Consider the following 50,067-nt stretch of genomic DNA (forward strand, 5'->3'; position numbering starts at 1 on the left):
GTTGAGCAAAATTAACCGCGTAACAGATGAAGGCCACCAGCTGATCCTGAGCGAAGCCAGCTATCTGCCCGACAACGGCAGTGAACAGCAAATCGCAGCACTTATCACGGTACTGGGCAATCTGATTGAAAACGCACTGGAAGCGCTCGATCCGGAAATGGAAGGGGAAATCCATGTCATGCTGCATTATCAAAACGGCTGGCTGTCGTGCGAGGTCAGTGACGATGGCCCCGGTATTCCTGCCGATCAGCTCGCCGCCATTTTCGAACGCGGCGTCTCTACCAAAGGTGAAGATCGTGGCGTTGGACTGTTTTTACTCAAGCAACAAACGGAAAGTCTGGGCGGTAACGTCAGCGTGGAATCAGAACCGGGCGTTTATACTCAGTTTCTGGTTCAGCTTCCGTGGGAAAGAGGGAATATTAGCGAATGATCAATGTGTTAGTCGTAGACGATGATGCCATGGTGGCCGAACTGAACCGATGCTATATCGGGCAGATTGACGGTTTTACCTGCTGTGGTACCGCGTCCACCTTACAGCAAGCCAAAGAGCGCCTGTTGCAGACAGATCCGCCCGTTGATCTTATTTTGCTGGATATCTATATGCAGCAGGAAAACGGACTGGACCTGTTGCCAGAGCTGCGCAGTGCGGGGCGTCCGGTTGACGTCATTATCATCTCATCCGCTGCCGATGCGGCGACCATTAAAACGTCGCTGAACTACGGCGTTGTGGATTATCTGATAAAACCCTTTCAGTTTTCCCGCTTTGAAGAGGCGCTGACCGGATGGCGTCAGAAAAAACGGCTGATGGATAATCATCAGTTTTATCAGCAGGCCGATGTGGATCAACTGCTGCATGGTAATCAGGCCAATGCCAGCGAGACAAAACGCCTGCCAAAAGGGCTGACGCCGCAGACATTACGTACGCTGTGTTTGTGGATTGATGCGCACCCCGGTACCGAGTTTTCTACCGATGAGCTGGCCACTGAGGTGAATATTTCTCGCGTATCGTGCCGTAAATACCTGATTTGGCTGGCGCAGAGCAATATTTTGTTTACCAGTATTCACTACGGCGTCACGGGACGTCCGGTGTATCGCTATCGTCTGCAGCCGGAGTACCACACGCTTTTACGCCAGTACTGTCAATGACGGAGCTGAAAGCAATTATCCAGTAAGGTGAAGTGAAAGTGACGTTGTGACGAGCAAATGACCTGCTTGTCGCGCGTCACGAAGACAGCCTCAATATCAGGATGGCTTTTCAGATACGCAATGCCCTTCTCAGCGCCCATGCCATAAATCAGCGTGGTATAAATATCACCGTCGATCGACTGATCGGAAATAATGGTCACGCTATACAGCTCATTATCCAGCGGATAGCCGGTATGTCTGTCAAGAATATGGTGATAACAGACGCCATCCTGTTCGAAGTAACGTTCGTAGATCCCGGACGTCACCACGGATTTGTTCACAACATGAATGACACCAATCAGGGCATCCTGGGCCGCAAAAGGGGTTTTCAGACCGATTGCCCATCCCTGCTGCGGCGCATCACGAGGTGCGCCTAACGTTTGCACGTTGCCGCCAAGGTTAATCAACGCGCTATCGACGCCCTGCTGCTGCAAAAAAGCCTGCACCCGATCGGCAATGTAGCCTTTGGCGATGGCACCCAGATCAATTTCCATCCCCGTTTTGTTCAGAAACACCGAACGCGTGTCCGCATCAAGCTGGACATTTTCAGGACAGGTTAAGGGCAACGTTGCCAGTATTGTCTCCCGCGCAGGAACGCAGTCACCCTGAAAGCCAATTTTCCAGCATTTCACCAGCGGGCCAATCGTGAGATTAAAACTGCTGTCTGGTAACAGACTGACGTTAAGTGCGCGCTGAATTAAATCAAAGACGGGTTGACTGACGCTCACGGGATGCTGACCGGCAGCATGGTTAATCGCCATCACTTCGGAGTGCGTCCGGTTAACCGTCAGCAGATTTTCGTACTGTTTGATTAATCTGAAAGCCTGTGCCGCAAGCTTTTCGTCGTGCTCGAATAGCTTAAGCAGAATGGGCGATCCCATCAGGACGGCGGAATAAGCACAGACTTGCGACTCGGTTTGCATAGGCGACACCGCTCTGGGAGGGAATAAAACCGGCACCTGCATGCGGGCAGATGCCGGCGGTGACGACTAGCGTTTGGCTAACGCCGCAGCGTTGGCACCTGCCAGAATACCAAAGATGATGATGTCCGCAACCGCGTTACCACCGATACGGTTTGCACCGTGGATCCCGCCGACAACTTCACCGCACGCCCAGGCACCGTGGATTGGCTGTTTATGGCTGTCGAGCACGGCTGTGGTGGTATCAATGGTGACGCCACCCATTGTGTGGTGAACACCGGGCGCGATGCGGATCGCATGGAAAGGGCCCTCGTTCAACGGATGACGCAGCGCGGTCTGACGATCGAAGTCCGCGTCTTTCTGCTGTATCACAAAGCCGTTATAGCGATGCAGCGTTTCTTCCAGCGTCCGGTGTTCCATATTCAGTTTCACCGCCAGCTCGCCTACGGTTGGCGCGCTGATAACAAATCCTTTGGCAATATACTCATCGGCCGCTTTGTTATTCATACGAACCTGCTCATCGAAGACAATCCAGGCGCTTTTCTCCGGCAGTGCAATAATCTGCGCAGAAACTTTATCGCGGGTTTCCATCTCATTACAGAAGCGCTGTCCCGCCTGGCTGACCAGAATGGCCCCACCGCCACGAATAGACTCTGACACCAGATAGGATGTGGTTTGCTCAACCGTTGGGTGAATCTGAATCTCGCCCATATCCACGGTATCCGCACCAATTTTTTGCAGCATCGCAATGCCTGCGCCAGTGGCCCCTTTATGGTTGGTGGTGACAAAGCCATCCAGCTCAGGGCGGTATTTCACCACCATTTCCCGGTTGGCGCTGAAGCCACCTGTTGCGACGATGACGCTTTTCGCATTGAGAATACGGCTGTCGTTGTATTCATCCACCACTTTGACACCGCTGACCGCGCCGTTGTCGAACAAAATTTCCTCTACGGCGGTTTCAAGCAGGACGTCAATATTACGGTTATTGATATTTTTCACTAACCCACTGATCAGGAAGCCGCCAACGGCCGAGCGGTCGGCAGGACGGTGCGTACGATCAATGCTCATGCCGCCGGTGATGGTTATGTCATTCAGTTCGATACCGTGATCGGCCAGCCAGTCAATGGCTTCAGGCGCCAAATCAACGAACTCGCGCAGCAGGGTCGGGTTGTTTTTGTACTTACCGCCCTTGAGCGTTTCCTCATAAAACAGTTCTTTGCTGTCTTCGATACCTTTCAGTTTCTGAAAACGCGTCTCGGCGGCGTTCATCCCTACGGATGCTTTGATCGTGTTACCGCCGATAGTAGGCATTTTCTCAATGACAACCACTTTGGCACCTTCATCATGCGCCTGAATGGCCGCGGCAAGACCGGCACCGCCGCTTCCCACGACCACCACATCATACTGTTGCGGTGCATTGGGATTACCGCCCTCTTCAATCACATGGGCTTTATTTGAAGTGGTCATTGCACGCGATACTGCTTTTTTCAGGGCCTCACTCTGCGTGGTCGCGCCGGTGATAGCATCAACGTGTGGGCTGTTAGCCACCAGAATACGATTACGCAGGCTTTCGAAGGTGGTAGTGAAGTCAACGTCCAGCGTGTCGTCCGGTACCAGCGAGATATCTGTAATACGGTCGGTATCCAGCGTGACGTTGATCTTCAGCTTAAGCGCTTCAGCCTCAACTTTTTCCTGATAAACACCGGCTTTGTATTTGCGTCCCGACTCACTCATATCGCGAATCATGGCGTCAACCAGCGAGAAACGCCACAGCGGTTCAGGGATCAATAACGCTTCACGCTGGTTACTGTCGATGTAAAGTTCAAGATGCTCATTATTGATAATGCGATCTGTCCAGTCGGGATAAGCGATGCAGGCTTTACCAATCGCAACCAGGTCATAGCCTTTTTCCAGCGCTTTTTCCGCATCTTCTTTGTTTACCACACCGCCAACGCCAATGACCGGCACTTTCGCCAGCGTTGGGGACCGCATGTTAATAAACTTCTCAATCAGCGGGGTTGGATCGGTGGTATCAACGATAGAGGGGCGCATAAGCTGCCCAACAGAAAAGTGGACATAATCGAGCCCGCGTGCCGCCAGCTTTTCCAGTAGGTACAGGGTGTCATCGAAACGGATGCCCGGGACTTCAAGTTCTTCAGGGGAAAAACGATAGCCGATGATGAACCCGTTATGTGCAAATCGCGCGGCCATTTTATGGGTAATTTCGAGGACTTCCAGCGGAAAGCGGGCACGGTTATCGCGACTGCCGCCCCATTTGTCATCGCGTTGATTGGAATTGGGTGAGTAAAATTGCTGTATCAGATAGGTGTTTGCGCCATGAATTTCAACGCCATCAAATCCGGCTTTAATGGCGCGGTTAACGGCGTCACCAAATTTAGTGATCATGGTATCCACTTCTTCTGCCGTTAGCGCGCGCGGCGTCGTGGCACCCTCACGAGGTGCGGCAATGGCGCTTGGGGCGACAGGGGTTTTTCCCCCTATCAGCTCAGGCTCAACCATGCGGCCGCCGTGATAGATCTGCAAAATCGCTGTCGAACCTTCCTGCTTGATGGCGTCAGCAATTCGCTTTAGGCCCGGAATTTTGTTGTCGCTGTCGATGGCTATAGCCCCTGGAAACGCGGGACCTTTTGGATCGATAAAACAGCATTCAACAATGACCGTTCCGATGCTGCCAGCACGGGCACGATAATATTCAACCAGTTCACTGGTGACCGTTCCGTCATAAAAACCGGTGCAGGTTGTCATGGGTGCCATGATCAGGCGATTTTTTAAAACCGCGCCACGCGGCAACGTAATGGGATTGAGAATGGGGGTGAGTGTATTCATTGCGATTAACTCCAAAAATTCAAAACTCGGGAATTCTGTGCGGACGCTTTTTTATTAATAAATAAGTGGTCCGATGTCATAACGCTAATATACCAATTATTTTAGTTTCATAAGTTTTAATTTTAGTTTTTTAACTTTTAAATATTTCAGGTTTACTATTTGATTAAAGCAGGATCGTGATGTATATTTATTGTTAATCAATAGTTAAAGAAAATCAATGAGAATTATAAAATTAAAAATAATATAATAAAAACAAAAACTTAAACACGTAGTTTTGTTGCTTACCCTTGCCATATCAAGGCTTAAAACCCTTATTATTGCAGTTTAAATATTTAACTTTTGGTTATTAATAATTTAGTTGTTAAAAATTTAATCGTATATTTTAACTTACTTGATCTGGATCAATATTCTGTTTTTAATTAATCGCATCATATCCACATGATCTTTTATAAATGCCTCCATCGCACCAGAGGACAAGTTAAAAAATTATAAGGCATCACGGTTTATTCTCATGATTTAGAATAAAGAAGTCCCTATGGACGAATTGCCGGGACGCTGCTCGAATTATCCTTAACACGTAGAAAAATACTATGAAAACACTCTCAAACGTCAAAGAGCCTCCAAAAGCAGCCCCTGCAGCTGCGGGCAAAAATAAAGCACTTATGCTCCTTTTGCCGGTTTTGGTCGCCGTCCTGTTGTTACTCGTCCCCGTGCCAGCGGGTCTTGAACCTTATGCATGGCACTTCTTTGCCATCTTCGTCGGCGTCATCGTCGGGCTGATTTTTGAACCCTTGCCCGGCGCAGTGATTGGTCTGACCGGCGTCGTCGTCATCGCCCTGTTCAGCCAGTTCCTGCTCTTTAGCCCGGCAGAACTGGCCAACCCCAAATTTAAAGTGGCGAGTGAGTCATTTAAATGGGCGGTCAGCGGCTTCGGTAACTCAACCGTCTGGCTGATTTTTGGCGCATTCATGTTCGCTGCGGGCTATGACAAGACCCAGTTCGGCCGCCGTCTGGCATTGATTCTGGTGAAATACCTGGGCCGCCGGAGTTTAACCCTCGGCTATGCCATCACCTTCGCGGATTTGCTGCTGGCCCCTTTCACCCCGTCGAACACGGCCCGCAGTGGCGGTACCATTTATCCCATCATTGCCAATCTGCCGCCGCTTTATGGTTCAAAACCCAATGACCCCAGCGCGCGTAAAATTGGATCTTATCTGATGTGGGTTGCTATCACCGCCGCCTGTATCACCAGCTCCATGTTCCTGTCCGCCCTGGCCCCCAACCTGCTCGCCCTTGCGCTGGTCAAAAGCGTCATTGGTTTTGATATCTCCTGGGGAATGTGGTTCCTTGCCTTTTTGCCACTGGGCCTGCTGTTGATTCTGACCATGCCGCTGCTGGCGTACTGGTTCTATCCGCCTGAAGTGAAGGTGAATGATGAAGTGCCTCGCTGGGCGATTGCTGAGCTGGAAAAACTGGGTAAGTTGACCCGTAATGAAATCCTGTTACTGGTGTTTGTTGTCTGTGCGCTACTGATGTGGATTTTTGCCACTGCCTGGATCGAACCGGCCATGGCCGCTCTGCTGGTGATTATCCTGATGCTGTGGACCGGGGTACTTAACTGGAACGACATCACCAGCAATAAAGCCGCCTGGAACACCTTTGCCTGGTTTGCCACACTGGTTGCGCTGGCCGATGGTTTAGCACGCGTAGGCTTTATCGCCTGGCTGGGCAAAGAAGGGGGAATGTTACTGCAGGGATACGATCCTCAAGTGTCGGCTGTGGTGCTGTTGATTGCCTTCTTCCTGCTGCACTACCTGTTTGCCAGTACCACCGCGCATACGACCGCCTTGCTGCCTGCGATGTTAACCATTGCCGCTTCCATTCCAGGTATTAACATGCCCGTGTTTTGCCTGATGCTGTGTACTTCACTGGGTGTGATGGGGATTATCACCCCTTACGGTACCGGCCCAAGCCCTATTTATTACGGCAGCGGCTATTTACCTACGAAAGATTACTGGCGTCTGGGCACCATCTTTGGTGCTATCTTCCTGATTGCTATGATGCTCATCGCCTACCCCTGGATGGTGTGGATGTTCTGATTGTGTCAAATGCATTTCGACGCGTCATACGATAACATGCCAACACTTGCCAGCCTGTGCTTATGGCTGGCAAGCATAATAAACAACTCATTCGCCTTTGATGTTGCTCCTGTCAGCCTGCGTTAACGGAGCCAGCACGTCATTAAGTGAGATACTATGTCGAACAAACCTTTTTTTTATCAGAACCCCTTTCCTCTTGCCCACGAGGACACCGAATACTATTTGCTTAGCCCCGACCACGTTTCCGTGGCTGAGTTTGACGGCCAGTCCATATTAAAAGTGGACCCACAGGCATTGACGCTGCTGGCCCAGCAGGCCTTTCATGATGCGTCTTTTATGTTGCGCCCGGCCCACCAGCAGCAGGTTGCGTCAATTCTGGCTGACCCTGAAGCCAGCGATAACGATAAATACGTCGCACTGCAGTTCTTACGAAACTCCGAGATCGCCGCTAAAGGTGTCTTGCCAACCTGCCAGGACACCGGCACCGCCATCATCATGGGCAAAAAAGGCCAGCGAGTGTGGACCGGTGGCGGTGACGAAGCCGCGCTGTCGCAAGGTATCTACAATACCTATATTGAAGATAACCTGCGTTACTCCCAAAATGCCGCGCTGGATATGTATAAAGAAGTGAACACCGGCACCAATCTTCCGGCGCAGATTGACCTCTACAGCGTGGACGGTGATGAATACAAATTCCTTTGCATCGCCAAAGGCGGCGGTTCCGCCAATAAAACCTATTTGTATCAGGAAACCAAAGCACTGCTCAGCCCCGGCAAGCTGAAAAATTATCTGGTCGATAAAATGCGTACGCTGGGTACTGCGGCTTGTCCACCCTACCATATCGCCTTTGTCATTGGCGGCACCTCTGCCGAAAGTACGCTGAAAACCGTCAAGCTGGCATCGACTCACTACTATGATGGTTTACCTACAGAAGGTAACGAGCATGGTCAGGCGTTCCGTGATGTTCAGCTTGAGCAGGAGTTACTGGAAGCGGCGCAGCAGCTTGGGCTGGGAGCACAGTTCGGCGGCAAATATTTTGCACATGATATCCGCGTAGTGCGTTTGCCTCGCCACGGCGCATCCTGCCCGGTTGGCATGGGGGTTTCGTGCTCCGCTGACCGCAATATCAAAGCTAAAATCAACCGCGAGGGTATCTGGATTGAAAAACTGGAAGCCAATCCTGGGCGTTATATCCCTGAAGCACTGCGCAAGCAAGGTGAAGGCGAAGTGGTTCACATCGACCTGAATCGCCCGATGAATGACATCCTTGCCCAGCTTTCGGAATACCCGGTTTCGACACGTTTGTCCCTGACCGGGACCATCATCGTTGCGCGTGACATTGCCCATGCCAAACTAAAAGAACGCATTGATAACGGCGAAGGCTTGCCGCAGTACATTAAAGATCACCCTGTCTATTATGCGGGTCCGGCCAAAACACCGGAGGGTTACGCATCTGGCTCACTGGGCCCGACGACGGCAGGCCGCATGGATTCGTATGTCGATCTTCTGCAGGCAAATGGCGGCAGCAAAGTCATGCTGGCAAAAGGTAACCGTAGCCAGCAGGTCACCGATGCCTGCCACAAGCACGGCGGTTTTTACTTAGGCAGCATTGGTGGTCCGGCTGCTGTTCTGGCGCAGCAGAGTATCAAGAGTCTGGAGTGCGTGGAGTATGCCGAACTGGGGATGGAAGCTATCTGGAAAATAGAGGTCGAAAATTTCCCGGCCTTTATCCTGGTGGATGACAAAGGAAATGACTTCTTCCAGCATATCGAACGTGAGCACTGCTCGCGCTGTGTGAAATAAACACGCGGCGGTAAACATGATGAAACGGCCCCGTTACAGGGGCCGTTTTTTTATCATCGTTGCAGACGGAACATGGCGTCGCTTATGCTTTCGTCGCCTTCGGTCAGCTCAATAATTTTGCGCGAAATTTGCGGTGTTTCGACCAGAGCCACCAGCGTGGCGGCCACATCCTCACGCGGGACCGACCCGTAAGGAATGGCAAAATCTGCACGTACGGTGCCGCGGCCCGCCACATTGGTTAGCGTACCGGGACGAAGAATTACCCAGTCGAGTTGGCTTTCGACCAGGCGAACATCAGCCAGTCGCTTCACGCGCATGTAATTTTCGAAACCTTCAGATGTCTTTTCGCCACGTGCGGCATCCGGGAAGACTGAGACCAGCAAAAACCGCTTCACACCGGCCTTTTCGGCTGCGGCAACCGCCAGGGACAACCCCTCGCCGTCAATGGCGTTGGTCAGCTCAATACCCGCGCCTCCCGCCCCAGCGCTAAAAATCACCACATCGTGGCCGGCCATTTTCTGCGCCAGTTGATCCACGGTCAGCTTCTGGAGATCCCCCGCCACGGGAACCGCTCCGGCGGATTTAAGTGCTTCAGCCTGCTCAGATTTACGATGCAGTGCAGAAACCGCATGTTGCTTAGCGCTGAGCTGTTTCGTCAGATGAGAGCCAACGTTGCCCGCCGCGCCAATAATAAAACATGTCGTCATCGTCCTGCTCCTTTGAAAAAGTCAGATATCAGTATAGACAATAAGCGCAGCGGTAATGAGCGCAGCGGTAATGAGCGCCCGTCGGGGCGCTCCAGGACATGATTAAGGAATGATTTTCTCATGCTTCAGCTTATTGAAAAGCTGAGTGAAGGAATCCAAAGTGCTCCGGTAGCCAGTAAAGCCCGCCTTGCGACTTTTACTCATGTCGGTGAAGGCTTCCATGGGTCGCCCCAGATCCGCGTCGGTGTGCCACCATGAGGCCAGACGCGTGATATCCTGTTCACGCAGGTTTTCACGCTGAGCAAGCGCCTGCCATACGCTGGCCGCCTCCTGCATGCGCCCATCAAGCGGCATCATTTTCGCCGGATAAGCGGCAGCCTCGAGACCAAAATATGCCGCCAGTTTTGGCCACATCCAGTTCCAGCGGAAAACGTCACCGTTTACCGCGTTGAAGTCCTGATTTGCCGCGGCCGGGCTGGTCGCCGCCCACTCAAGTTGCTCAGCCAGAAGACCGGCGTCGGTCATATCCACCACGCCATTCCATTGCTCGGGTGAACCCGGGAAGATAAACGGCCAGCCTTTTTCTTTACATAAGGTGGCGTAAACGGCCAGAGTCTGCCCCATGTTCATGGCATTTCCGAGCGCATAGCCAATGATGGTATGCGGACGGTGGACGCTCCAGCGATAGCCATATTTTTCGGCGCCAGCGAAGACTTCATCCTCCTGGGCATAATAGAAGTTGTCTACCGGCTGACGACCCTGCTCTTCGCGGAAAGGCGTGACCGGCACAGCGCCTTTGCCGTAAGCTTCAAATGGCCCCAGATAGTGCTTAAGGCCCGTCACCAGCGCCACATGTGCGCCCTGGAGGCGTTCGCCAAGCGCTTCAATAACGTTGCGGATCATGCCGCCATTGACGCGGATATTCTCTTTTTCACTGTCCTGGCGCGCCCAGACGCTGAAGAACACTGCATCAGGTTTGACCGCTTTCAATGCCGTTTTTACCGCTTCAGGATCGGTTAAATCTGCGGTGAGGTTGCTGCAGCCCTCAGGTACCGCGCTGCGGCCCCGTGACAACCCGCTGACCTGCCAGCCTTCGTTATTTAGCCTTTCTGCTAACGCTCGACCAATCACACCACTGATTCCAACAATCAAAGCCTGCTTTTGCATGTTAATTCTCCTCTTTTTGCGTAATGCTAAGCGTAATAGAGAATTTCATTCCTATTTTGGGTAATAATTCACATCATTATCAACCTGAGTTCATCAATCATGCACGATCAGCGTCTTAAAGACATTGTTCCTTTTGTGGCCAGTGTAGAAAGCGGGAGTTTTACCGCTGCGGCTGCCCGTTTACATGTCACGGGTTCTGCCATCAGTAAAAGCGTTAGCCGACTGGAGATGCGACTGGGCTCGCGCCTACTCGAACGCACAACGCGAAAACTGCAACTGACGGATGCGGGCAGCGCGTATTACCAAACCTGCTTACGCATCATGGAAGAGCTGGCCGAAGCAGAAGCCGTCCTGGCTGCGCAACGGATTATTCCTTCCGGCCGTCTGAGACTGGCCGTGCCGCATACTTATGGCCGGCTGAACGTGATGCCGTTGCTGATTCCGTTTTGTCAGCAGCATCCCGAGCTTGAATTGAGAATGAGTTTTTCAGATCGCTTCATCGATCTGTTTGATGAAGGCATCGACGTTGCGGTCAGAATTGGCGGCTCAGATGATTTACCCGCATCAATGGGCTGCCGTCATATTGGTCGTGAACGCATGGTGTTTTGTGCCTCGCCAGCATGGCTGGAACGCGAAGGACGGCCGCAAAATGAACAGGCACTCATGCAGCATCGGGCCATTCTGTATGAACGGGCCGATAACACGCCAAAACCCTGGTTATTTAGTGGTAAAGACGGTCATTCGTACTGGCGGGACGTTCCCTTTCGCATGGCGCTGGCTGATGTGGATGCACAACTACAGGCAGTAATTGCCGGATTAGGCGTTGCACAAATGCCCTCGTGGCTGGTACAGAACGCCGTTGACAGTGGTGAACTGGAAATCTTACTGCCGCAGCAGCAACCCGAGGGGCTGCCACTCAGTGTGATTTGGCCCCGGCGTAAGCAGCTTCTGCCTAAAGTGGATGTTTTATTAACCACGCTAACGCAGTTAACCATTCGTTGATTGCGAGGGAATTTAATCGCTTTTTCACAGGGTGAGTAATGAGATATGGCGGATAATATAACGTCATTATAACGTTTATGCCTGTGCTGCCAGAATCAGATGGGCAGGTTAGGTCATAATATTTCAGTACTTTCTGGTCAACCCAATGGTGTTTATAACGGAGTGGCGCTAACGTAGAGGCATTCCAATCCGCTCAGGCGTAGGGACAAAGGCGATATGGCAGCAAGGGCGGTGAGCGTTAAAAAAATCAAAGGTTGTGAAACGTTGCCGGTACCTGACAGTGAACGGCTGCGTTTATGCTAAGTCTGCTCTTTCGCCTGATGGTACTGACTATAATGGCACTTACGCTGGCGGGATGCGCACGCTCAGATGCATTATGGGCGGTGACAGACAACGTTTGCATGGTGAACTATCACTACACTGGCCACCCGTCACCCTGTCAGCAAATCTATATTCCAGAGGGCAAACGGCAGGGTTTTAGCATTATTCAAAACCCTCGTTATCCCTATCATTTCATTCTGGTTCCCACGATTCCGGTATCCGGTATTGAAAGCCCGTGGCTATTCATGCCTGGCCGTCCAGATTATTTCGGCTACGCCTGGCTGATGCGTTATCAGTTGATGTCTCAATACGGCAGGCCTGTGCCGGAGGACATGCTGGGCATGGCAATCAACTCGGCCTGGGGCCGCAGTCAGAATCAGCTACATATCCACCTCACCTGCCTGCGAGAAGATGTTTACAGGCAGTTAAGGGCTGAACGTCCCTATATTCAAGATGCGTGGCATCCCCTGCCCGATAAGCTCTTAACGCATACTTATTACGCTCGCCGTGTCCTTCAACCTACAGCGATGGGCATTTACCCTATCGCATCCGTTGCTCACTACTTTCGCCTGACGCCGCCTATGCTGGCTGAATATGGCGTCGCGTTAGTGCCGACAACGTTCTCGGGTGAAAAAGGGTTCATCCTGCTGGCAACCCGTCGCGGCTGGGATAAAGGCAATCGCGCCTCCGTTGAGTCTTTACTGGATAAGCGATGTGACATTCTGGGTTCGGGATCCGCAAAACCCTTACGTTTTAGATAATTAACTCACTTATGTAAAATGCGCTGAACCCACGCCCTCAACACCTGATGTTCCCGAGGGTGATGAAAATAGTGTTCGGCTCCTTGCACCGTGGTCAGTACCGCTTTGTGGCGGTGTGCAAAGGTGACAACCGCACTGAAATCGGCAATCTGGTCCTGGCTTGCAACCATAATATTCAGGGACAAGTTTTCTCCCGAAACCCGGTGCTATTGGAGATACGCAAGATAATCGGCTCGAAAAACCGTGCCGTCAGAAGCAATGATGACCTTCTCGCGATTGAGCCGGATTTCATCAACATCAGCCTTGACCATCATTTTTCTGATGAGACTGTCGAAATCGATAACAGGCGAGAGAAATAATGCCTGACTTATTTTCTGAGCTGCAATCATGCTAAAACTGGCACCAATGCTGCAGGCAAATAGTGCCGTTGCACTGAATCGTTTCTGAGCATAAGCAAGCATGATTTTAATGTCATCAACGGCTTATGTTACATGGCATTCAGACTCTACATGACGCCTTTCACCCTGAGCAGGAAGATCGAAAATCAGTATGCTATATCCCGCTTTTACAGCCTCAGATGCCAGAATCTCAATGCACTGATCTTCTTTATGGGAAAAATAGCCATGTACGGCAAGGATAAGCTTACCGCCTGCCCGATTACCCCAGTGAACGCAAGGAATGCCCTGCACATGGCTTCGTGTGTTTAACATAGCGCTTCGCCTTCTTCAGCCTCTCACGTCCTCTGAGTCTAACCGGGCTCACAGCAGAAAATTTTGATTCTGGAACGCCTTAAACGGGACAGTTGTCGACGCCGCCAGAGAATGTGGACAACAGTGTACCCCTGCATGGATACCTCTCACCGCAGAACGGCCTTCAGACCTCACCGCCGCTAGACCAGATTACATAAAAAGTGAATTTTTTCATTTTGTAACTTTAACGTTATGTTACTTGGTATTTTTGCTGCCATGATTCATTGCGTTACTTATTGAAATGTGTTTGTCACCCAAACCTTACTATTGCTACAGGGAAAATCACATGTCACAACGGTCACTTCAGGCACTGTGTCTGATGAGTTTTTTTCTGGCCGACGTCAGAGACGGTCTGGGACCATTTTTAGGTATTTTTCTGACAGAACGCCACTGGAGCCCGGATGAAATAGGCCTGGTCATGACCTCAGGCGGCATTGCAGGGCTCCTCTCAACGTTGCCCGCAGGCGTGGTAGCGGATGCAACGCGCTATAAACGTCTTGTCATCCTGACAGGATGCATCGTGATTACCGTTGCGACCTTATTACTCTGGTACAGCAACCAGTCCTGGACGGCGATCATTTCACAGATCGTTGCCGGTATTGCTGCCGCCTTTATTGGCCCGACCGTAGCAGGGATAACGCTGGGCCTGACGGGGCAAAAAGGGTTCAACCACCAGATGGGGCGGAACGAGGCTTACAACCATGCCGGAAACACTCTGGCGGCTGTACTGGCAGGATTCGCTGCCTGGAAATGGGGGCTCGGCGCCGTTTTCATTTTAATGATGATAATGGCCGTCTTTGCCGCCATCGCGACGTTGGCAATACGTGGAGAGGATATCAATCATGAGGTTGCGCGCGGATTAGAAGACAATCAGTCTCAAAAGCCGACGCTGAGCCTGTGGATCCTGGCGCGCAAACCCGCACTGCTGGTAACCGGTCTGACTTTACTGCTGTTTCATCTGGCCAACGCCGCACTGTTGCCCATGCTGAGTATGCGCGTTGCCTCATCAACCGGGCCAGATGCGGTCGATCCCGGTTTGTATGCTGCGGCAACGGTTGTTATTTCTCAGCTGGTGATGATCCCTGTCGCGATTTACGTTTCACGCCGTGTGGATAAAATTGGCTATCGCTATTTGATCATGACGGCCCTGTTAATGATGCCGCTTCGGGCGCTTATTGCGGCAGAATTTCCAGAGACGCTATTCGTTATTCCAGTCCAGGTGCTTGATGGCATTGCGGCAGGAATACTGGGCGTTGCCGTGCCGGGCTACATTGTCTCCCTGCTGCGCGGCAGCGGGCACGTTAATGCGGGTCAGAGTGTGGTGATGCTAATGCAAGGCGTAGGCGCCTCCATGAGCCCGGCGATGACGGGGCTGATTGTGGCTCGCTATTCCTACAGTATTGCCTTTAGCGCATTGGGTTGTATCGCCCTGGTGGCCTTACTGCTGTGGTGGAGCACCGGACGAACGCCGGCGGCTGAACCGGCATAATTAAGGGTAATCTGCCAGCAATCTCACGCTGGCGGATTCTGGTTTGCCCCTGAATACCGCATGCAATAGGCGAATCCGCCATCCTGAATGCCGTTTAAAAGGGACTCAGGCACCATCAGATGTGCCAAAATGTAAACAAAGGTAAAAAATGATTTATACCTATCTCACTTATTAATCACTCTTTTTTCCTGATTACTTGCAAAAAATTACATTCATGTACTATGTTCTCTCGCTGCGGTTAAGAACGCTCTATCATTAATGTCACTGGCCTCTTATAGCTTTCTCTTCCTTTATTTCCGTTAACCTCGCTGACTGGCTGCGAAAGCTATAGGTCGTCTTCATTTAAGTAGTTTGAGGAAAATATGGATACAAACCGTTCATCGTCACCCAGGCCTAAAAAACATTTCTGGAATAAAAAGCAAAAAAAACTCACGGTTGATGACATAACCGTTATCGATAATGACATGTTAAAACGCGCTGTCGGTGCCGCCGCATTGGGTAATGCCATGGAGTGGTTTGACTTTGGCGTCTACAGCTACCTGGCTGTTATCATTGGTAAGGTCTTTTTCCCCGATGCCAATACGGCAATTCAGTTGATCGCGACCTTTGGTACCTTTGCAGCGGCGTTTTTAGTCCGCCCACTGGGCGGTCTGGTATTCGGTCCGCTGGGTGACCGAATCGGACGTCAGAAAGTGCTGGCTATCACCATGATCATGATGTCGATAGGCACATTTTGCATCGGCATCATTCCATCCTATGGCTCAATCGGCATCATGGCACCCATCCTGCTGCTAGTGGCCCGACTTGTTCAGGGATTCTCTACCGGTGGCGAATACGGCGGTGCAGCAACCTTCATCGCAGAGTATTCGACAGATAAACGTCGTGGTTTTATGGGAAGCTTTCTGGAGTTCGGTACATTAGGCGGCTACCTGCTGGGTGCCTGTCTGGTGACCGTAATGACGAGCTTTATCTCATCAGAAGCCATGATGTCCTGGGGCTGGCGCGTGCCCTTCTTTATTGCCGCGCCCCTTGGCTTGTTCGGCCTGTATGTGCGTTTGAAACTCGAGGAAACACCGGCTTTTAAACAACATATGCAGAAGCAGGAGGAGCTGGAGCAGAGTAAACCGCGCCTGACGCTCTTCAAGATGTTAAGTAAGCACCGCGTGCCCATGATGAAGTGTATCGGGCTGGTCTTATTGTTTAACGTTTCCAACTACATGCTGACCTCGTATATGCCCAGCTATCTTACCGGCGTACTGGGTTTACCTGAGCTCAGCGGGCTGCTGCTGGTAATGATCGTGATGTTTGTCATGATGCCGTTAACGCTGATGTGGGGCCGCTGGACCGATCGAATTGGTCGTCGCCCGGTGATTGGTTTCGGTGCAGTGGGCCTGATCCTGCTCGCTATCCCCAGCTTTATGTTGATCGGTTCACATAATATGTGGGCAGTCTTTGCCGGCCTGCTCATACTGGGTATTCTGCACACCTGCTTCAGTGGCACCATGCCCTCAACGCTACCCGCGCTTTTTGCCACTGATATTCGTTACAGTGCACTGGCGATCGGCTTCAATCTTTCGGTTTCACTGTTTGGCGGCACCACGCCTTTACTTACCGCATGGCTGGTTGATACCACGCAAAATACCATGATGCCGGCGTACTACATGATGGTTGCAGGGGTGGTGGGATTACTGACGATTCTGACGGTACGTGAAACGGCCCGTAAGCCCTTAACCGGCTCTTCTCCTGCTGTCGCAAGCGAAGCCGAAGCCCAAAGCCTGATTAATAAAATGGACAGAAAGGCTGAATCCGATCGACCCGCGCCAGCTGACGCGAAATAACCCGCCGTTTTCATCCAAAACACCCTGTCCGCAGGGTGTTTTTTTTATGTGTACATTCAGTCTAGTCATTACCAAACCGGGCCACCGTGCTGGCCGCACCCAGGGCATGTCCTTTGAGTTTCTTCAACAGCTCGTCATGAGTCAAACCCGGTTCAAGCGCAGAGGGTGCAAGATCCGTGGCAATCAGCACGAAGTTATAGTGGTGAATGCCTGAACCGACAGGCGGACAGGGGCCGTAGTAATGGGCGGTGCCCGGTGAGTTTTTCCCACCCGTGTAACCTTTCCCCGTTGTCAGTTCACCCTGAGCAAAAGCACTGCGTTCAGAAGCAATGTTGTAAGCCACCATATGACTCACCCCGAGACCTTTAGCCCCCACGGGATCGGTCATCAGTAAGGCAAAGCTTTTGGTACCGGCCGGACTCTCTGACCAGTTAAGTTCGGGTGATACGTTTTCGCCGGTACAGGCCGCATTACTTTTATTCGCACCGGCAAATTTTTTATCTAACAAGCCATTATCGCTGAAGTCTTTCGACTGCAGGGTTAAAGCCAATGCAGCAGGACATAAAAAGATTAACAACAGATAAGGAAATTTTTTCACCTGATACTCCTGTGTTATCGAGAGGTTATCCTGGGACGAGAGCGAAATTCATCCAATCCACAGTGAAACAGTATATGTCTCAAAACCCGACAGAGAAGTGAGACAGGAGCCCACAGAAGAGAGGAGAAGAGAAATAAAAACGGCAGTTCGCCAGGGGCGACAGGCCTTAAGGATCGGCCTGTGAAGGGGAATAAGGCTTATTTTACTGTCATCTTTCAGGGTGAAATCGCCAGTATTTAGCGCCAGATTGCCGGTAGCAAACCGGTCTGACGCCTTTTTTTTATTTACACAAAAGGCCTGATACTTGATCTGAATCACAAAAATCCGCATGATCTGCATCAAACATTTAAACAGGTATTGAGGCAAAAATGACACTTTATCAACACATGCTGGTCTTCTATGGCATTGTTGCCTCGGTAGCGGCACTCATCACCTTCTTTATCGCCAAAGACAAGCTCAGCATCAAACTGTTGAGTGCTTTTCTGGTTGGTGCAACCTGGCCTATGAGTTTTCCGGTAGCATTAATGTTCGCGCTATTTTGAAATTTCTCTCCTGTAGGTCAGATACATCGCTACCTGCTGGGCGGTCTTCACACTGCAATAAGACACCTTCACCAGACAATTTTGCATAACCTTCCCTTGGCGCAACCGCTGCCCTGTACTGTTCTGCAAAACCCGCTTTTTCTTGCAAGCGATGGCTGCAATCATCGCCACAGCGTGCCGTTCCGATAGACGCCTTTTGTCATACACCGCACTCACTGACTTGCTGACGTCGCAAGATACCTGTTTTGGCAGCGCGCGATCGCCCGCTACCGAAAGGGAAAATCGTAGGGTAACAGACTGAACCTCGTGAAGTTTTTACCCCACCTTTATTGTGAACCCTGGTGTGTTATTTCAGCATAACGGGCCGTCAGTTGCTTCAGGTGCATTTCCAGTTGAGACCGGGCAGCGGCAGGTAAAGGTTCGCCCGCAGGATGTTGTGACAATGCCCGCAGTTGCTCTTCAACCGGTATGGATTGGTTAAAGGACTGCATAGTGGAAAAAACCACTGATTTCAGCTCGCTGACCCGTTTCAAGAATGATTGCCGTCCGACCTCAGGCCAGATTCCCGGCGTTAATATCAGTGCAGTTTCGCCCTGCTCCACTCACTCAGGCCCGATCGTGCGTTGCATTGGCCTCCGCCTCACTTTGTTGCTGCTTTGCCAGAGTCCGGGCGAGAAGCGTTGAATACAACGGCGTTCCGCCGAAATATTGCGCGGACAGGGTAGCCCCAAGACAGGTAATAATCATTGGCAGAATAAGCTGATAATTATTCGTCATCTCCAGCACCAGAATAATGCCGGTCAAGGGTGCGCGTACCGAAGCCGCAAATAACGCTCCCATGCCCGCAACGGCAAAAGTTGCCGCTTCAAGATGATACGCCGGAAACATCGCAACACAGAGTTGACCGACGCTGATGCCGAGTAATGTGCCGAGCGTCAGCATCGGCGCGAAAATACCGCCTGGCGCCCCGGATGCGAAACACAGCAAGGTAGTCAGCGCGCGAAGAAAAAACAGGGAGAGTAAAGCGGCGGAGGTATATGTACCGGCTGAAAAGTCGGGAATTAACGTAATACCGCCAGTGACGGCCTGAGGCAGTACCAGCCCCAGCAGACCGCATAATCCGCCCAACACTGCACCGCCCAGCACCCAACGCGAGGTTTGGCCCTTGTGAAGAGTCTGAAACAGATCCTGCAGCGTGAATATCAGACGATTAAAGGCCACACCGCAGCCACCAAATAGAATCCCTAACAGCAAATATAACCACAGGGTTTGTATCGGCGCATCTTTCAGTTGCCCGATGTTAATGATGGGTTCGTTACCGTTCAGCGCGCGAAAAACAATGCTTGAGGTAATGACCCCAACAAACACGGCTTTGATAGAAATAAGGCTAAAGCGAAACTGCAGGCGCATTTCTTCAATGATGAACAGAATGCCTGCCAGCGGGGCATTAAAGGCGGCGGCCAGGCCAGAAGCAGCACCGGTAGCCAGAATAGTATGACGGGATTCAGAAGACCGCATGCGGAAGATATCCAGACACATGCGTCCAATGTTACCGCCAATCTGAACTGTCGGCCCTTCTCGCCCAAGCACCATGCCCGAGCCCAGCGCGCCCAGCCCCCCAACGAACTTCACCGGTAAAACTCGCCACCAGCGTACGGGCCTTAACTCCTCCAGCGCACCTTCTATTTCAGGAATGCCCGATCCACCCGCTTCAGGCGCAAATCGCCTGACAAGAAAATAGCCTGATGCTGCCAGCCCTGCGGAAAAAATAAAGGCAAACAAGCCCATTAACAAGGCATTGTTTTCAAACTGGCTCAGCCAGTGGAGGCGGGAATGTATGACCCAGCTTACCGCTCTGTCGAATGCCACCGCCGTCAGGCCTGTTAATACGCCCACCAGCGCGGCGAGCAGTAATAAGGCAACCGGCGTTTTATCTCGCCGAATAAGATATTGCAACAACCGTAGCCGACGGGGGCGAAAAAGACCGGGTCGGTTTGAGACAAAAGCGCGCATGCCTGACCTCAAAATTAGCGTGCTGAACAGCACCAACAATGCAAATTAAATCCAGAGGTTATCGCATCCCCGCCATAATTCCTCGCTTTTATTTATCTCCGAATTTTACTAAATCAGCAACCTGCTGCTGCATAAGGGATGATGTAGGGTAATCATCACGCCTGATAAAATTTCAGGCCTCCTCTGGCAATTTTATCTGCAAGCCATTGATTTGCAGCCTGAGGACGCTCATCATCCTGCGCCATCAACGATCTTTCTGGAGACGCGTGTGTGACCACTCTCAGTAATTCACTGCTTGAAGCCGTTCTTGAGCAGGTCCGTCCGTTAGTTCATCAGGGCAAAGTCGCTAATTACATTCCGGCGCTGGCTGACGTCGCGGCCGACCATCTGGGTATAGCGGTCTGTTTACGTGATGGCACAGTTTTTCAGGCAGGCGATGCTGAAACTCGTTTTTCGATCCAGTCCATTTCGAAAGTGCTCTCACTCACCGTCGCGCTGACGCGTTATGAGGATGCGGAGATATGGCGGCGAGTGGGTAAAGAACCCTCCGGTCAGCCTTTTAATTCGCTGGTTCAGCTTGAACTGGAGCAGGGAAAACCCCGTAATCCCTTTATTAACGCCGGGGCGCTGGTGATCTGCGATTTGCTTGAAACCCGGCTGACAGCACCGCGTCAGCGTATGCTGGAAATAATCCGTCAGCTCAGTCAGCAATCGGATATTCAGTACGATCGTCACGTCGCCCGTTCTGAATACGAACACTCTGCCCGCAACGCGGCTATCGCCTGGCTGATGAAGTCATTTGGTAATTTTGACAACGACGTCACCAGCGTTATGCAGACTTATTTTCACTACTGCTCATTGTCCATGAACTGTATTGAACTGGCTCGCAGTTTTATTTATCTGGCTAATCAGGGAAAAACCCTGGATGGCGCGTCCCTGATTTCGTCCCGCCAGGCGCGGCAGATCAATGCGCTAATGATTACCAGCGGTATGTACGACGGGGCTGGCGAATTTGCCTGGCGGGTGGGCATGCCCGCCAAATCCGGGGTTGGCGGCGGTATCATTGCCGTCATTCCTGGTGAAATGAGCATCGCGGTCTGGTCACCCGGATTGGATAGCGCGGGCAATTCGTTAGCCGGCACCGCCGCGCTGGAGTGCCTGACTGACAAACTCGGTCGTTCGATATTCTGATTCAGCTCACGACATTCACGGGCCGGTTTTGCTCAAATCCCGCCAGGTTCACCATGAGTCCCTGAAGCAGATTGTGCATGCCGCTGTTACTCGCCCAGGCAATGTGCGGTGTCAGGAGAAGATTGGGGATATCGGGCTGGAGAAGAGGATGATCCCGCGCAGGGGGTTCACTGCTGAGAACGTCCAGCGCTGCACCGGCAAGGGTGCCATTCCGCAGGGCATCTGCCAGTTGCGCCTCGTGAATTAAGCCGCCCCGCGCGGTGTTAATCAGTAACGCCTGGGGTTTCATCTTTTCCAGCGTCTCGCGATCGATCAGATGACGGGTTTGCTCGCTAAGAGGGCAGTGCAGTGAAATGATATCGCTGGAGGCCAGCATCGCATCAAAGCTGACATAGCCGTCACGGATCCTGCTGCTGTCTTTGCGTTCGGCATAAAGCACACGCATTCCCAAGGCCTGTGCCAGCCTGCCGACTGCGCTGCCGATGTCGCCCTTTCCAACAATACCCAGCGTTGCGCCAGCAATATCCTGAATCGGCGCCCGGTGCAGGCAAAAATGAGAGGATTCAGGCCAGGAGTGACGCGTGCTGTTGGCGTATTCCACGATCTGGCGCCGCAAGGCAAAAATAAAGGCTATCACGCCTTCCGAAACACTTTGCGTTGAGTAACCCGGAATGTTGCTCACCACAATGCCACGTTCTTTGCAGGCTGCAATATCAATGCAGTCATAGCCCGTTGCCGTGACACAGATGTATCGCAGGTCGGGGAGCTGTGCCAGCGTCGCCGCACGTAAGGGCACCTTGTTGGTGATGGCAATGGTCGCCCCCTTTAGCGCTGTAACGATCTCGTCTTCGGCCGTGTCCGTTCGAAATTGCCAGTCACTACACCAGGCGGGCTGAGTCGGTGGCACGGGCAATGTGTCGCCATCGAGTGTTACGATTTTCATTAGATCTCCTTTATTACGATATCACCAACAAATAATGTTATTTAAATGTACGGCATGAGTAACGATAAAGTTAACTTCAAAGCCAATTTGAGTGAATGTGTTCAAAAGGTGCGACTTTCGATGGCTTAAATGTCATTTTTTTTAACCCTTTTATCTCCGTCGCGTTACACTGCCGCCCTGAAATTGTGAATAACTATCCTGTTCTGATGATGAAATCCACCCGCTGTAAACAACAACGACTGAGCGCCTGTATTGCGATACTGGCTGTAATGCTGTTGTTTATTGCACCTGTGGTATCAAAAAATCTTGCTGAACGCCATGATGCGATGACGATGTCAGGCATGAGTGCGGATATGCCGATGATGGATCATCACAGCGATATGGCGATGACCGATCACAGTATGATGAACGACGGCCTCGCCTGCGGTTATTGCGATCTGCTGGTGCATGTTCCGTTAATGTTGTGGGTATTTATTCCTTTCATCTGGTTGATCTGCCTGACCTGTCGCGCTCCTCCGCCCCGGCACATTGCGCGCCTGGCGTTACCGCGCCTGAACGGTATTTATCGACCCCGCGCACCACCGTTGCCCCGGTTGTTTATTTCCTCGATGTGATCTTTTCTTCTTACGCCATGGCGCAGGAGGAAAAGCCCGGTATTCTGAAAATATGGAATCGCTATGACTTTTTCACGGGAAAACAATCTTCCTCAACGCGGGGCGATGTTGAATGTTCTTCGTCGTTTACATTTTTATATTGGCCTGTTTATTGCGCCCTTTATTTTTGTTGCGGCATTAACCGGCACGCTGTATGTCATCACGCCGCAGTTAGAGAACCTGATTTATAAAGATGCTCTCACCACCAACGCCCAGGGCACTGCAAAGCCGCTTTCCGATCAAATTAGTGCGGCCAGGCGTTATGCCGGTAATGCCCGGATTTATGCCGTAAGGCCCGCTCCGGGCGAACACGACACGACGCGTGTGCAGTTTTCAGAGCCGCAGTCAGGCCCTTCAGAATCGCGTTCTGTTTTTATCGACCCTTATACGCTCGCTGTAAAAGGGGACATGACGGTTTATGGCACCAGCGGCGTATTACCTCTTCGCATGTGGCTCGATCAGGTTCATCGCGGTCTGCTGCTGGGCGATGTTGGCCGTAATTACAGCGAACTGGCGGCGTCATGGTTATGGGTTGCGGCACTGGGTGGCATTCTGCTGTGGCTGGGGACGCGTCCGCGGCGCAAAGTCAGACAGCCGCGTTCTGGCTTTTTATTAACGCGTTCCTGGCATATTACGCTCGGCTTAGTCCTGTCCCTTGGTCTGGTCTTTTTCTCGGTAACGGGATTAACCTGGTCACAGTGGGCAGGTAGTAATATTGATAAAATGCGCAGCGATTTTGGCTGGTTGACGCCTCAGGTCAGAACAGCGCTAAATGGCGATGCACCGTTGGTGGCTGCCGAACATCATGCCACGATGGACGGTATGGCAATGGGCGGCACCCTGCCCAGCATGCCGGGTCATAAGACCGACAAACCCGTTATCCTTAATCAGCCTGATGCTGACTGGGATAGGGTTGAGGCGGCCGCACGTAGCGCAGGTATCAAGGCGGCAAAAATTGAATTACGCCAGCCGAAAGGTGCCGGTCAGGCATGGACAGTGAGTGAGATCGATCGCCGCTGGCCAAGTCAGGTCGATTCGGTTTCCGTTAATCCTGATGACTTCAGCATTGTCGATCACGTGGAGTTTGCCCATTTTCCGCTGGTCGCGAAGCTGACACGCTGGGGCGTGGATGCACATATGGGCGTGCTGTTTGGCCTACCGAACCAACTCATCCTGGCGCTGTTTGGTTCGGGGTTATGTGCGATGATCGTTCTGGGTTATCGCATGTGGTGGATTCGCCGCCCGGCATTACCGCAGGCCAATCCCGCGCAAACGCTGCTGGCAGCATGGCAGGTCTTACCGCGCTATCAGCAGGGGGCCAGCCTGATCCTGGCTCTCGCATTCGGTTATGCGCTGCCGTTGATGGGCGTGAGTTTACTGGCCTTCTTACTGCTTGATATCCAGCGCTGGCGGAAAGCACAGCGTGCTTCACGTCAGGAGGTTGTCACGCCGCTGGATAAGCAGTCTCCATTGGCGATTGTTCAATCCCGATTTGCCGTTAAGCGTAAAGAGATGCGTTATTTCCTGCGCAGCGTGGTCATTTTGGCAATTATTGTGGGAACCGTTATGGCACGCGCCATGGTGAGTGGCGTAATTGAGCAATACAATATTCCGTTCAGCGACTGGACGATAATGATGTATATCACTCAGGCCATGATGATTCTGCTTTATACCACCGTATTTACCGGCTTAATGTCGATTCCACTCTGGTATTTTTTCCTGGGTGAAAGTGACGAGCAGGGCAAGTAATAAAAAATGCCCGCATTATGCGGGCGTTTGATGAATCAGAATGCATGCTAAGCCGTGTCTTTAATCATGATGGATATCGTGAACGCGTTGCAACGCGTGTTTTAACTGGCTGACATCCTCTTTTAACCAGTGCCGTTGCGCCAGAGGCAGATGATCCAGTCCTTCGGGAAGCGGCACACCCTCTAACGCCCCCTCATTACAAAGCGCCCTGACCAGAGTTGCCTGCGAAACCCCTAGATAGGCTGCCATTTCAGATAATGTCATACGATCTGAGTGCATTTTTCACCTCCTGATCTTCACTTGCTGATGCATTTTTGTTCAGGCCTCCCCCGGCTATATTGATCTCAAACAGGTTTGGGCATAAAACAGTTGAAAGTGAATAAAGTTGCTAAGCTGGTAACTCAGATCCTAAAAACAGGGATAAGACTGTGCAACGTTATGGATTGATGGCGCTTTTGCTCGTTTCCTGCTGGGCCAGCGCACATGACATCGTCATCGGGCAGCCCCTTCCGTCGGTTTTTATTGCGGATAAAGGTGAAATGCGGCTGGATAGCGGCAAGGTTAACTATCAAAAATGGAACAGCCTGTCTCTTCCGGGTCGGACACGTTTAGTTATTCATGTTGCAGGACGATTGTCGGCCAAAGAGCAATCCGCCCCGCTTATTGCGGCCCTGCAGCGCGCCAACCTGCCACAAGACCGGTTCCAGACCACAACCATCGTGAATACAGATGATACTTTGCCTGGCAGCAGTCTGTTTGTGATTAACAGTATCCGCTCCAGTAAAAAAGCCTCACCATGGCAACAATTTATTATCGACAGTAGCGGCGTGGCACAACATCGCTGGCAGCTTAAGCCAGAAGGTGCCGCTGTCATCGTGCTGGACCCTGATGGTCAGGTAAAGTTTGCGAAAGACACGGCGCTCAGTGCGGATGATGTTTCTCAGGTCATTGCAACATTACGTGCGCTGACAGGCTGATCCTGGCAACCCGGTAAAGGTACCGCACGGTCTGCCAATCCGACGGAGGTTTATGAATTTTCCACCTTTTCCACAAGCTCAACTAGTATTAACGATGTGGATTTAGCAAAAAAAACCTGTAACCCTAAATGTAAAATAACGGGTAAGCCTGCCAACCATGTTATGGCAGATTAAGCGTCTTTTTGAAGGGCACCGCATCTTTCGCGTTGCCGTAAATGTATCCGTTTATAAGGACAGCCCGAATGACGGTCTGCGCAAAAAAACACGTTCATCTCACTCGCGATGCTGCGGAGCAGTTACTGGCTGATATTGATCGACGCCTTGATCAGTTATTGCCCGTGGAGGGAGAACGGGATGTTGTGGGTGCCGCGATGCGTGAAGGTGCGCTGGCACCGGGAAAACGTATTCGCCCCATGTTGCTGTTGCTGACCGCCCGCGATCTGGGTTGCGCTGTCAGCCATGACGGATTACTGGATTTGGCCTGTGCGGTGGAAATGGTCCACGCGGCTTCGCTGATCCTTGACGATATGCCCTGCATGGACGATGCGAAGCTGCGGCGCGGACGCCCTACCATTCATTCTCATTACGGAGAGCATGTGGCAATACTGGCGGCGGTTGCCTTGCTGAGTAAAGCCTTTGGCGTAATTGCCGATGCAGATGGCCTCACGCCGCTGGCAAAAAATCGGGCGGTTTCTGAACTGTCAAACGCCATCGGCATGCAAGGATTGGTTCAGGGTCAGTTCAAGGACCTGTCTGAAGGGGATAAGCCGCGCAGCGCTGAAGCTATTTTGATGACGAATCACTTTAAAACCAGCACGCTGTTTTGTGCCTCCATGCAGATGGCCTCGATTGTTGCGAATGCCTCCAGCGAAGCGCGTGATTGCCTGCATCGTTTTTCACTTGATCTTGGTCAGGCATTTCAACTGCTGGACGATTTGACCGATGGCATGACCGACACCGGTAAAGATAGCAATCAGGACGCCGGTAAATCGACGCTGGTCAATCTGTTAGGCCCGAGGGCGGTTGAAGAACGTCTGAGACAACATCTTCATCTTGCCAGTGAGCATCTCTCTGCGGCCTGCCAACACGGGCACGCCACTCAACATTTTATTCAGGCCTGGTTTGACAAAAAACTCGCTGCCGTCAGTTAAGGATGCTGCATGAGCCATTTCGCGGCGATCGCACCGCCTTTTTACAGCCATGTTCGCGCATTACAGAATCTCGCTCAGGAACTGGTCGCGCGCGGTCATCGGGTGACCTTTATTCAGCAATACGATATTAAACACTTGATCGATAGCGAAACCATTGGATTTCATGCCGTCGGGACAGACAGCCATCCCCCCGGCGCGTTAACGCGCGTGCTACACCTGGCGGCTCATCCTCTGGGGCCGTCAATGCTGAAGCTCATCAATGAAATGGCGCGCACCACCGATATGCTGTGCCGCGAACTCCCTCGGGCATTTAACGATCTGGCGATAGATGGCGTCATTGTTGATCAAATGGAACCGGCAGGCGCGCTCGTTGCTGAAGCACTGGGACTGCCGTTTATCTCTGTCGCCTGCGCGCTGCCTCTCAATCGTGAACCGGATATGCCCCTGGCGGTTATGCCTTTCGAATACGGGACCAGCGACGCGGCTCGCGAACGTTATGCTGCCAGTGAAAAAATTTATGACTGGCTAATGCGTCGTCATGACCGCGTCATTGCCGAACACAGCCACAGAATGGGCTTAGCCCCCCGGCAAAAGCTCCACCAGTGTTTTTCGCCACTGGCGCAAATCAGCCAGCTTGTTCCTGAACTGGATTTTCCCCGCAAAGCGTTACCGGCTTGTTTTCATGCCGTCGGGCCTCTGCGCGAAACGTACGCACCGTCAACGTCTTCATCCCGTTATTTTACATCCTCAGAAAAACCCAGGATTTTCGCCTCGCTGGGCACGCTTCAGGGGCATCGTTATGGGCTGTTTAAAACGATAGTGAAAGCCTGTGAAGAAATTGACGGTCAGCTCCTGTTAGCCCACTGTGGTCGTCTTACGGACTCTCAGAGTGAAGAACTGGCGCGAAGCCGTCATACACAGGTGGTGGATTTTGCCGATCAGTCAGCCGCGCTGTCACAGGCGCAGCTGGCGATCACCCACGGCGGAATGAATACGGTACTGGACGCGATTAATTACCGGACGCCCCTTTTAGCGCTTCCACTGGCCTTTGATCAGCCCGGCGTCGCGTCACGCATCGTTTATCACGGCATCGGCAAGCGTGCTTCCCGCTTTACCACCAGCCATGCTTTGGCTCGTCAGATGCGTTCATTGCTGACCAACCTCGACTTTCAGCAGCGCATGGCGAAAATCCAGACCGCCCTTCGTTTGGCAGGGGGCACCATGGCCGCTGCCGATATCATTGAGCAGGTTATGCGCACCGGTCAGCCTGTCTTAAGTGGGAGCGGCTATGCAACCGCATTATGATCTGATTCTCGTGGGGGCTGGACTCGCGAATGGCCTTATCGCCCTGCGTCTTCAGCAGCAGCAACCTGATATGCGTATTTTGCTTATCGACGCCGCACCCCAGGCGGGCGGGAATCATACGTGGTCATTTCACCACGATGATTTGACTGAGAGCCAACATCGCTGGATAGCTCCGCTGGTGGTTCATCACTGGCCCGACTATCAGGTGCGCTTTCCCACACGCCGTCGTAAGCTGAACAGCGGCTACTTCTGTATTACTTCTCAGCGTTTCGCTGAGGTTTTACAGCGACAGTTTGGCCCGCACTTGTGGATGGATACCGCGGTCGCAGAGGTTAATGCGGAATCTGTTCGGTTGAAAAAGGGTCAGGTTATCGGTGCACGCGCGGTGATTGACGGGCGGGGTTATGCGGCAAACTCAGCACTGAGCGTGGGCTTCCAGGCGTTTATTGGCCAGGAATGGCGATTGAGCCAACCGCATGGTTTATCGTCTCCCATTATCATGGATGCCACGGTCGATCAGCAAAATGGTTATCGCTTCGTGTACAGCCTGCCGCTCTCGCCGACCAGATTGTTAATTGAAGACACGCACTATATCGATAATGCGACATTAGATCCTGAACGCGCGCGGCAAAATATTTGCGACTATGCCGCGCAACAGGGTTGGCAGCTTCAGACATTGCTGCGTGAAGAACAGGGCGCCTTACCCATCACCCTGTCGGGCAATGCCGAGGCATTCTGGCAGCAGCGCCCCCTGGCCTGTAGTGGATTACGTGCCGGTCTGTTCCATCCTACCACCGGCTATTCACTGCCGCTGGCGGTTGCCGTGGCCGACCGCCTGAGCGCACTTGATGTCTTTACGTCGGCCTCAATTCACCAGGCCATTACGCATTTTGCCCGCGAGCGCTGGCAGCAGCAGCGCTTTTTTCGCATGTTGAATCGCATGCTGTTTTTAGCCGGACCCGCCGATTCACGCTGGCGGGTTATGCAGCGTTTTTATGGTTTACCTGAAGATTTAATTGCCCGTTTTTATGCGGGAAAACTCACGCTGACCGATCGGCTACGTATTCTGAGCGGCAAGCCGCCTGTTCCGGTATTAGCAGCATTGCAAGCCATTATGACGACTCATCGTTAAAGAGCGACTACATGAAACCAACTACGGTAATTGGTGCAGGCTTCGGTGGCCTGGCACTGGCAATTCGTCTACAGGCTGCGGGGATCCCCGTCTTACTGCTTGAACAACGTGATAAACCCGGCGGTCGGGCTTATGTCTACGAGGATCAGGGGTTTACCTTTGATGCAGGCCCGACGGTTATCACCGATCCCAGTGCCATTGAAGAACTGTTTGCACTGGCAGGAAAACAGTTAAAAGAGTATGTCGAACTGCTGCCGGTTACGCCGTTTTACCGCCTGTGTTGGGAGTCAGGGAAGGTCTTTAATTACGATAACGATCAAACCCGGCTCGAAGCGCAGATTCAGCAGTTTAATCCCCGCGATGTCGAAGGTTATCGTCAGTTTCTGGACTATTCACGCGCGGTGTTTAAAGAAGGCTATCTGAAGCTCGGTACTGTCCCTTTTTTATCGTTCAGAGACATGCTTCGCGCCGCACCTCAACTGGCGAAACTGCAGGCATGGAGAAGCGTTTACAGTAAGGTTGCCAGTTACATCGAAGATGAACATCTGCGCCAGGCGTTTTCTTTCCACTCGCTGTTGGTGGGCGGCAATCCCTTCGCCACCTCATCCATTTATACGTTGATACACGCGCTGGAACGTGAGTGGGGCGTCTGGTTTCCGCGTGGCGGCACCGGCGCATTAGTTCAGGGGATGATAAAGCTGTTTCAGGATCTGGGTGGCGAACTCGTGTTAAACGCCAGAGTCAGCCATATGGAAACGACAGGAAACAAGATTGAAGCCGTGCATTTAGAGGACGGTCGCAGGTTCCTGACGCAAGCCGTCGCGTCAAATGCAGATGTGGTTCATACCTATCGCGACCTGTTAAGCCAGCACCCTGCCGCGGTTAAGCAGTCCAACAAACTGCAGACTAAGCGTATGAGTAACTCTCTGTTTGTGCTCTATTTTGGTTTGAATCACCATCATGATCAGCTCGCGCATCACACGGTTTGTTTCGGCCCGCGTTACCGCGAACTGATTGACGAGATTTTTAATCATGATGGCCTCGCAGAAGACTTCTCACTTTATCTGCACGCGCCCTGTGTCACGGATTCGTCACTGGCGCCTGAAGGTTGCGGCAGTTACTATGTGTTGGCGCCGGTGCCGCATTTAGGCACCGCGAACCTCGACTGGACGGTTGAGGGGCCAAAACTACGCGACCGTATTTTTGAGTACCTTGAGCAGCATTACATGCCTGGCTTACGGAGTCAGCTGGTCACGCACCGGATGTTTACGCCGTTTGATTTTCGCGACCAGCTTAATGCCTATCAGGGCTCAGCCTTTTCTGTGGAGCCCGTTCTTACCCAGAGCGCCTGGTTTCGGCCGCATAACCGCGATAAAACCATTACTAATCTCTACCTGGTCGGCGCAGGCACGCATCCCGGCGCAGGCATTCCTGGCGTCATCGGCTCGGCAAAAGCGACAGCAGGTTTGATGCTGGAGGATCTGATTTGAATAATCCGTCGTTACTCAATCATGCGGTCGAAACGATGGCAGTTGGCTCGAAAAGTTTTGCGACAGCCTCAAAGTTATTTGATGCAAAAACCCGGCGCAGCGTACTGATGCTCTACGCCTGGTGCCGCCATTGTGACGATGTTATTGACGATCAGACGCTGGGCTTCCAGGCCCGGCAGCCAGCCTTACAAACGCCCGAACAACGTCTGATGCAACTTGAGATGAAAACGCGCCAGGCCTATGCAGGATCGCAGATGCACGAACCGGCGTTTGCGGCTTTTCAGGAAGTGGCTATGGCCCATGATATCGCCCCGGCTTACGCGTTTGATCATCTGGAAGGCTTCGCCATGGATGTACGCGAAGCGCAATACAGCCAACTGGACGATACGCTGCGCTATTGCTATCACGTTGCAGGCGTTGTCGGCTTGATGATGGCGCAAATCATGGGCGTACGGGATAACGCCACGCTGGACCGCGCCTGTGACCTTGGGCTGGCATTTCAGTTGACCAATATTGCTCGCGATATTGTGGACGATGCACATGCGGGCCGCTGTTATCTGCCGGCAAGCTGGCTGGAGCATGAAGGTCTGAACAAAGAGAATTATGCGGCACCTGAAAACCGTCAGGCGCTGAGCCGTATCGCCCGTCGTTTGGTGCAGGAAGCAGAACCTTACTATTTGTCTGCCACAGCGGGCCTGGCTGGGTTGCCCCTGCGTTCGGCCTGGGCAATCGCTACGGCGAAGCAGGTTTACCGGAAAATAGGTGTCAAAGTTGAACAGGCCGGTCAGCAAGCCTGGGATCAGCGGCAGTCAACGACCACGCCCGAAAAATTAACGCTGCTGCTGGCCGCCTCTGGTCAGGCCCTTACTTCCCGGATGCGGGCTCATCCTCCCCGCCCTGCGCATCTCTGGCAGCGCCCGCTCTAGCGCCATGTCTTTCCCGGAGCGTCGCCTGAAGTTTTGACAGGGGCGGCGCATAGAGGAAGCCAAAAGAAACACAACCTTCTTTGCCCCTGACGGCGTGATGCATACGGTGCGCCATATACAACCGTTTGAGGTAGCCCTTGCGTGGAATATAGCGGAATGGCCAACGTTGATGCACCAGCCCGTCGTGCACCATAAAATAGAGTAATCCATACGCCGTCATACCTGCGCCAATCCACTGGAGCGGCCACATTCCTGTACTGCCCAGATAAATCAGCAGGATCGATAATGCAGCAAAAACCACGGCATAAAGATCGTTAACTTCAAACGCACCTTTACGCGGTTCATGATGTGAAAGATGCCATCCCCAACCCCAGCCGTGCATGATGTATTTGTGTGCCAGTGCAGCAACCACTTCCATGCCAATCACGGTAACGAAAACGATCAGGGCATTCCAAATCCACAACATAATTTCTCCGGTAGAGACGTCTGGCAGCAGGCTTAAGGATTCAATTTTAACAGAGATTAGCCGATCTGGCGGCGGGAAGGGAAAAAGGCGCGCCAGAAAGGCGCGCCAGGGATCAGAAGTCGGCTTTCAGAACCACACGGTAGTTGGCTTTACCTGCACGAACATGGTCCAGTGCATCGTTGATTTTCGACATCGGGAAGTACTCCACTGTCGGCGCAATATCTGTACGGCCAGCCAGCTTCAGCAGTGAACGCAGCTGCGCAGGTGAACCGGTTGAAGAACCCGTCACGGCGCGGTCGCCTAAAATCAGGCTGAAAGCCGGCACGTCAAACGGCTTCAGTACGGCACCCACGGTATGGAACTTACCGCGAGGCGCCAGGGCCGCAAAGTAGGGTTGCCAGTCGAGATCGACGGCGACCGTGCTGATAATCAGGTCAAACTGGCCCGCCAGGCTTTTTAAAGCTTCCGGATCGCGGCTGTTCACCACATGATCGGCGCCCATGTCCAGAATAGCCTGCTTCTTATTGGCCGAAGAACTGAACGCCGTCACTTCTGCGCCCATCGCGTGCAGAATCTTTATGGCGATGTGGCCCAGACCACCAATACCGATCACGCCGACGCGGCTCATCGCGGTAATGTTATGCATAAGTAAGGGTTTAAAGACGGTAATCCCACCACACAGCAGAGGGCCGGCCGTGGCCGCATCCAGCTTTTCAGGTAATGGGATAACCCACTGCCAGTTGGCGCGCAGTTTGTCAGCAAAGCCCCCATTGTTGCCAATCGTGGTTGTGGTGCCATTGGCGCAGTTGACGTGATCGCCGCTGATGCAGGGATCGCAATGCTGGCAGCTCTTGGCTGTCCAGCCGATGCCCACGCGCTGTCCCACTTTCAGGCCTTTCGTTTTGGCACTTTCGCCAAGCGCAGCCACGCGTCCAATCACTTCATGACCGGCAACAACGGGATATGCGGAAATTCCCCATTCGTTATCGATCATCGACAGATCTGAGTGGCATACGCCGCAGTATTCAACTTCAACTTCTACATCTTCAGCGTCTAACGGGCCGGGATCATAGTCGTAACGCTCCAGTGCTTGTCCCGCCTGCATGGCTGCGTAACTCTTAATTGTCATTCTGTACCTCATTTAACGCGTTGTTTTGGCGGTCAGCGTATTTGCAACTGTCACGAACTGACCGCCGCCAAGATGATGTAAAGTGTGTAGCGCTGAATTGCTGTCATCGAAATGCCAGCGACCGTCGTAAAAAACCCGATTGTCTGCCGCAGCGGTGACCACTTCACCAAACAGCGTGTCGTACGCCTGCTGCGCTTCGGTTTCAGGTAACAGACGGCATTCCATCCACGCTACACAACTCTCCTCCAACAGAGGCACACCGAAGTGTTGACTCTCGCTGGCCTGAATATCAAAAGCCGCAAATTTATCCTGATCGCGCCCGGTCGTGCTGCCAACGGCATAAACCAGATCGACAAATTGCGCGGCAGGGACACAAATACCAAATGCACCACTGGCTTCAATCAGCTCACGTGACCAGGTCGATTTATCCACAATAATCGCTACCCGCGGCGGCGAAAATTCGACGGGAACGGACCAGGCTGCGGCCATGATGTTGCGACGCTGTGACTGACTATCCCGACTGGTTATTAATATAGTCGGTCCGTGGTTCAGCAAACGGCTTGCGTGTTCCAGCGCGACAGGACGAAAGTGCGACATTCGAAAATCCTTAATGACTGGGTCAGGCAATATAACGCCAGTACACCGGGTTTGCAGGTTGATGAACCCGGTACTCTAGCGGTTTTTATCTCAGATGAACTTGCCGCTTTGTGCCTTAGCTTGACAAAATAGTGTTTAATATCATGATTTAACAATCTTGAAATTTTAAACAGGTTGCACGACAAGCGGAACCGCTGAAGGGATAATTTTAGTTCGGTTTGGTATGAAAGATGAGAAATAAGACTAATCCTTATCAGTCTGCATTCACGACTGCTGGCAGGATCACCTGGCAGAATAAGCGTAAGTTTGTCACAGTCAGTGAAGCAGAATTTTAACCATCGTAACGGGAGTTGCTATGAACAATGACAAGCTACAGGCTGAACCTCTTGTCTGGGGACAAGGTCCACAGGTGTTTGAGGTTTTTATCGAACCCACCTGCCCTTTCTCTGTACGCGCGTTTAACAAATTCGATGCGCTGTTAGAGCAGGTTGGTGAAGATAAAATGACACTCAAAATTCATCTTCAGTCGCAGCCCTGGCACATGTACTCTGGCGTAATCGTGCGCTACATCCTCGCGGCATCGGTAGAAAGTAAAGCGGCGGCTAAAGCGGTTCTGCAGGCCGTTGCCGATCATCGGGAAGCCTTTGAGTTTACAGACCATTGTCGTGGTCCAAACCGAGACGTTACGCCTAATCAGCTTCTCGCCAGACTCAGAGAGTACAGCGGCGTCGATGCTTATGCGGCATTTGACCGGCCTGATTTGCAAAACCTGATCAAATGGCACTGTAAATATGCCCGCCAGAACGGTATTCATGTTTCACCTACCTTTATGATTAATGGCCTGGTACAGCCCGATATCGGCAGTGGTGATACGGTTGATGAGTGGGCAAAACGTATTCTGGCCTGACAGACTTGCTGCCCAAAACCAGCCATTCAGGCCCTGCTGTAAAAGGACTTAATATGACGATGACGCTTGAACAGATTAAAACGAAATACCCTGACGCGCTGGCCTGGTCGTTTGGCGATTCACCCGATCTGGCCAATGAACTGGCCACGTTGGTCCTTACCGGCAAAAAAATCGCCACCTGCAGTTCTCTGCAAGGCTGGTATGAAGATGACGTGAAACCGCAACCCGGCGGCTATAGCATCATCTTAAACGGCGCGGATAATCCGGTTTGCGTCATCAGGACGACGGGGCTGTTTGTGACACGCTTCGATCGCGTTACGCCGGAGATGGCCATGATGGAAGGCGAAGGTGACCTGAGCCTTGAGTACTGGCAGCGTGAACATCAACGCTTTTTTCAGCGTAACGGTGGATTTAGCACTGAAATGGAACTGATATTTGAGACCTTTCAACTTGTTGAAGTCATCTGAATCAGCCGTTAATCCGCACGCTATCCGGATTAACGGCCTAAATCGCGCAGTGCATACCATAATCAGCCCTGCTCACTCAGTACAGGATCCAGTAGCGAAGTGCCATAGGAGTTATCCACGGTGCAGCGCCACTGGTTATCGCTTTCCAGCCGAAATACATAGGTGGCACGGCGGGTGCTTTCTACGGACTGTCCCTGCCCATCGGGATAGCGCAGCACAGTTTCCATAACCACCAGCGCGGTGCCTGCGCCCTCAATGACCTCCATCCTGCCCTGCTCTACCACCAGCTGATGCTGAAAATAATTTGCAATTGCTTCAAAGGCGCGACGAATGGCTACGCGACCCGTAACGGTCATTCCGGGCTTCACAACCAGGCTGGCATCGGCAGCATAGTGTTTCATCAGGGCATCATAATTACCGGCTGATATCGCCCGGTCGCATAACCTGACAACCTCTAAAACGGGATGGTCATTCATCAGCACTTCCTCACACATAGCGGGTGTGCTAAGTATATCGCCATCAATGTTAAAAAGGAGTTATATATGTTTAGCCATATGGTTGTTGGTACGGATAATATTGAGCAAGCTAAAAAATTCTACGATGCTGTTTTTGCTGTGATCCGTTGCGAAGATCAGGGCATTGATGCCCTGGGTCGCCCTTTTTACGTTAAAAATCACCAGCGTTTTATTATCACTCAGCCCATTAATGGCAAGCCCGCGACCTTTGCCAACGGGGGTACCATTGGCTTTACCATGGCCTCCTCTGAAGACGTTTTCAGCTGGTATCAAAAAGGTCTCGAAAACGGCGGCACTTCGGCTGAAACACCGCCTCATGTCAGAGAGACGGATGGAAGATGCGTCGCCTATCTGCGGGATCCAACCGGCAATAAGCTGTGTGCTTTTTATAATCCGGCATAATTTTTTAACGAATTTGGTGTGCGCCTTGAAGCGCTCCCAAAAGCCGGTGGCGGATGGAGATTAACCTGACAGGGTTTCTGCCTGCGCTTCTACCGATTGCCCTTTCTCCCGGCGCGAGTTTCACGCTGGCGATGAACAGCGCGCTTACGGCTGGCCGCAGGGGGCTGGTGAAAACGCTGCTTGGTACCGCGCTGGGTATTTATACGCATGCTTTGCTGATCGGTCTGGGCCTGTCGACAGCGCTGGTTGCGTCCCCCGCGCTGTTTGCCCTGTTAAAAATAGCTGGCGTACTTTACCTGTTCTGGCTGGGCGGCCTTTTATTTATCACTGGCGTCAGGACCACGGCATTCGTGCTGAAGACAACAGGTAGCGCAATTACCGTTAAAGGTGCGTGGCTGGCTAATGTCGCTAACCCCAAAGCTATCCTGTTTTACCTGACGGTGGTTTCACAGTTTGTTGGCGACAGGGCCGGTATCAATGCCTTTCTGACGCTGGCAACAGTGCACATTGTCGTAATGAGCCTGTGGTTAGCGCTCTTCAGCCAGGCGCTGGTCTTCTCGTCGCAAAAAATCAATCCTGTCGCGCTGAAACGCTACGTCAATATCGGTGGTGGATTACTGCTTATCGGCATTGCCGTACGCACTCTTATCGCCTGACAGGTCTTTCGCCACCGACTCTCATACTTAAACAAGGAATACGGGAAAAATGATGGCACCTGTTCAGCACTGGCATAACGGCGAGTATGCCGTTACGACGGATAAGTCGCAGATGGATATCGGGGCAATACACCGTTACCTCACCCGTTCAAGTTGGGCAGCGGGAATTGATTATGCCACGGTCGCGCGGTCAATTGAAAACAGCCTGAATTTTGGGCTTTTTCATCAGCAGCAGCAGATTGGCCTTGCGCGATTCATTACTGATTACGCCACCTTTGCGTACCTGTGGGATGTCTATGTACTTGAAGAATGCCAGGGCAAAGGACTGGGCGGATGGCTGATCGAATGCTGTCAGTCACATCCCGTGGTTAACACATTGCGCCGGCTGTTGCTCTTCACCTCAACCGCGCCCTGGTTATATCAAAAATTTGGCTACCAGCCGGTAAACGAACCCGACTATGCCTGGACAATCACCCGGCCCGATATTTATCAGGCCAACCGCGATGCCCAGACGTAATCAGCCGCCTGTATTACCGATCTGCAATAATCGCCAGCCGCTGGCAGCCACGCGCCTCCAGGGCCAACGCGGCCTGAGCAGCACGCATGCCACTGGCACAGACCAGAACAATGCGTTTATCCGCGGGCGGCTGCCAGCCGGCAATGTGCTGTGGCAATATCCGCTGTGCATACTGGCTGACACTGACAGGTGCTTCCTCTGTCCTCCGTAGATCCACCACGCAGTCATCGGGGGTCAGCAAAGCAGGATCGATAAACGGGATGCCGGCCTTTTCGGGCTCAGGCGCATTATCGAACCGGAACTGACGCAGTTGCCATGAGACAAAATCACAGTTGATCATGCAGCCCAGTGGTGAGGGCGAAAAGTGCAGCAGAATGCTGAGCGCCATCTGCGCCTGTAAGGCGCCAAGGGTGGCAACCGCCGGGCCCAGCACGCCTGCGGTGTTGCAGTTACCTGAGGCTTTGGGTAATTGTGGGAACAGTGCGCGATAGCTGGGCGCGCCGCCGCAAAAACTGCCTGCATAACCCTGTCGCCCCAGCACCGAAGCGCAAACCAGCGGTAGGTTACGGGCAAAGCAGCTGTCGGAAAGCAGATAAGTCACCGCGAAGTTATCCGCAGCGTCGATAACTAAATCAATATCCACCAGTGCTTCTTCAATACGACTTGCCTGTAACGCTACGGGATGTGCTTCAACCACCGTATCAGGATTACGCTGTGCCAGCGCACGTTGGGCGCAAAACACCTTCGGCTCGCCAATATCGGCAGTCGTAAATAGCGTCTGACGATGCAGGTTATGCAGCGCCACGACGTCGTCGTCATAGAGCCGGATATAACCGATGCCAGCGCCCGCCAGGAGCGGTAATAACGTGGAAGCCAGTCCACCCGCGCCAACCACTAAGACGCGGGCAGCGGACAAAGCCTGCTGCCCCTGCTCGCCCACTTCTGGCAGCATTGTCTGTCGTTGATAACGTGCCATCTCTGCTCCTTAGCGAAATTGCGCCAGGCCGAAAACGGGCGTAGAGGCGGCAGCCATGTCGCGACGCTCCATCATGCCAGCCTGACGTGCCTGATATCCCGCTTCAATGGCGCGCGCAAATGCGCCAGCCATGCGAACCGGATCGCTGGATTTCGCCACGGCGGTATTCAACAGCACAGCATCAAACCCCAATTCCATCGCCTGAGCCGCCTGGCTCGGCGCACCGATCCCGGCATCAATAATCAGTGGAACGTCCTTAAACCAGGCACGCATCGTCCGTAAGCCCTCGATATTGCGTAATCCCTGGCCTGAGCCGATAGGCGCCCCCCACGGCATCAGCACTTCACAGCCCGCGTCCAGCAGTTTCTCGCCCACAATCAGATCTTCTGTGGTGTAAGGGAAAACGTGGAAACCCTCTGCACACAAAATACGTGCTGCTTCGACGAGGGCAAAGGGATCGGGCTGTAAGGTATCGGCATGACCGATCACCTCAAGCTTGATCCAGGACGTGGCAAACAATTCCCGCGCCATATGCGCAGTCGTCACGGCTTCTTTCACCGTGTGGCAGCCTGCGGTATTGGGTAAAACGCGTTTATTTAAGGTTTTCAGGAGATCGCGAAAGGCTCCGCCCTGGCTTCCTTCACGACGCAGACTCACCGTAATAATCTCGGCGCCGGATGCGCCAACGGCCTGTTGCAGAATATCCGGCGAGGGATAACCTGCAGTGCCCAGTAAAAAACGTGACTGTCCGCTAAAGTCATAAAACATCGTTAGCCTCCCTGCATCGGCGATAACACTTCAAGACGACAACCCGCCACAAGCGGCTCTGAGGAATAGCGCTCCCGAGGAACAAATTCGCCATTCACGGCACTGGCGACACAGCCAGCATCGATATGTTGTTCCACGAGTAATTCAGCCAGCGTGCGGGCTTCGGTTTCAATAGCAAGGCCGTTCAGTTCTATTTTCATCGCACTCCCTCGGACGTCAGTTGTTGCATAAGCTTCTCGGCCATCATCGGGGCCAGCAGGAAGCCGTGACGGTACATGCCGTTAATGGAAAAAATGCCATTTTCATAACGCACTTCGGGCAGATTGTGGCGGTAAGCCGGACGCAAACCTGTGCCGCTTTCAATAATGCGTGCTTCGGCGAGGGCGGGATGGATGCTGTAGGCTGCGCTTAACAGTTCCATCATAGCGCGCGCGCTGATTGGGCTGTCATCCTGGCTTTCGACCATGGTCGCGCCCAGCATAAAATGCCCCTGAGCCCTGGGCACCAGATAACAGGGAAAACGCGGGTGCAGCAGGCGAACAGGACGGGAAAACGTTATTTCGTCGGTGTGGAGAATAACCATTTCACCGCGCACGGCACGCAATTCCGGTTGGGATTGCCGGGCATGAATACCCCGGCAATCGATAATTTTCCCGCTGGGTTTACACGGGTGAAACCGGACCCCCGCATTCAGTAAACGCGTTTGTAATTGTTGCATTGCCAGCCGGGGATCAAGATGACCTTCTGCGGCAAAGAACAAGCCACGGGCAAAACGGTCTTCCAGCGCAGGTTCAATCTCTGCCGGCGTCACCCACTGATGTGATGAGGTCATGTTAGCGAAACGCGTTAACTCAGCACTGTCGCGCGGGGGCGCAATCACCAGGGTACCCTGCTGTTCCACGCCGCTGACCCTGGCCGACCACCATGCCGCAGCATACTGACCCCAGTCAACGACCTGCTGTGGCGCACTTTCCGCTTCGCACCAGGGCGCCAGCATACCGCCAGCCCAGTGCGATGCCGCGCGGCAGTCCGGTAAGGTAATGATTTCGACAGGTTCACCTTGCTCCGCCAGTAGCGTGGCGATACACAATCCGGACACGCCGCTGCCGAGCACTGACCAGCGGCTCATTGCCAGCCAACCTGACAGGATAACATCAGAAACAGGATTTTCACTTTGGCCTCTCTGTTAACAGTCAGAGACCCGTGATACAAGAAGGGAAAAAGCATGAGCCCGACAAAAGCAGACTCTGCGGCAAGTATCTGCCTGGGGCAAAGATACCCGTCTTCCTACGCCAGTATCAACTGGGTCAGGTTCTAAGGGTCGCTAAGCCGCGCATTGCGCTATTAGCCTCTCAGTCTCTTTGGCGAGACTCCCCTGACGGGTTCTAGTTTTATTTTAAGCCGCGCCTTACGTCAAGGCTGATGCAGCAATTTGTCGTTAGCGACTAAGGCACATTCAGGTAACGCAGCAGAGCGGTCATACAGGCTGCGCCCAAAATGATGGCGATCAGCGGCGCCCTGCGCCAGGCGAGAAAAATGGCAAACGACACGCCCAGCAGCCTTGCCATCCCGGCAAAATGCTGACCTTCGAACAACGTGGTGGTGGCTGCAACGGCCAGTAACAGTACCGTGGCCGCATCGGATAACACATTTTGCGTGCGCTCACTGACAGGCAACCGGTTACCCAGTTTGACGCCCGCATAACGAATGGCATAGGTTCCGGCAGCCAGCAAGGCAATGCCTGCAACTATCATCGGATGATTCATTTACGCGATCTCCACGTAAGCAGCCCTAACAACGAAAACAGAACAGGCATCCCTGCTGGAACAAATGGCGTGACCGCCAGCGACAGCACGGCGCCGGTAGCAGCAGGAATGCGGGTTCGGGGTTTGCGTAACGCCGGGAAGATGAGTGCGATAAGAATGGCGGGAAACACGGCATCCAGACCGATGACGGAAATATTCGGGATAAACTGGCCAATCGCGGCCCCGAGCATGACGGTGAACGGCCAGATCAATCCGATACCGATGCCGCACAGCCAAAACGCACTGCGGCGTTGAGCCATCTGCGGCTGAGAGATGCCGAACACCACACTTTCATCGTTCATAATGTGACAGCCGAGCGCCCCCCGCCAGCCTCTGCCCACTAAGTCTTTAACCGCAATGCCAAAGGGAAGATGGCGGGCGTTGACCAGCAAACCTGCCGCCGCCGCGGTTAACGGACTGCCACCGCCGGCAACGATGCCAATAAATAAGAATTCCGATGCGCCAGCCAGCACCAGCGTTGATAACGCCAGCGGTACCCAAAACGGAAAGCCATCAGCAGTGGCGAGCGACCCGTAAGACAGGCCGACAATGCCATCTGCGATACAGACCAGAAAAATTGCTTTTATAACGCCTTTATCCAGCGTGAATTTTTTTGCCAGCATCAACATCGAATCCCATAACGAACGATAAATCCATTATAATGAACATCGGATATGCATTACAAGACGAACGATACGTTCATTTTAACGAACAGGAAAAGTGATGAGCACGCCCATTGATATCATTGCCCGAGGTTTAGTAAGAGAACGCCAGCGTGCCGGCCTGACGCTGGCTGAAGTTGCTCGCCGGGCGGGGATTGCAAAATCGACCCTGTCTCAGCTTGAAGCCGGTAACGGCAATCCGGGTATTGAGACGTTGTGGTCGCTGTGTGTCGCGCTCAATATTCCATTTGCACGCCTGATGGAGCCGGAAACGAACCGGTTACAGGTTATTCGCCGCGGAGAAGGCCCCACGGTGGCTGCTGAGCAGGCTGATTACAAAGCCGTCTTACTGGCAACCTGTCCACCGGGCGCACGACGGGATATCTATCTGCTGCACATACAGCCCGGAAGCGAACGCTGCTCACAGCCGCATTCACCGAATACCATCGAACATTTAATTTTGACGCAAGGGCGCGCAGAGGTTGGGCCGGTTGATTCACCCGTTGAGCTTGAGGTAGGCGATTACATCAGCTACCCGGGCGACACTGAGCATATTTTTCGTGCGCTTGAGCCAGATACGCTGGCTGTGCTGGTCATGGAGCATGTGTGAAGGCAGGTTTCCCTGCCTTCGGTTAAATACAGACTTCCTGGGCTATTGCGGCGCTCTGGCTGAGGGAAGCCAGTGAGATAACACGATGCGCGCTTTTCTCCAGTAAGGCGAGATCGTGGCTGACCAGCAAAATGGCGCAGCGTTGCTGTGTTGCCAGTTCGCTAATCAACGCCAGCGTCTGCTGCTGAACGACAGGATCCAGGCGCGACGTCGGCTCATCCGCGAATAAAAACACAGGGTCCAGTAACATCACCCTGAGCAGTGAAAAGCGCTGAAGCTCGCCGCCTGACAAACCTGAAGCCGGACGGTTCAGCAACGCGTGCGCTAATCCCAGTTGTGCCATCAGTTCATCACGTCGTTTCACCGTGGCGTGGTTCAGCCGCAGAACATCATCGATAACTCTGGCCATCGCGATGTCAGGTGGAAATATGGCTGAGGGATCCTGATAAAGTTTTTGGTAACGTAACCTACTGGCAGCCCCTGGACGCACGACCTTGCCCGAATCGGGCGTTATCAAACCGCATAGCGTATCCCCCAGGCTACTTTTACCGCAGCCGCTTTCGCCATAAAGCCCCACGATTTCACCGGCCCGGAAGATTAGCGAGGCATTGTGAAACAGTTGCTTCCCTGACCGTTTCAGAGAAAGGCCCTCTGTCTGTAACACGATGGTTTCATCACAGGGTACTCGCGAGCCTGGCGCCCAGGCCTCAGGATCGGCCGCCAACAGCAGTTGGGTGTAAGGCGCTTGTGGACGGTATAACACCTGCCCGGCGCTGCCCTGCTCAACGACTTTGCCTTTATGCATCACCATGACCTCACCACCTAACTGCCGGGCCAGTGCAATGTCGTGCGTGATCGTCAGCAAGGTTTCACCCTGAGCCACCGCCGTATTTAACAGGTTACCCATTTCATCCCGCCGCGCGACGTCCAGCCCTTTAGTCGGCTCGTCTGCAATCAGCAGCGTCGCGCCCCCCGCGCGAGCAGCCGCGAAGCAAACCCGCTGGGCCATTCCCCCTGAAAGCTGCCAGGGAAAACGCGCAGAGGCATGCGCAAGCCCCAGTTGGTCGAGTGCCTGTGCCGCGGCCTGTTGTGCATCCCTCCTGGCTAAGCCCCGCACGTACCGGTAACCTTCCATGACCTGAGCGCTGACACGCATTGTTGGATCGAGCGCCAGCCCGGGTTCCTGGGGCAAAGACGCGATGCGATGCCCCCACTGAGCGCGAAGACGGGCCAGATCGGTTTGGAGATCATAACGTTGTCCGTCAATCTCAACCGTGCCTGTGGCACGGAGTCCTTCTGGTAACGCCCCCATGATGGCCTGGGCGAACAGACTTTTTCCCGATCCGGTTTCGCCCACCAGCGTCATGGGTTTGCCCGGCTGAATGACCATGCTCACGGGCTCGACGATGCAGTCTTCGGCGTAAACGGCGACCTGTTTAATTACTATGCCCGTCATATCCGATCCTTATTCACTAATAAATTCATGCCAGTCAGTAACAAAAAAAGCACCAGCACGGGCTGGAGTAGAAGCCAGGGCGCTTCCCAGGCATAGGGAAAAAGTTCTGTCATCATCAGCCCCAGTTCTGGTGTCGGTGGGCGAACCCCCACGCTGATGAATCCCAATGCGGACACCGCCATAACGGCACTGCTAAACGCATAGACCGTTAACGTCAGCAACAAGGGCGCCATGGCTGGCCATAAGTGTCTGCGAAACAGATAGCGTATCGAGAAACCGAGCAGTGAAGAGGACTGGACGGCGGGAGACGTAACAACGGGTCGCAGGGTGGCTCGCGTCACGCGGAAAAACTCGACCCACAGCACCAGTGAAATCCCCAGCCACAACATTTCTGGCGAGTCAGGTGAGATAGCCGCTAACAACAGCACCAGCAGCAGACCGGGAAGCGCAAGGCACATATCCGCTAATACGTTGCACACCTTGTCCACCCAACCGCCGCGCCAGGCACTCATGATCCCCGCCAGCGTGCCCATTATCAGTGCCGTGATAACGCATATCGCTGCCAGGCCCAGTGATAACCTGAGTGCCGCACTTAACCGGGCCAGCATTGAGCGGCCAAGATGGTCATAGCCCAACCAGGCCTGCCCAGAGGGAAGCTGTAACATCTGCAACAGGTCCTGCTGCACAGGATCCCCAGCCCCGAATAGCGGCACCAGCCAGGCAAACGCGAGCAACGCCAGAATAATTGCCAGACCTGTTTTTTGACGAAAGGTCATATGCGTTTCCCCCTTGGATCCAACACATAGCACAAACCATCGACCAGCATGTTCAGGGTGACAAACGTCAGCCCCAGTACCATTGCGCTGGCCTGTATCACGGGCACGTCCCGGGCAAAAATCGCATGGACCAGCGCATGGCCAATGCCTGGCCAGGCAAACAGCGTTTCCACCACCACCACGCCTTCCACCAGCCAGACGAACTGCATGCCGAGCCAGGTCACGACCGAAACGCTGAGATTACGCAGGGCGTGACGCCAGAAAAGACGCGGTTGAGAGAGACCCTTTTGTGCCCCCCAGCGATACCAGCTGGCCGTTACAGCCTGGAATGTCGCCTCACGTACGACCCGAGCGCCCACGGCACTTAGCGGCAGCGCCAGCGTCACTGACGGCAGGATGAAATGTCGCCAGTTCCCCTGCCCGGCACTGGGCAGCCAGTCCAGACGCAGCGCAAACAAAACGATAAGCAGCAGGCCAAGAGCAAAATGCGGAACCGATTTGAGAATGGCGGCAGCGCCGTTAACGGCCCGGTCCAGGAAACGGCCGGGATGACAGCCTGCCCAAATCCCGAGTGGAATAATCAGCAGCAGGGTCAGTAACAGAGAAAAGCCGGCAAGGGCGAACGTTTGTTTCAATTGCCAGACCAGTTCGCCACTGACAGGCTCACCCGATACCAGTGAACGGCCAAAGTTGAAGCGCAGCAGATCCCACATCCACTGCCCCAGCGCACTTCCCTGGGCGGTCATATCCGCCAGTTGCTGTTTTACCTGGGCTACCGCTGCCAGATCGACTCTATCATAACCATAACGTCCCGATGCGATACGCCAGGCCATATCACCCGGTAATGCCTGTACCAGAACAAACGTTAAGATCCCGACCGCGAGAATGACGAAGGCGGCCTGGCAAAGGCGCCAGCTGAGTTGTTTAAGCATCATTTCACCCATTGCATATCACGCAGGCCAAAATGGCGTTCAAACGGATCCAGCGTGACCGAGGTGAGGCTGGCATTAACTGCCGCTGACTGCTGATACCAGGCGATGGGAATAACCGGCAAATCGCGCTGGAAAGCCGTAGTAATGACCTCTCTGGCCTTTTGTCGCACCGCAGGATCATGACTCTGCGATAGCGTACCGAGCGCCTCGTTAAAGGCCTTGTCGTGCCAGTTCATTGCTCCCCAGTCACCGCCTTGAGGGCCATAATCCTGAAGCAGCGTACCGGTGGGATCGGGCGTTAAGGCAAAATTACGGGCGAACAGCGCCATCTGCAGGCTCCCGTCGTGATGACGAGCGGGGATTTCACTGGAGTTAGTTGAATTAATGACGACATCGATTCCAATCTGACGCAGCTGCTGTTGGATCACCATCGCGATGAGCGGCAGTTCAGGACGGTCCGGATAGGTCAGCAGCGTGAGCGTAAAACGCTGTCCATTACGGATCAGTATCCCATCCTGACCGGCTTTCCAGCCTGACTGCGTAAGCAATGCTGTTGCACGCTGTGGTGAGTAATCCAGCGTGGGCAATGCCGGATTGTGCCACTCGGCCATCGAAGGCGGGAACATCTGTGTCGCCGCCCCCGGATAGCGCAAAACCGCATTAGCAAGCGCACTCCGGTTAATCGCCAGGCTTAACGCCTCGCGCGTGGTGTGGTCGCTGAGAAAGGGATGTGCCAGATTCAGTTTGAGCATCACCGTTCGTGGAACGGAAACGGTGAGCAGCTGCAGAGATTTTTTATGTGACAGGCGCTGCCGACTGGCGGCATCAAGGTTAAAAACATAATCGGCGTCTCCGCTTTCAGCCAGCAGTGCGCGTGTTTCAGCGCGTCCTGCAGATAAAAATTCAGCGCCAGCGATGGCCGGTTTTTTCCCCCAGTAACCCTCAAATCTCTTTACGCTCAGAGCCTGAGGCGGCTGGAAACTTACCAGCTGAAACGGACCGCTGCCAATGATCCGCGTGACAGCGTTCGTGTTATCCCATGATGCCAGCGCCAGAATTTGTGAACGACTTTCTGCCAGCACCGCCAGTAGCGGTGTAAAAGGTTCACTGAGTGTAATGGTGACCTGTCGATCTTCACCAACAATCGACGTTATCGGTGCCTTATCCAGCAAGCCCGGCTTACCGCGGGCGATGTTAAGTGATTTCACCACGCTTTCAGCAGTAACAGGGGAACCGTCGTGAAAATGGGCGCCTGGACGCAGTGTAAAGCGCCATTGCAGACCATCCGGAGAAGCCTGCCAGCTCTCTGCAAGCGCTGGAACAGGGGCTCCTTTAGCATCCGTCTCCACCAGCGTTTCCACCACATCCATGCGGAGTAAAATATCACCCGAAAGAGCGGGATCGGCACCCTTAATTTCAAATGGGGCGGCAATACGGACCGGTTTTGTTTCGGCAGCACCGGCACTCAAGGAGGCAAATAACAGGCACGCAAGCGTGCTGTGAAGGAGGTGCTTAAGTTGTTTCATAATATGTCTTTTAACCACATAATGTTACCCAGAAATATTATGTTATAACATATCAAACCAAAGCAAAACCCATCTGAACATGTCGAGACGAAAACGGGATAGTCACTCAGCAGTTTCACGATCCTGTGTTTTGCTATTCCTGACAAACAGTGTTGAAAATCACCGCCATTTTGTTATGTTATAACATATTAAATGACACTGATTTTAAGGATCTCTCATGGCGCTTCATTCCTTACCGGACTCACCCGATCCCCGCTTGCCTGTTTCTGTACTGTCAGGATTTCTCGGCGCAGGTAAAACGACACTGCTAAATCACATTCTTAATAATCGCGAGGGTCGACGCATTGCAGTGATTGTTAACGATATGTCTGAAGTCAACATTGATGCGGCGTTGGTGCGTAATGGCGGAGCTGAACTCTCTCGTACCGATGAAAAGCTGGTGGAAATGAGCAATGGCTGCATATGCTGCACCCTTCGTGAAGACCTGTTACTGGAGGTCAAACGGCTGGCGCAGGAAGGCCGCTTTGATCATCTTGTCATAGAATCGACCGGCATCTCTGAGCCGCTTCCGGTTGCAGAAACCTTCACCTTCGCCGATGGGGACGGGGAGAGTTTATCCACTATTGCGCGGTTAGATACCATGGTCACCGTCGTAGATGGGTATAACTTCCTTCAGGATTACCGTTCGGTCGACTCGCTTCAGGCACGAGGAGAATCTCTTGGGGCAGAAGATGAGCGATCTGTCGTCGATCTTCTGGTCGATCAAATCGAATTCTGTGATGTGCTGGTGGTTAATAAGACTGACCTCATCACGGAGGATGAGCAACGGACGCTTAAAGCGATGTTACATTCGCTGAATCCACGAGCGCGTATCATCACCAGCCACTTTGGTAACGTTCCCCTTGATCAGGTACTGGATACCGGTCTGTTTGACTTTGATCAGGCTGCACAGGCACCGGGTTGGCTGAAAGAGCTGCGCGGCGAGCATCAGCCTGAAACAGAAGAGTATGGTATTCGCAGTTTTGTTTACCGTGCCAGGCGCCCTTTTCATCCAGAACGTTTCTGGCATGCTGTTAACCACCAGCTTGATGGCGTCATTCGCTCGAAAGGCTATTTCTGGCTGGCCAGCCGTCCGGAATATGCGGCGATGTGGTCACAGGCCGGTGCGGTCGCACAGCATGGTTATGCCGGGAGCTGGTGGGCCAGCATTCCGCGGGACAAATGGCCCAGAGACAGCGAGTCTCTGAATTTTATTGCTGAGAACTGGCTGGATGGGATTGGCGATGCCCGACAGGAACTGGTTTTTATCGGCATTGAAATGGATGAAGATCAGGTGCGCAGCGCGCTTGACGCTGCGCTGTTAACGCCGCTGGAAATGGCTCAGGGCCCCGAATACTGGGTAACGCTTCCGGATCCCATGCCGGGCTGGTTTGGTGATGCTGATTCCTGATCGTTATATCCTGAGTGCATCCTCTGACTCGCAATAGAAAACCCGTTTGTCTGTTCTGCATGAAGGCTGAAAGTGATAAGAAACAGGCGCATTGTCATGCGCCTGTTTTATTGTTGTTGTCGCCAGAAGCCAGAACGTGGATTACCGACGGTTTTTCCAAATCGTCTGCACATTACAGAACTCATGCACACCAAAATGTGACAGTTCGCGGCCATAGCCACTCTTTTTCACACCACCAATGGTGACGCGCGGATCTGAAGCGCCATTGCCATTAATAAACACAGCGCCCACTTCCAGCTCTTCGCTCATCCGGGCAGCCATATGCTCATCGCCTGTCCAGACGGTCGCGCTCAGCCCAAACTCGCTGTTATTAGCGATTTCCAGAGCGTGCTCCGCATCCCGGGCCACGGCAATCGCCGCTACCGGACCAAACAGCTCTTGCCGGAAGGCGGTCATTTCGCTGGTGACGTCTGAAAGGATGGTGGGGGCGTAATAGTTGCCCTGCCCTGCTATTTTCTCACCGCCTAACACCAACCGGGCACCCTCACGCAGGCTGGCTTGTACCTGCTGATCCAGCTCATCACGCAGATCGGCGCGGGCCATTGGTCCGATATAGGTGTCCTCATTCAAAGGATCGCCGATTTTAAGCGCTTTGACAGCCTCTACAAAACGGGCCTCAAATGCCTCTGCGATGGATGCCTCAATGATGAACCGTTTAGCCGCCATACAGACCTGTCCGGTATTCTGATAACGGCCTGTCACCGCAGATTTCACCGCTTCATCGAGGTCTGCATCAGCCAGCACGATGAAAGGATCTGATCCGCCCAGTTCCAGCACGGTCTTTTTCAACGCTGCGCCCGCCTGTGCTGCGATCGCTGCACCAGCCCGAACACTGCCTGTTACTGCGACTGCAGCAATACGATCATCTTTGATAGCGGTTGAGACACCTTCGTTATCAACGTTAATCAGATTAAAACCGCCCTTTGGCAGGTCGGTTGCATCAAATAACTCAGCCATCAGCGTTGCGCTTCCCATGACGTTGGGCGCGTGTTTAAGCAGATAGGTGTTACCCGCCAGCAGCATGCCTACGGCGCCGCGCAGAACCTGCCAGACGGGGAAATTCCACGGCATGACGGCCAGTATTACGCCTATTGGGCGAAAGGACTGCCACGCATCAGGTACCTGTGATGGCTGGTCTTCCAGCATCGCAGGTCCAAATTCTGCATACCAGTCACACAGATTGGCGCATTTCAGGATCTCCGCTCTCGCCTGCGCCACGGGTTTACCCATCTCTAAGGTAATCATGCGTGTCAGTTCAGGCTCGCGTTCACGAAGCTGATGACCGAGCTGGCGAAGCACCGTTACGCGTGATGCCATGCTGCTTTTTCGCCATTTTTTAAACGCAGCCGCGCTGGTGCTTAATGCCTGTTCCAGTTCAGATGCGTTCTGCATGGGATAGCTGGCGAGAATGTCGCCCGTGGTTGGATTACGTGACACGGCAAAGTCAGTCATGGTTTCGATCCTTTTCAATAAGTGATGTTGTCACCATACGCCGGGATAATGCTGATGAAAAATGAATAATGCTGAGCAAGTTGTTTATAAAAAATGAAGTGCTAGCTTTATCACGCCAGGTTTCGCTCAGGCGAATACGACGAGCAGCACGTAACTATTTTGGCAGAACGGATCCGGACAGACGGCTGAATAATGTGAATGCCATATGTGTTTCAGGCAAGTTATCCACTTATACAGTGAATAGTTCCTATATAACGATCATAAAGAGATCCCTTATAGATCCAAAGAGATCCCCGATCGTCGCAGGCCGCACCACACAAGGGCTGAGAGGGTGTTTGCATTCACTGTAATCAGTAAAGTATTCACTGTAATCAGTACTT

The 50,067-nt window shown here is 53.0% G+C and carries 51 protein-coding genes, 1 pseudogene and 1 riboswitch (1 of these 53 running past the window's edge); of the genes and pseudogenes, 25 read left to right on the forward strand and 27 right to left on the reverse strand.

The features are described from left to right. Both PAGR_RS22545 and dcuR read left to right on the forward strand, forming a co-directional pair. Positions 1-430, forward strand: partial view of a sensor histidine kinase gene (locus PAGR_RS22545; protein WP_425026402.1) — the end only. The gene continues 1,202 nt to the left of window position 1, outside the view; the window shows 430 of its 1,632 coding nt (coding positions 1,203-1,632); its start codon lies off the left edge, out of view; its stop codon occupies positions 428-430. Further along, positions 427-1,146 (forward strand): two-component system response regulator DcuR, encoded by a 720-nt coding sequence (gene dcuR, locus PAGR_RS22550; RefSeq protein WP_013027948.1) that lies wholly within the window; start codon positions 427-429, stop codon positions 1,144-1,146. The genes PAGR_RS22545 and dcuR overlap by 4 nt, the downstream gene beginning before the upstream one ends. On the opposite strand, the gene PAGR_RS22555 is transcribed toward dcuR, so the two are convergent. Then, a complete protein-coding gene (locus tag PAGR_RS22555) occupies positions 1,140-2,108 on the reverse strand; it encodes an FAD:protein FMN transferase (protein ID WP_014604676.1) in 969 nt (322 codons plus the stop codon). The two genes, dcuR and PAGR_RS22555, sit on opposite strands and share 7 nt — an antisense overlap. 66 nt (positions 2,109-2,174) lie before the next feature. Next, positions 2,175-4,952: a flavocytochrome c gene (locus PAGR_RS22560; protein WP_014333233.1), complete on the reverse strand. Its 2,778-nt coding sequence runs from the start codon at positions 4,950-4,952 to the stop codon at positions 2,175-2,177. 590 nt (positions 4,953-5,542) lie between these two features. On the opposite strand from PAGR_RS22560, the gene PAGR_RS22565 reads away from it, so the two are divergent. Together PAGR_RS22565 and fumA are read left to right on the forward strand one after the other, a co-directional pair. After that, positions 5,543-7,051 carry a DASS family sodium-coupled anion symporter gene (locus PAGR_RS22565; protein WP_013027951.1) on the forward strand — a complete coding sequence of 503 codons (1,509 nt, stop codon included), beginning with the start codon at positions 5,543-5,545 and terminating at the stop codon, positions 7,049-7,051. Positions 7,052-7,207: 156 nt separating this feature from the next. After that, positions 7,208-8,854, forward strand: coding sequence for a class I fumarate hydratase FumA (fumA, locus tag PAGR_RS22570; RefSeq protein WP_014598272.1), 1,647 nt, complete (start codon positions 7,208-7,210; stop codon positions 8,852-8,854). A gap of 53 nt (positions 8,855-8,907) precedes the next feature. Here fumA and PAGR_RS22575 read toward each other — a convergent pair whose 3' ends face one another. After that, positions 8,908-9,561: an SDR family oxidoreductase gene (locus PAGR_RS22575; RefSeq protein ID WP_014604677.1), complete on the reverse strand. Its 654-nt coding sequence runs from the start codon at positions 9,559-9,561 to the stop codon at positions 8,908-8,910. A gap of 102 nt (positions 9,562-9,663) precedes the next feature. Then, positions 9,664-10,728 (reverse strand): SDR family oxidoreductase, encoded by a 1,065-nt coding sequence (locus tag PAGR_RS22580; protein ID WP_014598270.1) that lies wholly within the window; start codon positions 10,726-10,728, stop codon positions 9,664-9,666. Positions 10,729-10,827: 99 nt separating this feature from the next. On the opposite strand from PAGR_RS22580, the gene PAGR_RS22585 reads away from it, so the two are divergent. Continuing rightward, the gene (locus PAGR_RS22585) at positions 10,828-11,730 is read left to right on the forward strand and encodes a LysR family transcriptional regulator (RefSeq protein WP_013027955.1); all 903 of its coding nucleotides are present in this window, start codon (positions 10,828-10,830) and stop codon (positions 11,728-11,730) included. 296 nt (positions 11,731-12,026) lie between these two features. Beyond that, positions 12,027-12,812: a CDP-diacylglycerol pyrophosphatase gene (locus PAGR_RS22590; protein WP_014604678.1), complete on the forward strand. Its 786-nt coding sequence runs from the start codon at positions 12,027-12,029 to the stop codon at positions 12,810-12,812. A gap of 5 nt (positions 12,813-12,817) precedes the next feature. On the opposite strand, the gene PAGR_RS22595 is transcribed toward PAGR_RS22590, so the two are convergent. From PAGR_RS22595 to PAGR_RS24230, 3 genes are read right to left on the reverse strand one after another with little or no spacing between them, the layout of a single operon-like run. Beyond that, the gene (locus PAGR_RS22595; protein WP_014604679.1) at positions 12,818-12,997 is read right to left on the reverse strand and encodes a hypothetical protein; all 180 of its coding nucleotides are present in this window, start codon (positions 12,995-12,997) and stop codon (positions 12,818-12,820) included. A 21-nt stretch (positions 12,998-13,018) separates the two neighbouring features. Beyond that, entirely contained in the window at positions 13,019-13,273 is a 255-nt protein-coding gene (locus tag PAGR_RS24225) for a hypothetical protein (RefSeq protein ID WP_237711093.1), read from the reverse strand. Between the two features lie 21 nt (positions 13,274-13,294). After that, complete coding sequence (locus tag PAGR_RS24230) at positions 13,295-13,522, reverse strand: alpha/beta fold hydrolase (protein ID WP_237711094.1); 228 nt, start codon at positions 13,520-13,522, stop codon at positions 13,295-13,297. Between the two features lie 325 nt (positions 13,523-13,847). On the opposite strand from PAGR_RS24230, the gene PAGR_RS22605 reads away from it, so the two are divergent. Both PAGR_RS22605 and proP read left to right on the forward strand, forming a co-directional pair. Next, on the forward strand, positions 13,848-15,050 hold the full coding sequence (locus tag PAGR_RS22605; RefSeq protein WP_014598266.1) for an MFS transporter: 1,203 nt from the start codon (positions 13,848-13,850) through the stop codon (positions 15,048-15,050). Between the two features lie 362 nt (positions 15,051-15,412). Next, positions 15,413-16,888 carry a glycine betaine/L-proline transporter ProP gene (gene proP / locus PAGR_RS22610; RefSeq protein WP_014333243.1) on the forward strand — a complete coding sequence of 492 codons (1,476 nt, stop codon included), beginning with the start codon at positions 15,413-15,415 and terminating at the stop codon, positions 16,886-16,888. 61 nt (positions 16,889-16,949) lie between these two features. Here proP and PAGR_RS22615 read toward each other — a convergent pair whose 3' ends face one another. After that, complete coding sequence (locus PAGR_RS22615; RefSeq protein ID WP_013027961.1) at positions 16,950-17,486, reverse strand: YbhB/YbcL family Raf kinase inhibitor-like protein; 537 nt, start codon at positions 17,484-17,486, stop codon at positions 16,950-16,952. A gap of 368 nt (positions 17,487-17,854) precedes the next feature. Between PAGR_RS22615 and PAGR_RS23445 the strand changes: the two genes are divergently transcribed. Beyond that, a complete protein-coding gene (locus PAGR_RS23445) occupies positions 17,855-18,028 on the forward strand; it encodes a GhoT/OrtT family toxin (protein WP_014333244.1) in 174 nt (57 codons plus the stop codon). Between the two features lie 326 nt (positions 18,029-18,354). Here the strand turns inward: PAGR_RS23445 and PAGR_RS22620 are convergent. Further along, positions 18,355-18,552, reverse strand: a pseudogene (locus PAGR_RS22620) (VasL domain-containing protein); the annotation flags it as partial. Between the two features lie 82 nt (positions 18,553-18,634). Next, complete coding sequence (clcA, locus tag PAGR_RS22625; protein WP_024471503.1) at positions 18,635-20,053, reverse strand: H(+)/Cl(-) exchange transporter ClcA; 1,419 nt, start codon at positions 20,051-20,053, stop codon at positions 18,635-18,637. A gap of 258 nt (positions 20,054-20,311) precedes the next feature. Between clcA and glsB the strand changes: the two genes are divergently transcribed. Then, complete coding sequence (gene glsB, locus PAGR_RS22630) at positions 20,312-21,232, forward strand: glutaminase B (protein ID WP_014598235.1); 921 nt, start codon at positions 20,312-20,314, stop codon at positions 21,230-21,232. A gap of 1 nt (position 21,233) precedes the next feature. On the opposite strand, the gene PAGR_RS22635 is transcribed toward glsB, so the two are convergent. After that, positions 21,234-22,175, reverse strand: a complete 942-nt coding sequence (locus PAGR_RS22635; RefSeq protein WP_013027987.1) for a D-2-hydroxyacid dehydrogenase — start codon at positions 22,173-22,175, stop codon at positions 21,234-21,236. A gap of 185 nt (positions 22,176-22,360) precedes the next feature. Here PAGR_RS22635 and PAGR_RS22640 point away from each other — a divergent pair, with 185 nt between their 5' ends. Further along, entirely contained in the window at positions 22,361-22,789 is a 429-nt protein-coding gene (locus PAGR_RS22640; RefSeq protein WP_029571294.1) for a DUF2946 domain-containing protein, read from the forward strand. A 63-nt stretch (positions 22,790-22,852) separates the two neighbouring features. Further along, positions 22,853-24,577, forward strand: coding sequence for a DUF2534 family protein (locus PAGR_RS22645; protein ID WP_014604681.1), 1,725 nt, complete (start codon positions 22,853-22,855; stop codon positions 24,575-24,577). 60 nt (positions 24,578-24,637) lie between these two features. Here PAGR_RS22645 and PAGR_RS22650 read toward each other — a convergent pair whose 3' ends face one another. Next, on the reverse strand, positions 24,638-24,856 hold the full coding sequence (locus tag PAGR_RS22650) for a helix-turn-helix domain-containing protein (RefSeq protein ID WP_014604682.1): 219 nt from the start codon (positions 24,854-24,856) through the stop codon (positions 24,638-24,640). 167 nt (positions 24,857-25,023) lie between these two features. On the opposite strand from PAGR_RS22650, the gene PAGR_RS22655 reads away from it, so the two are divergent. The 6 genes from PAGR_RS22655 (at position 25,024) to crtB (ending at position 31,558) form a co-directional block, all read left to right on the forward strand. Then, entirely contained in the window at positions 25,024-25,554 is a 531-nt protein-coding gene (locus tag PAGR_RS22655) for a YtfJ family protein (RefSeq protein WP_029569638.1), read from the forward strand. 242 nt (positions 25,555-25,796) lie between these two features. Further along, positions 25,797-26,705, forward strand: a complete 909-nt coding sequence (locus PAGR_RS22660; protein ID WP_014333254.1) for a polyprenyl synthetase family protein — start codon at positions 25,797-25,799, stop codon at positions 26,703-26,705. Between the two features lie 9 nt (positions 26,706-26,714). After that, on the forward strand, positions 26,715-28,010 hold the full coding sequence (locus tag PAGR_RS22665; RefSeq protein WP_014604684.1) for a glycosyltransferase: 1,296 nt from the start codon (positions 26,715-26,717) through the stop codon (positions 28,008-28,010). Then, entirely contained in the window at positions 27,994-29,142 is a 1,149-nt protein-coding gene (crtY, locus tag PAGR_RS22670; RefSeq protein WP_014333256.1) for a lycopene beta-cyclase CrtY, read from the forward strand. The genes PAGR_RS22665 and crtY overlap by 17 nt, the downstream gene beginning before the upstream one ends. 11 nt (positions 29,143-29,153) lie before the next feature. Next, positions 29,154-30,632 carry a phytoene desaturase gene (locus PAGR_RS22675; RefSeq protein ID WP_014333257.1) on the forward strand — a complete coding sequence of 493 codons (1,479 nt, stop codon included), beginning with the start codon at positions 29,154-29,156 and terminating at the stop codon, positions 30,630-30,632. Then, on the forward strand, positions 30,629-31,558 hold the full coding sequence (gene crtB, locus PAGR_RS22680) for a 15-cis-phytoene synthase CrtB (RefSeq protein ID WP_013027995.1): 930 nt from the start codon (positions 30,629-30,631) through the stop codon (positions 31,556-31,558). The genes PAGR_RS22675 and crtB overlap by 4 nt, the downstream gene beginning before the upstream one ends. Here the strand turns inward: crtB and PAGR_RS22685 are convergent. The 3 genes from PAGR_RS22685 to PAGR_RS22695 form a co-directional block, all read right to left on the reverse strand. Further along, positions 31,497-32,024: a sterol desaturase family protein gene (locus tag PAGR_RS22685; protein ID WP_013027996.1), complete on the reverse strand. Its 528-nt coding sequence runs from the start codon at positions 32,022-32,024 to the stop codon at positions 31,497-31,499. The genes crtB and PAGR_RS22685 overlap by 62 nt on opposite strands. A 112-nt stretch (positions 32,025-32,136) precedes the next feature. Further along, on the reverse strand, positions 32,137-33,153 hold the full coding sequence (ahr, locus tag PAGR_RS22690; RefSeq protein WP_014333258.1) for an NADPH-dependent aldehyde reductase Ahr: 1,017 nt from the start codon (positions 33,151-33,153) through the stop codon (positions 32,137-32,139). A gap of 12 nt (positions 33,154-33,165) precedes the next feature. Continuing rightward, positions 33,166-33,750 (reverse strand): flavin reductase family protein, encoded by a 585-nt coding sequence (locus PAGR_RS22695; protein WP_014604685.1) that lies wholly within the window; start codon positions 33,748-33,750, stop codon positions 33,166-33,168. Positions 33,751-34,105: 355 nt separating this feature from the next. On the opposite strand from PAGR_RS22695, the gene PAGR_RS22700 reads away from it, so the two are divergent. Then, on the forward strand, positions 34,106-34,657 hold the full coding sequence (locus tag PAGR_RS22700; protein WP_014598224.1) for a DsbA family protein: 552 nt from the start codon (positions 34,106-34,108) through the stop codon (positions 34,655-34,657). Between the two features lie 53 nt (positions 34,658-34,710). Next, complete coding sequence (locus tag PAGR_RS22705; RefSeq protein ID WP_014333261.1) at positions 34,711-35,124, forward strand: ASCH domain-containing protein; 414 nt, start codon at positions 34,711-34,713, stop codon at positions 35,122-35,124. Between the two features lie 62 nt (positions 35,125-35,186). Here the strand turns inward: PAGR_RS22705 and PAGR_RS22710 are convergent, their stop codons facing one another. Further along, positions 35,187-35,600, reverse strand: coding sequence for a YybH family protein (locus PAGR_RS22710; protein WP_014604686.1), 414 nt, complete (start codon positions 35,598-35,600; stop codon positions 35,187-35,189). 66 nt (positions 35,601-35,666) lie between these two features. On the opposite strand from PAGR_RS22710, the gene PAGR_RS22715 reads away from it, so the two are divergent. From PAGR_RS22715 to PAGR_RS22725, 3 genes are read left to right on the forward strand one after another with little or no spacing between them, the layout of a single operon-like run. After that, positions 35,667-36,041 (forward strand): VOC family protein, encoded by a 375-nt coding sequence (locus tag PAGR_RS22715; RefSeq protein WP_014604687.1) that lies wholly within the window; start codon positions 35,667-35,669, stop codon positions 36,039-36,041. Positions 36,042-36,094: 53 nt separating this feature from the next. Further along, positions 36,095-36,697 carry a LysE family translocator gene (locus PAGR_RS22720; protein ID WP_014604688.1) on the forward strand — a complete coding sequence of 201 codons (603 nt, stop codon included), beginning with the start codon at positions 36,095-36,097 and terminating at the stop codon, positions 36,695-36,697. A 49-nt stretch (positions 36,698-36,746) separates the two neighbouring features. Next, on the forward strand, positions 36,747-37,214 hold the full coding sequence (locus PAGR_RS22725) for a GNAT family N-acetyltransferase (RefSeq protein ID WP_014604689.1): 468 nt from the start codon (positions 36,747-36,749) through the stop codon (positions 37,212-37,214). A gap of 13 nt (positions 37,215-37,227) precedes the next feature. Here PAGR_RS22725 and PAGR_RS22730 read toward each other — a convergent pair whose 3' ends face one another. The 6 genes from PAGR_RS22730 to PAGR_RS22755 all read right to left on the reverse strand — a co-directional run bounded on the left by PAGR_RS22730 (position 37,228) and on the right by PAGR_RS22755 (position 41,392). Next, a complete protein-coding gene (locus PAGR_RS22730) occupies positions 37,228-38,190 on the reverse strand; it encodes a HesA/MoeB/ThiF family protein (RefSeq protein WP_014604690.1) in 963 nt (320 codons plus the stop codon). A gap of 9 nt (positions 38,191-38,199) precedes the next feature. Further along, on the reverse strand, positions 38,200-38,958 hold the full coding sequence (locus tag PAGR_RS22735; protein ID WP_013028007.1) for a thiazole synthase: 759 nt from the start codon (positions 38,956-38,958) through the stop codon (positions 38,200-38,202). Positions 38,959-38,960: 2 nt separating this feature from the next. Continuing rightward, positions 38,961-39,158: a sulfur carrier protein ThiS gene (thiS, locus tag PAGR_RS22740; RefSeq protein ID WP_013028008.1), complete on the reverse strand. Its 198-nt coding sequence runs from the start codon at positions 39,156-39,158 to the stop codon at positions 38,961-38,963. After that, a complete protein-coding gene (locus tag PAGR_RS22745; protein WP_014604691.1) occupies positions 39,155-40,087 on the reverse strand; it encodes an FAD-dependent oxidoreductase in 933 nt (310 codons plus the stop codon). The genes thiS and PAGR_RS22745 overlap by 4 nt, the downstream gene beginning before the upstream one ends. A 138-nt stretch (positions 40,088-40,225) precedes the next feature. Then, positions 40,226-40,345: riboswitch (TPP riboswitch) on the reverse strand. A 58-nt stretch (positions 40,346-40,403) separates the two neighbouring features. Continuing rightward, entirely contained in the window at positions 40,404-40,724 is a 321-nt protein-coding gene (locus PAGR_RS22750) for an AzlD domain-containing protein (RefSeq protein WP_014604692.1), read from the reverse strand. Continuing rightward, positions 40,721-41,392: an AzlC family ABC transporter permease gene (locus PAGR_RS22755; protein WP_014604693.1), complete on the reverse strand. Its 672-nt coding sequence runs from the start codon at positions 41,390-41,392 to the stop codon at positions 40,721-40,723. The genes PAGR_RS22750 and PAGR_RS22755 overlap by 4 nt, the downstream gene beginning before the upstream one ends. Positions 41,393-41,486: 94 nt before the next feature. Here PAGR_RS22755 and PAGR_RS22760 point away from each other — a divergent pair, with 94 nt between their 5' ends. Then, the gene (locus tag PAGR_RS22760; RefSeq protein ID WP_014604694.1) at positions 41,487-42,035 is read left to right on the forward strand and encodes a helix-turn-helix domain-containing protein; all 549 of its coding nucleotides are present in this window, start codon (positions 41,487-41,489) and stop codon (positions 42,033-42,035) included. 22 nt (positions 42,036-42,057) lie between these two features. Here the strand turns inward: PAGR_RS22760 and PAGR_RS22765 are convergent, their stop codons facing one another. Genes PAGR_RS22765 through PAGR_RS22780 form a run of 4 tightly spaced genes read right to left on the reverse strand, consistent with a single transcriptional unit; the run spans position 42,058 to position 46,725 of the window. Then, a complete protein-coding gene (locus tag PAGR_RS22765; RefSeq protein ID WP_014604695.1) occupies positions 42,058-43,491 on the reverse strand; it encodes an ABC transporter ATP-binding protein in 1,434 nt (477 codons plus the stop codon). Then, a complete protein-coding gene (locus PAGR_RS22770) occupies positions 43,488-44,267 on the reverse strand; it encodes an ABC transporter permease (protein WP_014604696.1) in 780 nt (259 codons plus the stop codon). Before PAGR_RS22770 ends, PAGR_RS22765 begins: the two co-directional genes overlap by 4 nt. Next, the gene (locus PAGR_RS22775) at positions 44,264-45,199 is read right to left on the reverse strand and encodes an ABC transporter permease (protein ID WP_029569636.1); all 936 of its coding nucleotides are present in this window, start codon (positions 45,197-45,199) and stop codon (positions 44,264-44,266) included. Before PAGR_RS22775 ends, PAGR_RS22770 begins: the two co-directional genes overlap by 4 nt. Beyond that, complete coding sequence (locus PAGR_RS22780; protein ID WP_014604698.1) at positions 45,199-46,725, reverse strand: ABC transporter substrate-binding protein; 1,527 nt, start codon at positions 46,723-46,725, stop codon at positions 45,199-45,201. Before PAGR_RS22780 ends, PAGR_RS22775 begins: the two co-directional genes overlap by 1 nt. 217 nt (positions 46,726-46,942) lie before the next feature. On the opposite strand from PAGR_RS22780, the gene zigA reads away from it, so the two are divergent. Beyond that, positions 46,943-48,175 (forward strand): zinc metallochaperone GTPase ZigA, encoded by a 1,233-nt coding sequence (gene zigA / locus PAGR_RS22785; RefSeq protein WP_014604699.1) that lies wholly within the window; start codon positions 46,943-46,945, stop codon positions 48,173-48,175. A gap of 141 nt (positions 48,176-48,316) precedes the next feature. Here the strand turns inward: zigA and PAGR_RS22790 are convergent, their stop codons facing one another. Further along, entirely contained in the window at positions 48,317-49,687 is a 1,371-nt protein-coding gene (locus tag PAGR_RS22790) for an aldehyde dehydrogenase family protein (protein WP_014604700.1), read from the reverse strand. Between the last annotated feature and the right edge of the window lie 380 nt (positions 49,688-50,067).

Origin of the sequence: Pantoea ananatis PA13 (assembly GCF_000233595.1) — a bacterium.
Taxonomy (GTDB): domain Bacteria; phylum Pseudomonadota; class Gammaproteobacteria; order Enterobacterales; family Enterobacteriaceae; genus Pantoea; species Pantoea ananatis.

What these genes read in the sequence shown, in the direction of transcription:
- dcuR (WP_013027948.1), top strand. Translation starts at nt 427, where the DNA reads ATGATCAATGTGTTAGTCGTAGACGATGATGCCATGGTGGCCGAACTG.
- PAGR_RS22555 (WP_014604676.1), bottom strand. Translation starts at nt 2,108, where the DNA reads ATGCAAACCGAGTCGCAAGTCTGTGCTTATTCCGCCGTCCTGATGGGA.
- PAGR_RS22560 (WP_014333233.1), bottom strand. Translation starts at nt 4,952, where the DNA reads ATGAATACACTCACCCCCATTCTCAATCCCATTACGTTGCCGCGTGGC.
- PAGR_RS22565 (WP_013027951.1), top strand. Translation starts at nt 5,543, where the DNA reads ATGAAAACACTCTCAAACGTCAAAGAGCCTCCAAAAGCAGCCCCTGCA.
- fumA (WP_014598272.1), top strand. Translation starts at nt 7,208, where the DNA reads ATGTCGAACAAACCTTTTTTTTATCAGAACCCCTTTCCTCTTGCCCAC.
- PAGR_RS22575 (WP_014604677.1), bottom strand. Translation starts at nt 9,561, where the DNA reads ATGACGACATGTTTTATTATTGGCGCGGCGGGCAACGTTGGCTCTCAT.
- PAGR_RS22580 (WP_014598270.1), bottom strand. Translation starts at nt 10,728, where the DNA reads ATGCAAAAGCAGGCTTTGATTGTTGGAATCAGTGGTGTGATTGGTCGA.
- PAGR_RS22585 (WP_013027955.1), top strand. Translation starts at nt 10,828, where the DNA reads ATGCACGATCAGCGTCTTAAAGACATTGTTCCTTTTGTGGCCAGTGTA.
- PAGR_RS22590 (WP_014604678.1), top strand. Translation starts at nt 12,027, where the DNA reads ATGCTAAGTCTGCTCTTTCGCCTGATGGTACTGACTATAATGGCACTT.
- PAGR_RS24225 (WP_237711093.1), bottom strand. Translation starts at nt 13,273, where the DNA reads ATGCTTGCTTATGCTCAGAAACGATTCAGTGCAACGGCACTATTTGCC.
- PAGR_RS24230 (WP_237711094.1), bottom strand. Translation starts at nt 13,522, where the DNA reads ATGTTAAACACACGAAGCCATGTGCAGGGCATTCCTTGCGTTCACTGG.
- PAGR_RS22605 (WP_014598266.1), top strand. Translation starts at nt 13,848, where the DNA reads ATGTCACAACGGTCACTTCAGGCACTGTGTCTGATGAGTTTTTTTCTG.
- proP (WP_014333243.1), top strand. Translation starts at nt 15,413, where the DNA reads ATGGATACAAACCGTTCATCGTCACCCAGGCCTAAAAAACATTTCTGG.
- PAGR_RS23445 (WP_014333244.1), top strand. Translation starts at nt 17,855, where the DNA reads ATGACACTTTATCAACACATGCTGGTCTTCTATGGCATTGTTGCCTCG.
- PAGR_RS22635 (WP_013027987.1), bottom strand. Translation starts at nt 22,175, where the DNA reads ATGAAAATCGTAACACTCGATGGCGACACATTGCCCGTGCCACCGACT.
- PAGR_RS22645 (WP_014604681.1), top strand. Translation starts at nt 22,853, where the DNA reads ATGACTTTTTCACGGGAAAACAATCTTCCTCAACGCGGGGCGATGTTG.
- PAGR_RS22650 (WP_014604682.1), bottom strand. Translation starts at nt 24,856, where the DNA reads ATGCACTCAGATCGTATGACATTATCTGAAATGGCAGCCTATCTAGGG.
- PAGR_RS22655 (WP_029569638.1), top strand. Translation starts at nt 25,024, where the DNA reads ATGGCGCTTTTGCTCGTTTCCTGCTGGGCCAGCGCACATGACATCGTC.
- PAGR_RS22660 (WP_014333254.1), top strand. Translation starts at nt 25,797, where the DNA reads ATGACGGTCTGCGCAAAAAAACACGTTCATCTCACTCGCGATGCTGCG.
- PAGR_RS22665 (WP_014604684.1), top strand. Translation starts at nt 26,715, where the DNA reads ATGAGCCATTTCGCGGCGATCGCACCGCCTTTTTACAGCCATGTTCGC.
- crtY (WP_014333256.1), top strand. Translation starts at nt 27,994, where the DNA reads ATGCAACCGCATTATGATCTGATTCTCGTGGGGGCTGGACTCGCGAAT.
- PAGR_RS22675 (WP_014333257.1), top strand. Translation starts at nt 29,154, where the DNA reads ATGAAACCAACTACGGTAATTGGTGCAGGCTTCGGTGGCCTGGCACTG.
- PAGR_RS22685 (WP_013027996.1), bottom strand. Translation starts at nt 32,024, where the DNA reads ATGTTGTGGATTTGGAATGCCCTGATCGTTTTCGTTACCGTGATTGGC.
- ahr (WP_014333258.1), bottom strand. Translation starts at nt 33,153, where the DNA reads ATGACAATTAAGAGTTACGCAGCCATGCAGGCGGGACAAGCACTGGAG.
- PAGR_RS22695 (WP_014604685.1), bottom strand. Translation starts at nt 33,750, where the DNA reads ATGTCGCACTTTCGTCCTGTCGCGCTGGAACACGCAAGCCGTTTGCTG.
- PAGR_RS22700 (WP_014598224.1), top strand. Translation starts at nt 34,106, where the DNA reads ATGAACAATGACAAGCTACAGGCTGAACCTCTTGTCTGGGGACAAGGT.
- PAGR_RS22705 (WP_014333261.1), top strand. Translation starts at nt 34,711, where the DNA reads ATGACGATGACGCTTGAACAGATTAAAACGAAATACCCTGACGCGCTG.
- PAGR_RS22710 (WP_014604686.1), bottom strand. Translation starts at nt 35,600, where the DNA reads ATGAATGACCATCCCGTTTTAGAGGTTGTCAGGTTATGCGACCGGGCG.
- PAGR_RS22715 (WP_014604687.1), top strand. Translation starts at nt 35,667, where the DNA reads ATGTTTAGCCATATGGTTGTTGGTACGGATAATATTGAGCAAGCTAAA.
- PAGR_RS22720 (WP_014604688.1), top strand. Translation starts at nt 36,095, where the DNA reads ATGGAGATTAACCTGACAGGGTTTCTGCCTGCGCTTCTACCGATTGCC.
- PAGR_RS22725 (WP_014604689.1), top strand. Translation starts at nt 36,747, where the DNA reads ATGATGGCACCTGTTCAGCACTGGCATAACGGCGAGTATGCCGTTACG.
- PAGR_RS22730 (WP_014604690.1), bottom strand. Translation starts at nt 38,190, where the DNA reads ATGGCACGTTATCAACGACAGACAATGCTGCCAGAAGTGGGCGAGCAG.
- PAGR_RS22735 (WP_013028007.1), bottom strand. Translation starts at nt 38,958, where the DNA reads ATGTTTTATGACTTTAGCGGACAGTCACGTTTTTTACTGGGCACTGCA.
- thiS (WP_013028008.1), bottom strand. Translation starts at nt 39,158, where the DNA reads ATGAAAATAGAACTGAACGGCCTTGCTATTGAAACCGAAGCCCGCACG.
- PAGR_RS22745 (WP_014604691.1), bottom strand. Translation starts at nt 40,087, where the DNA reads ATGAGCCGCTGGTCAGTGCTCGGCAGCGGCGTGTCCGGATTGTGTATC.
- PAGR_RS22750 (WP_014604692.1), bottom strand. Translation starts at nt 40,724, where the DNA reads ATGAATCATCCGATGATAGTTGCAGGCATTGCCTTGCTGGCTGCCGGA.
- PAGR_RS22755 (WP_014604693.1), bottom strand. Translation starts at nt 41,392, where the DNA reads ATGTTGATGCTGGCAAAAAAATTCACGCTGGATAAAGGCGTTATAAAA.
- PAGR_RS22760 (WP_014604694.1), top strand. Translation starts at nt 41,487, where the DNA reads ATGAGCACGCCCATTGATATCATTGCCCGAGGTTTAGTAAGAGAACGC.
- PAGR_RS22765 (WP_014604695.1), bottom strand. Translation starts at nt 43,491, where the DNA reads ATGACGGGCATAGTAATTAAACAGGTCGCCGTTTACGCCGAAGACTGC.
- PAGR_RS22770 (WP_014604696.1), bottom strand. Translation starts at nt 44,267, where the DNA reads ATGACCTTTCGTCAAAAAACAGGTCTGGCAATTATTCTGGCGTTGCTC.
- PAGR_RS22775 (WP_029569636.1), bottom strand. Translation starts at nt 45,199, where the DNA reads ATGCTTAAACAACTCAGCTGGCGCCTTTGCCAGGCCGCCTTCGTCATT.
- PAGR_RS22780 (WP_014604698.1), bottom strand. Translation starts at nt 46,725, where the DNA reads ATGAAACAACTTAAGCACCTCCTTCACAGCACGCTTGCGTGCCTGTTA.
- zigA (WP_014604699.1), top strand. Translation starts at nt 46,943, where the DNA reads ATGGCGCTTCATTCCTTACCGGACTCACCCGATCCCCGCTTGCCTGTT.
- PAGR_RS22790 (WP_014604700.1), bottom strand. Translation starts at nt 49,687, where the DNA reads ATGACTGACTTTGCCGTGTCACGTAATCCAACCACGGGCGACATTCTC.